Raw genomic sequence first — 57,671 nt, forward strand, 5'->3', positions numbered from 1 at the left:
AAATTACTAATCGAATCGTACGCTACTTCCAAAACGGCAAGAGCTTCCATCACATCTTTTTTAGAGGGACTACCATCAAATTCCAAACGAAAATGCATCGACTTTTCGACGCCAAGATTTTCCATTTCCTGTTCTAGGCGCTTCGCTTTTACGATAAAATAATCCAGCTTTTCGCTCATAAAATCCAAAGATTCAATGTAACTTACACATTCCTTATAGCGTTCCTGCTCAAGCAGGAGCCCCGCCAAATGCATTCGCAAGTTCGTATCGTTCGGTTCTGCCTTTAAAAGCTCACGGACATTGCGTTCGGCACATTTCCAGTCACCCGCCGCAAGGCAATCGTTCGTCTCCTTAACCATCGCTTCACGCTCTTCAAATTCGGCATTTTTCTTGCTATAGGTGATAAAAACGAACGCAACAAAGATAAAGAGTACCAAAAGTACCACAAATAACGATCCCTTTGGGGATTGACTTCTGTTTTTTCGCATGGTAAGATTAATCTAATAATTTTCCGAAAAGAATTTAAAGTATATTTAGCATAGGTTTGGTTATGGCAGAAATCTTTGATTACGATGACTACCGGGATATGATCAAGGATTATTACTTGGAGCATAAGAAACACAACTCCTTGTATTCCTTCAGCACTCTCGGCAAGACGCTTGGCTTGGATTCAAGTCACGCTTACTACATTGTTCAGAAAAAGCGCAATCTCCCCGTCCACGCAGTCCCCGCCGCAAAAAAAATGCTCGGGCTCGACGGTCGCGGAGCCGCATACTTCGACTTATTGATTGTCGCATCGCGCACGAAATCCGAAAAGACAAAGGCTGAAATCCTGCAAAAGGCGTTCCAGCTGCGCGACGTGAAGCGCCATTTGCTCAAGGACAACGAGCTCAAGTATTTAAGCGCCTGGTGGACAATCGTCGTAAGAGCGCTTATCGAAGTGAAACACGGCAACGTGGACATCCCGGAAATCGCAAACAGCGTGATTCCGCCTATTACCGAAGAACAGGCGCAAGAAAGCATCGAGATTTTAAAGTCGCTCGGCTTTATCCAGCCGATCAACAACAACAGCAAAGTCCGCCTCGCCGACCCGCACATCACGGTCCAAGGTGCCGAAAAGGCCGAAGCCATCCGCAGTTTCCATTCGAAGGTTATGCAGTTTGGCATCCGCTCGCTCAATGAAATTCCGCCAGAGAACCGCGACATTTCGACCATCACCATGGCGGTCGATTCCAAGGGATTCGAAGACCTGAAAAAGATGCTCAAGGAATTCCGCAAAGAAATCCAGATTCGCGTTGACAAGTGCATTGTCCCTGATCGCGTTATGCAGTTGAACCTCGCTTTATTCCCCGTCGCACTCAATAAGAAGAAGGAAAAATAAAATGAAAAATTTTAACAAGCTTCTTTATTTGGTACCCTTTGGTCTCCTCGCTGCCTGCACAGCAAGCAACGACACGGCAGGGAATACGACGGAAATTGAAAACGCCATCGCCATCCGTGTTTTTGACGACGGTGCACCGGCTGCCAAAGTACGCTACCAGGTGCTCCCCTCTTGGTACGTAGCCGACACCGCCGAAACAAGCACCGTAAAGTACACCTACGAAGGCGAAACCGATACAAACGGTTGGGTGCATATCGACGGCCACCAGAACGGATCTTACACCATCAATTTCACTAAGGGCGATTCTTCTATCGTCTTGCAGTACACGCTCAACAACCTGAACCACGAATACACGCTCGACAGCGCATCGCTCGAAGCGGTCGGCACGGTCAAGGGTCTTGTGGACTTGCCGGACTCCGCCAACTACGCCTGGGTTGCCGTCCAGGGCGTGAACACCATTGTCAAGACCGATACGCTCGGACAGTTCGTCATCCAGAAGGCTCCATGCGGGAACCTCACCGTGAGCGCCTGGGATTCCGAAGACCTCAGCTCCATTGGCGGAACCTCCGCAGTTGTGACCTCGAACGACACGACGGATCTCGGCCTCATCGAGAACCCGAACAAGGTCGTCCCCGAGAACGCCATCCGCTTTATGCCTTCCGACTTGATTTCGGACTGGATGCGCCCGCTCAGCTTCCCGACCGTACTCGTCCTGCGCCTGACTGAAGAGAACTTCGACTTCTCGAAGGCCGAAAAGGACGGAAGTGACATTCGCCTCTACGACGGAAGCAACAACCTCATTCCGTTTGAAATCGACGGCTGGGATACGAGCATCAATAGCGCCACGCTCAACATCCGCGTCGAAAGCGCAGCTGATACCGTCAGACCGTGGATGCTCATGTGGGGCGACAAGAAGGCAAAGAAGATTGAAGACGTCGATGTTTGGGAAGGGCTCAGCGATTCGCTCGTCAGCGCCCTCAACAGCGTCGAGGTTTTGAATTTCGAAGCAGGCACCGACTTAAACGCACTGCCCGCGCCACTTAACTACAACTGGTACGTACAACCGCACGATAGTGCAACGGTCAAGAACAACCTTGACCAGAAGCCGACCAACGGCATCGAAAAGGCTGACAGCACCATCTTCGGCAAGAACATGCTGCATGTGCAGTACCAGGCGAACAAGCTCGGACGCTACGTTGTCATCGGAACGCGCATAGCCGCGCACCAGCACGACTTGAGCAGACTCGACTCCGTGGAAGTTTGGCTCAAGGGCAGCGGGGATTTCGAAGTATTCCTCGAGACGATTGTAGAATCCGATACAAACTACAAGACCTCGTATAAAGGAAGTGTCAACGAAGAATGGACTCGTGTCGCCATCAAGCCATCCGATTTCACAAATCCGGACAAAAAAAGCTACCACGGCTGGGACGTGACACGCAACAAGATTACGCGCTTTACCATCTTTGTGTACAACGGCACGGATATCTGGATTGATAACGTCAGAATGTACGGGATCAATTTAGACGACTTGCTGTAATAACCCACTCTAAGGCAATTAAAAAGCCCCCTGTAAGGGGGCAAAAAAAAATGCCGGTTGGGATTAGAAGCTCTGTTCGGCAACTATCGAATCACGTCATTTTCGGTGAAAATCGATCAGAAGTCTCCATCCGATTACAGAAGCATCAGTTCTCCAACACTAACTGACGCTTTTTGCATCTAATCCCAAATCGGCTATTTGAACACTCGTAAATTACGTTTATTTAAGCCCCTTATCTCAAGAGGGCTTTTTTCGTCCGTTGACAAAATGTCAAATTTTTGGCAATAGCGCCCGTATGGGCTAATCAGAAAACAAACATTTACATTAAAAACGGGTATGTTTTACCCGATAAATGTATATCCCCGCCAAGACCATAATGGTCGTAATCCAGCTCACCGGATAAACCACCATCAGCGAAGCGAAGGAACGATACTGCGGGAATACAAAAATAACCCAGAGGATTCGTATACCACAAACGCCAACCACGCAAGTCAGCGCCGGAGCCAAAGACTGCCCCATGCCTCGTAACGCGCCTGAGAAAACGTCCAAAAAGACATTGATAAACAGCACGCCAACCACGACGTACATGCGGATAGAACCCGTTGCAATAATTTCGGGATCGGACGTATACAACGAAAGCAAAGGCTTTGCAAAGTAGCAGCAAAGCATGCTCAACGCAAACGTAGAAGTCGTCGCAAGCAAAATGGTCCACCGGACTGCACTACGGCAGCGCTCCAGATTTTTCGCCCCGTAATTTTGCCCCACGAATGTCACGCACGCATGCGAGAATGAATTGAGCCAGTAATAGACAATGAACTCGTAAGTGAGCGCCGCCGCAGAAGCCGCCACAGTTGCAGAACCAAGGCTGTTGATGGCCGACTGGAGGCAGACATTGCTAAACGAGAACACAACGCCCTGAAGCCCCGCCGGGAGCCCCACGCGCATAATGCGCCCGAGAAACACAGGCGTAATTCTCAACTTCCAGAATTCGAGCTTGAACGGTCCGACTTCGTGAAGCAAGAAGTAGAACAATGTCCCCGCACTCAGCGCATTTGCAATCACGGTCGCAAGCGCAACCCCCGTAACGCTCATGCCAAAACCTGCGACAAAGAGGACGTTCAGCAACACGTTGATAGCGCCCGTCGCAAGGAGCACGTAAAGCGGGCGTTTTGTATCGCCTTTGCCACGCAGGATTGCCGCCACAAAGTTATAAAGCATAACGAACGGAATCCCCGCAAAATAGACTTGCAGATAGCGCACCGCCAAATCCAAGACATCCGCAGGTGTCGAAATTGCCGAAAGGATCGGCCGCGCAAAAAAGACTCCGATAAACGAGAGCAAAATTCCGCTTATGAACGAGACAATCACGGACGTGTGGACACTGCGGGTAATGGCACGATAGCTCTGCGCACCGATGGAATTCGCGACAACAACATTTACGCCAACAGAGATGCCTACGAACAAGTTTATCAGCATGTTGATGACGAACGTATTCGCACCGACCGCCGCAAGTGCCTTGTCGCCAGCGAACTGTCCGACCACGGCAATATCTGCCGCATTGAACAACTGTTGCAAAATGCTTGTCGCCGCAAGCGGAACGGCAAACCTCAGAATCTTACGACCGAGAGGTCCGTTCAACATATCCATATTCGTCTTTAACGCATCCGTTGCCATACAGCACCTTAAAACCGCGGCAAATTTAGATTTTTACGCTTTAAGCTTAAAGGGCAATTTTCTACCTTTACATCGCAAAAACAGGTGACTAGAATCGCTATAGGATAAAGCGATTACAAGCGCCACAAATCGGAGATTATCATGGGTTTTAAATGCGGCATCGTAGGCCTCCCGAACGTAGGCAAGAGCACAATCTTCAACGCAATCACTAACGCAGGCGCAGAATCCGCCAACTATCCGTTCTGCACCATCGACCCGAACGTCGGCATGGTCAGCGTCCCGGATGCCCGCCTCGATGAACTTGTGAAGGTCTACAACCCGAAATCCATCGTCCCGGCTGTTACAGAATTCGTGGACATCGCAGGTCTTGTAAAAGGAGCTTCCAAGGGCGAAGGTCTCGGCAACCAGTTCCTCACCCACATCCGTGAATGCGAAGCCATCATGGAAGTGGTGCGCTGCTTTGATGACGAAAACATCATCCACGTGAATGGTTCCGTGGACCCGATCCGCGACGTTGAAGTGATTGAAACGGAACTTATCCTCAAGGACTTGGACACTGTCGAAAAGCGCCTCGCTACCGAAGCAAAGTCTGCACGTACCGGTAACGCCGAAGCCAAGGCTCGCCTCGCCGCTTGCGAACTTTTGAAGACTACTATGGAAGAAGGCCGCGCCGCCCGCACCGTGATGCACGACAGCGAAGAGATGGAAGGCATCGTCAAGGACCTCGGACTCCTTACCGCAAAGCCGCTCTTCTACTGCGCGAACGTCAAGGAAGACGACATCCTCACCGGTAACGCTTACGTGGACCAGCTCAAGGAATACGCTTCCAAGCACGGTCACGACGTCATCGTCATCAGCGGCAAGATCGAAGAAGAACTTTCCGCCATGGAACCGGCTGACAAGATTGAATTCCTCAAGGAACTCGGCATGAAGGAATCCGGACTCGATTCCGTTGTCCGCAAGGGTTACGAAATCCTCGGCCTCCGCACGTTCTTCACCGCAGGCGAAAAGGAATGCCGCGCATGGACGTTCCACGCAGGCTTCAAGGCACCGCAGTGCGCAGGTGTCATCCACACGGACTTCGAACGTGGCTTTATCCGCGCCGAAACTTTGAGCTACGCCGACTTCCTCAAGCACGGCAGCTGGAACGCCGCCAAGGAAGCTGGTCTCGTCCGTACGGAAGGTAAGGAATACCTCGTACAGGATGGCGACATCATGTACTTCCTGTTCAACGTGTAATGGCGCCGGTGGCGCAGTAGGAAGTAGACAGTAGGCAGTAGACAGTAGGCAGGACTGCTATAGGAAAGTCTTACTGCTTAATGTTATAGAAAAGGTCGCGAGTGCTGAACTCGCGACCTTCTTTATTATCAAGACCTAACCTTTTTTCGCTTTCTTCCGTTCGCGGCGAGCAATCACCATCGGGCGAACAAGCGTTGCGATGTTCATCGCCGTTCCGATTAAAATCAGGAAGCTTGCGCAGTATAACCCAACGCCACCCTCAACTTTTAATAGCGGAATTCCAAGAGTAGCCCCGATTTGCGAAAGCTTCATCAGCAGCGACCACAACGAAATCATGGACAAAAGTCCCATCACGATTGACGCTAGCGGAACAATCCAAGCAAACACAGCCGCCAAAACGATAGCCGCCACAATACCGTACAAATGATGGACAGGCTCCATCTTCGGGTAATTCGGCATTTGCGTCTTGAAATGATCCAAGATCTTCGGATTTTCCTTGACCATGCGGTTCATCTGGTTCAAAGCCGAGGATTTAACAGTTTCATCCAAATTAACGCCCGATGCAATCTGGTAAAACGTCATCTGAGCAATCGGCTTGCTATCGTCTTTTGCCGAGCAAGAAACATTTGCCAAAGGCATCAACAAAGCAAGCAACACGAGCAAATACGGGAATGCCGTCAGTTTCTTGAAAATGCTTTTTTCCTTATTAGAATTATCACTCATTATCTTTTTTCCTGAAGAATTCTTTCAAGCGGGAACACACAGCGGAAGCCAATGAAATCAGACCAGTAGCGAGGATCTTCATCGTCACGCACAGTCATGTTCAACTCTTTCGCCCTATCCTTCCAAGAACCACCCTTCAAAACTTTGCTTGTACCCCAATAAGAACCCGTTGGATTCGAGTCTTCAATAGAGAAGGTAATCGCAAAGTAGTTGTCACGAGTCCACTCCGCAACGTTACCGGACATATCGTAAAGTCCCCAAGCATTCGGAGATTTCGTAGCGACATCGTGCGGACCATAAGCATCATTGCCCTTGCCCATCTTCAAAGAGTTTTCGGCAAAAACGGCATACGTGCCGACACTCATGACATCATCTGCTGTCCAGAGAACACCATCGTTGCTACCGGCACGACCCGCAAATTCCCACTGGGCTTCAGTCGGCAAATCACCGCCAAGCACCTTGCAAGCGTACTGAGCATTATCCCACGTGATATTCTGCACCGGTTTCTTTTCACCCTTGAACACAGACTTGTCCGGATAACGCTTTGCAGAATCCAAGCGAGCCATGATCTTCTGGAAAAATTCCTGAGTCACTTCAGTTGTATGGATTGCAAATGGGGACATGGACACGACCTTACCACGGAAGCGGAACGAGCCAGAATCAATGATTGCAACCGTTCCACGAGTCGCGTGTTCGACAATATTTGCGCCCGGAGCAGTCTTAACCGTATCCACCGGAGCAGAAGACGAAGAGCTTACGATTGCAGATGACGAAGAAGACTCCGGTCCCTTTCTGAGCCATTCTACCACTTCTTTTTCCATAGCGATATGTCTCGGCAAAGTAAACTTGCCCTTGCCCACGTAAAGGGAATCGCCAAGGCGGAAGCCAAGCTTTTCATAACGGTACTGGTAGCGACCGACAAGATTTCCTTCCTTGAACACCCATACCGGCTTGTTGTTCACAAGGAACAAAGTCGTCACGAGATTGGAGTTTCCAGCGGCAAGCATCTCGACGAGTGAATCCATCGAAATACCATCGACAACGCCCTTCCACGATACCTGGACACGACCTCGGTCTGCACCAAAGCTCAAGTTCAAGGAATCGACCTTAGTAACGACAACCGTTTTCTTTGTGGTATCTACCGCAGCCTTTTTAGCCTTGCCCTTCGTCACTTTCTTAGTCGATTCTACAGGAACCGTAATGGTATCCGTTCTCACGATTTTTTCAACGGCAACAGGCTTTATGTTAATCTGAGCCGGGAGCGTCTGGAGACTATCAAGCTTTTCGTGGAAAGCCTTGTATATATTGCTCACATCCCCGAGCTTTTTATTGCGCCACATGGTCTGCGCTTCTTTGCGCTTGAGGTTGTAGTGAGTAACATAGTTGCGATAATCCTTATCCGATTCTGCAAGTCCGAGAGAATCCGCAGACTTGATAGCCGGATAGAATTTCGAAAATTCCATCGTATCCACGCGGTTCACATTCTTATCGACATCTGCAGAGAATACGTCATAAAGGGTTTCTGTTTCTTCGAGCGTTTGAAGGGCGTACACCTTATCAAGCGTGACAGACGTTTTCGCCGGAGCGGAAGTACTAGAAGAAGATCCGCCAGAAACAGGAACAGCGCTTGAACTAGAAGCACCAGCGTCAAAGCTAGGAATAACAATTCCCGAACTAGAGCTAGAACCTGCAATAACAACAGCCGGAACGGATTCGCTTGAACTCGAACTTTCAACAACAGCAACCGGAGTTGCCTCGCTTGAACCAGAAGCAACAGAATCAGGGCTTGGGAACTTCACATTGAATGTGAGCACGTTCCCCGGCTTAAGCACACCCGCATCCACGTATGGAAGCTTGTCCGGAGCACCGAACGAAAAGACGTAAACACCATCCTCTGCTGGGAAAAGGGCACGGGTTCCCGGTTTCATTTTTGAATTCAGAGACAGAACATCCAAGTGCTTTTCATCGGACTGGATTTGCACCATCCCCGGATGATTGCTTTCGTTCAAAACCTGCCACTTGCCATTCTTCATGAACAGAAGCTTCGATACACGAGGGGAATAAACATATTCCGCATCGAAATAAATGTCGGCTTCGTCCTGGAACGCTTTATACTGGCGAGAGGCGTACAAGCGGAGTCCGATAACTTCACGAGCGCCTAAATGATTATCCTTGAGATTAAAGGCATGGAGATTCTTGTATTCTTCCGGTTTTGCCTCACCCGAGAACCACAAGTATTCTTTCGCCGATTTTTTATGACGGAGATAGAGACGATTGGGATGCAACGGGAACACCGGTTCCTGGGAAATAGCAACAGAGCTATCCAATGCGATAGCCTTATCCGTTGCATGTTCTAGAACATTACCAACCTTGAAATGACTCGGATTCAATTTAAAGTTGCGATCTTCATCTGCCATGGTTATTGCTGGCACCAGCAATAAAAGCGGAAGCAATCGGGAAATGTTCATAAGCGCTCCTGTCTTATTAAGGCTCTTCTTCTCAAAAAAAATAATTTCTTCTAATCAAATTAGTTCCATTATTTTGTAGAATTAGCCCCCATTTCAAGCAAATAACCGCCATTCGAACCACCGACAGGACCCAATTCAACTTTCCAGTCAGCCAAACGGATAATATCGGGGTGGTGTTCAATGACAATGACCGTATCGCCACGCGCCGAGAGTCTGCGCAAAAGATTCCAGAGGATTTGAATGTCCTTCAAATGGAGACCAGTTGTCGGCTCATCGAGGAGGTAAACCATTTCTGTTGCCGGACGGCGGCAGAGTTCAGCAGCAAGCTTCAAGCGCTGGGATTCGCCACCCGAAAGCGTTGTGACCGGCTGACCGAGTTTCACGTACGGGAGGCCCACATCGCGGAGGCATTCGAGCTTCGGCAAAATTTTCGGCTGATCCTTGAAGAACTCGCAAGCTTCTACGACACGCATATCAAGTACATCGGCAATGTTCTTGCCCTTGAACGTGACTGTAAGCGTTTCCTGATTGTAGCGCTTGCCACCGCAGACTTCGCAAGTTTCCCAGATGTCCGAAAGGAAGTGCATTTCGACCGCGACTGCACCACGGCCCTCGCAAGCGGGGCAACGGCCTCGCGCAAGGTTATAGCTAAAGCGACCGTAATCGAAGCCCTTCATCTTGGACTGTTCGAGTTTGGCAAACAGTTTGCGGATATCGTCAAAGACACCCGTAAAGCTCGCCGGCGTACTGCGCGGCGTTCCCGAAATCGGACTCTGGTCGACAAGCAAAACCTCGCCGCTCTGCTTTTTGCGACCGCGAGCCTGGAACTGCTTTTTGAGAGCCGGGAAGATTTCATCTACGACAAGCGAACTCTTGCCCGAACCCGAAACGCCACAGACAACGCTCACAGCCTTCTTTGGGAATTTTACAGACAAATTCTTAAGGTTATTCGCCTTGAGGTTCTTGAATTCGTAAAATTCAGTATCATCCGTAATCTGCACGGGCTCCAGCTGGTTTGCCACCGGCGTGGAATACGTGAGGAACTTGACGGTTTCGCTGCGCGGGAACTGTTGCAGAGCATAAGGCTTCGCAAGTTCTGCTGGAGAGCCTTCGGCTACGACTTCACCACCAAAGTCTCCCGCCCCCGGACCCATATCAATAATGTGGTCTGCGGCTTGCATCATCTTGAGATCGTGTTCCACAACCACGAGCGTATTGCCAAGGTCACGCAAGCGGTAAAGCGTGTCCAAAAGTTTTGCAGTATCGCTTTCGTGAAGGCCGACGGTCGGTTCATCAAGCACGTACAAGACGCCTTCGAGACCGCTACCAATCTGGCTTGCCAAGCGGATGCGCTGCGACTCGCCACCGCTCAAAGTATCGCCCGCACGGTCAAGGCCAATATAGCCGAGGCCCACGCTAATCAAAAAGTCCAAACGGCCAATGATTTCGCGGAGGAGCGGAGCGGCAATTGTCGTCTTGCTTTGGATGGATGCGGACGTTGCATTTTCTTCGTTTGCGAAATCGACTTTTGCAAACCAATCGCGAGCTTCGGCAATGCTCATGTGATGCACGTCCATGATGTTCTTGCCCAAGATGCGCACCGCAAGATATTCAGGCTTCAAGCGTTCGCCGTGGCAGTCGGGGCATTCTTCGCCATCCTTGAAGTGACCAAGACCAAGGCAAGTTTCGCAAGCACCCCAATGCGTGTTGAAACTGAAATGTTTCGGGTTGAGCGCAGAATCCATGTACCAGCCACATTCCGGGCAACCCGGCTTTTCACTAGCAGAAAGGCGTTCTTCGCCATCGCAATCCACGTACAAAATGCCGTTACCATCGCGGTAGCCGCGTTCAAACGCTTCGACCAAGCGGGCACGATTTTCTTCCTTGACCACCACGGAATCCACAACAGCGAGCAACTGTTTTTCGCGAATGGGGATTTTCGGCAGCGGAAGTTCAACGAGCTTTTTGCCGAGATAAGCCTTGCGGTAACCCTTTTCCGTGAGAATCTTGGAGAGCTTAATTTCGTCCTTGATTTCGAACGGAGCAAGAATCGTCACCATCTTGTTGAGGTCACGGTCAAACGCATGCTGCATCAAGTCGCCCGTTGCATATGAGCTGACCGGCTTTCCGCAATGGAGGCAGTGAGCCGTACCCACGCGAGCCCACAAAATGCGGAAGTAATCGTAAATTTCAGTGAGCGTTGCCACCGTACTGCGCGGACTCTTGCTTGCGCTCTTCTGGTCAATAGCAATCGCAGGGGCGAGGCCCGAAATGGAATCAATGCTACCACGGTCAGGGCGGCCCAAGAAGCGGCGAGCATATGTGCTGAGTGTTTCCACAAAGCGGCGCTGTCCTTCGCTAAAGAGCGTATGGAACGCGAGGCTCGACTTGCCCGAGCCCGAAACGCCCGTAATCACAGTGAGCTTGTGGCGCGGAATCGTCACGTCGATGTTCTTGAGATTGTGTTTGCGCGCACCATGAACTTCGATATCGAGCGAGTAATCTTCGCCCTTTTCGTCCGTACGTTCAAAATGCTTGTTTTCGCCGTGCTTTTTCGCAAGCACCGGAGCCAAATAACGCCCCGTCTCCGACTTTTTGCACTTGGCAATTTGTTCGGGAGTTCCCGTTGCAATAATGCGGCCGCCATTCACGCCCGCATCCGGGCCCAAATCGATAATCCAGTCCGCACACTTGATCACGTCGAGGTTGTGTTCAATCACCACGACGCTGTTGCCGAGACTGCGCAAGCGGTTCAAGCATTCCAGCAATCGGCGGATATCTTCAAAATGCAAACCGGTTGTCGGTTCATCGAGCAAGTAAAGCGTCTTGCCCGTACCCGGACGGCGCAGTTCCGAAGCAATCTTCACGCGCTGCGCTTCACCACCGCTCAAAGTCGTCGAAGGTTGACCAAGTGTCAAATAGCCAAGGCCCACTTCGCAAAGGAGCTTGAGCGGTTCTGCAATTTTCGGAATGTCCTTGAAAAATTCAGCGGCTTCGGCAATGCTCATGTCAAGCACTTCAGAAATATTCTTGCCCTTGAAATAAACTTCTCTGGTCGCTTCGTTAAAGCGCTTGCCATCGCACACATCGCAAGTGACTTGTACACTCGGCAAAATGTGCATATCGATGACCTTCACGCCAGCACCTTCGCAAGCGTCACAGCGACCACCCTTCACGTTAAAGCTAAAGCGGCTCTTCGTGTACCCGCGCACCTTACTTTCTTCCATGCCGGCAAACAAGTCGCGGATATCGTCCCAAATTTTAGTATAAGTTGCCGGGTTACTGCGCGGAGTACGTCCAATCGGCGTCTGGTCAATTTCGATGACCTTGTCGATGTTTTCTAGACCTTCCAAATGGTCAAACTTGCCGACCGGTTCTTCGGAATTGTAGAACACACGCGCAAGTTCACGGCGCAAAATCTGGTTGATAAGCGTACTCTTGCCCGAGCCCGAAACACCCGTCACTACAGTAAACGCGCCGCCAAGCGGAATTTCGACATCGACATTCTTGAGGTTGTTTTCGCAAGCACCGCAAATCTTGAGCTTTGGCGTATTCTTGTCAATTCTCATGCGCTGCGACGGGATTTCAATCGCTTTGCGACCGCTCAAGTACGCGCCCGTAAGTGACGACTTGTTCTTCTCCAGTTCGTCGACCGTGCCAGCCGCCAAAATGCGACCGCCCTCGACACCCGCGCCAGGGCCCACGTCAATCACGCAGTCCGCATGACGCATCGTATCCTCGTCGTGTTCCACGATGAGAAGGCTGTTGCCTTGGGCTCGCAAGCGCTCGAGCATCTCGAGCAACTTATCGTTGTCACGTGGGTGCAGCCCAATGCTCGGTTCATCAAGCACATAAAGCACGCCCTGCAAGCCCGCCCCCACGGCGCTTGCGAGCCTGATACGCTGCGCCTCACCGCCCGAAAGCGTCGAAGCCTTACGACTAATGTCCAAATAGCCAAGGCCCACGGCCTTCAAAAATCCAAGGCGACCACGAATTTCCTTGAGCACTTCGCGACCGATGCGCTGTTCCTTGGGGCTCAACTTGAGCTTGTCAAAAAACTCGACAGACTTTTCGACGGACCATTCCGTCATCTCGCAAATGTTATGACCGTGGAAATCGACAGCCGCCGCAATGCGGTTGATTCGCGTTCCGTGACATTCCGGACAAACACCGATCTGCATGTACTTTCGGAAGTGGTAAATATGCCACATATCCCAAAGTTCCTGCATAATCGTCACCACGCCGCGTTCGCTCCCGCTCGGAGTCCCGTACAGCACGGCATCCTGTTGCGCCTTCTTGAGTTTGTTCCACGGCGTATCAAGCGAAAAATGCATTTCGTTTGCAACCGTGCGCAAATTGCGCCAGCCAAAATCGCTAAAGATGATGCAGCCGTCATCCTTCTTTTGCGGGGCAAGGCAGCCCTCTTTCAACGACAAATTCGGATTCGGGACAATCAAGTTAATGTCAAATTCGCAGCTTTCGCCAAGACCCTTGCATGCGGGGCATTGACCCTTCGGATCGTTAAAGCTAAAGAATCGCGGTTCAAGTTCCGGAATAGAAATTCCGCACTTCGGGCAAGCGAGCTGCGTACCCTGCAAGCGGTATTCTTCCTTCGCGGCACCATCCGCGCCCGCCTCTTGCGATGTCAGCAAGAACGACACGAGCTTTCCGTCCGTGAGCTTGAGCGCACCTTCAATGGCCTCGCGCAAACGGCTCATGTTCTTGCGTTCGAGCGTCAAGCGGTCAATCACCACTTCAATCGTGTGCTTCTCGTAACGCACCAACAGTGGCACTTCTTCGAGCCTGTAAATCGTCCCATCCACGCGCACGCGGACAAATCCATTTTCCTTGAGCTCCGCGAGTTCCTTGCGGTATTCACCCTTGCGCTCCTGCACAATCGGCGCCATCACCAAAATCTTTTTGTTCTCGTCGCTAGCGTACAAATTATCGACAATCTGATCCACCGACTGCGCCTGAATCACTTTGCCGCACTTGGGGCAATGCGGAACGCCAAGGCGCGCAAACATCAAACGGTAATGGTCCAAAATTTCGACCACCGTACCCACCGTACTGCGCGGGTTACGGTTCACCGTCTTTTGGTCAATCGAAATCGTCGGCGAAATTCCGCGAACACTTTCCACATCCGGGTGCTTCATACGCCCGATGAACTGGCGTGCATACGCCGAAAGCGACTCCACAAAACGGCGCTGCCCTTCCTGGAACACCGTATCAAAAGCAAGGCTCGACTTGCCCGAGCCCGAAACGCCTGTGACCACGACAATCGAGTCGCGGGGAATCGTCAAATCAACATGGCGGAGGTTGTGTTCATGCGCATCACGGATTTCAATAGATTTCGTCATGGACGCAAATATAGAAAAAGAGGCCCCAAATGTCTAAAAATTAGTGAACATTTGAACAGAAATTAGATAGAAATAGCCACGATTTCTCGTGGCTATTCTTTCCTCCTAACAATACAACTCTCAGACTTCTTTACTTACCGCATTGGTCGTAAGACCCGAACTTATCGACAACAAATTCGCCATCCACAGGGAACTGAAGACGAACCGACGTAATTTTTCCGATGGCATCTTCAATCTTTTCACTAGATTCCTCGTCGACATTCTTGAAAGCCTTCCAAGAAACCTTGCCCCACGTCATGTCGTCGGAATATTCAACTTCAGCATACCAGTATTTATTTGCAGAAGCATCAGTAACGAGCGCGATTCTAACAAAGCTGTCAGTACTATAATGAATGCAGAAGCCATCCCACGCACTGATGTCAGCGGTTTCTTGTTTCGAACTGACCGTATTAAAGCCAATCGTTGCAACCTTATCCAAATCATAGATACCGTCATCCGACTTCACGTATCCCGTAAACTTGTGATACTTGCTTACCAAGGATTCAGTGACATAGCCATCATCATCAGCTTCGACATCATCGGGGAAGCCGAAACTATACGTATCCATTTCATCTGGAGAATTCGTCCAAACGCCGCCAGCTGCTGCACCAGAGATGCCGAGATCCACGTGGTCACCATCTTTAGAGCCATCCCACAAGAAGCTCTTTCCAGACTTGTAGCTAGAAGATTCCGTAGGCTTCACTTCCTTGAATTCGCCAGATTCCTTGACAGAAAGATTTTCCGGCACCAAGGCGCTAATACGTCTGATTCCGACCATCGTTCCGGCCTTGTTTTCCTTTGCGAACTTGAAGCGAATCTTTGCCAGATGCTTAAGAATATCGCTATCGGAACCCTGCAGGGCATCGGCAAATACCACACAGTTCTTTTCCATATCGTTGTTCTTGGTAAAAGTCATTGTCTTGCTCTTCTTTTCAAGGGTGCCCGCCGAGGAATCCCCAGGAACAAGTTCCATTACAATATCCATTTGCGATTCATATTCCAAGCACATGCCCTTCCACAAACCAGACACGTCTGCCGTATAAATGAAATCCTTGTTCTTTTTAGTGGTTTTCCCTGCAACAAGGAATTCAAAACCGACATCCGGATTGGAGTTAACATCATTAAAGATAACATGGCCATAATAACCTTCATGACTTTCAATTCTTTTGTCCAGCTCCGTATAATCTTCGGGAAAGACGCCGAATTCGGGGAGATCATACATCCATTCATAATAGGCATGGGAAGAATCTTCAAAGAAAGTCATCGTACCAGAAGTTCCTTCATCGCCTTTAGCATAACCTGTCTTTACGCGAGCGCCGTCTGATTTACCAATCCACAAATCCGAGCGAACATAAGGAGACAGACGTTGAATGCTAAATTCACCCGTTGAACCCGACTCGCCCACAAAAACGATTTGCACAGAACGCACCTTCTTGACAACATCGGAACCATCCGTTTTATCCGATTTTTTCATCTTGAAATCTTCCCAAGATGCGCAATGGCTTTCGGATCCGGAATCCTTCATATTCAGACTGACGAAAGGCACATCCTTATCCACAGAAGAACTTGCGTAGTCAGCCGTATCGAGGCGGACCTCCACGGTAAAGTCAGACTTGTACGAGACGCACAAACCATCGCTCCCCTGAGAAAGATCGGTCGGAGAACCATCCTCGTTGGAAACGTCATAGGCGATACCGGCACGTGCAAGGTCATCACCGGACTTTTTCAGCGAAACACGACCGAGCAAAGCGCTCTTGCCATTTTCCAGCTTAATGTCCGATCCCTTCATGACGTTCCAATCCTTAAGATTGGCGGATTCATTCCAGAATGCGTTTTTTTCTTCGGTAGTTCCAAAATTTTTGGAAACCCCGGATTCGTCTGAACACGCCGTTAATGCAAGGGCCCCTAACAACCCCAAACACAAAACGTTAGTTCCAATGTATTTATTCATATCAGCCCTCATTATTTTTATGTGTATTTTTAGACAAAGGGAACATCTGCAAGTTCAATCGATAAACTTGACACGGTTCCTTACTCATGTTGGCAATCGCCACAATCTTTCTGCGACAGGAATCCAGTTCCCGCACAATCTGTTCGTAAGTTTCTCGGTCAATCCCCATGGTCACACCGGAAACATCACGCTCATGAATATCATACTCGTCAATAGCCTTCTGCGCAAAGCCAGCCATTTCACGGTGCATGGAGCGAACCACCAAAGGCATCACTTCGGAATTGCCGACCAAAGCCTTATCCGTCTGCACATAGACATTTTTGGACTTGCGCTGCAAAATCCCAACACTGACCATAAAGTCCAAGGATTTACGCACTTCATCCGCAGTGATCGGCTGCCAGCACATTTCGGCAACATCTTCGGGAGTTGCCCCCGGCATCATCGCCACCAGTTCGCGCAAAACAGGATTTTTCCAAGACTCAAAATAAGTGAAGGCATCTCCATCAACTACACGAATCTTGTTTGCTTCCGCAATATCCTTCATGCTCGCAAAGGCGTTCTTTTTCGTTTCGTCATCCTTCGCCTGGTTATAGCGCACCAAACTGCGGAAATAGGCATACTCGAAGCCGCCCAGGTTCATGGCAGATGCCACCCTTTCAATACCTAGTTCGCTAAGGCTACTTTTCCCTTCGCACACCAACTTCAGGTAAGTCGGCGATGTGAAGCCAGCCAGACGAGCGAACTCACGCCACGTAAACGAGCAAGTCCTCTTACGTTCATCGTAAAAATCCTGCATGCAGCAGCGATAGTCACGATATTCTGTTACCGGTTTCATAAGATCTCCCTATACGAATCATTTCCCTTCATGACTTTAATATAACATTTTTTGTATCATTAGACAAGTTTTAAATGATACAAAATTAAAAAAATTGATTTTTTTTACAAAAAGGACTTGACTGAATCAAAACAAGTTTTTAAATATGGTCTACCGATTGAGAAATCAGTCGAACCACTTGGGGTGGTAGCTCAATTTTGGTTAGAGCACCGGCCTGTCACGCCGGAGGTTGCGAGTTCAAGCCTCGTCTATCCCGCGAAAAAGACTTCTCGAAAGAGAGGTCTTTTCGTTTTTTGACGCTTTTTGCCGTTTTCGTCCTCCAAAAGCCATTTTAAACTATAGTCGCAATTGGAAGAACGCATTTTTCCTCCTTCTCCAAAAAATGTTTATATTAAAAATTAAGAAGGAGTTTTTATGAAGAATATTCATAAATATATACTCATCGCCATTATTTGCGGGCTTATATTCTTTGTTCTCGGATTTCCCTGCCGAGAACTTTTCAAGATTTCCGACACAACTGAAGTCCGCATTGTGGCAGCGCTCCCCTTATTGTTCGGTATTTCCTTTGGATTTGCAGGCGTCCTCGGCTGCGCGATTGCAAACCTCATCGCCGACATCATGTCAGGCTATGACGCGATTATCTTCATCCCAGGATTTTTCGTCCAGATTATTTACGGTTACGTCCCCGCCGTGATTTGGAACAGGCTCCGCAAAAACGACAAGAACAAGTTCAAGCTCGACAAGGTTTACAAGAATGTGCAATACATGCTCATCGTCATCCTAGATTCACTTGCGGCAGCGTTCATGGTCGTAAGCGTCATCAAACTAAAATTTGACGAACACTATTTTTCGATGCTCTCGGCAAACATTTTCTTCAATCAATTTATCACAATGGTGATTATAGGGTTTCCGTATCTAATCTGCGCCTCGCTCATTTGCCAGAACAACATACGCAGAAAGCAGAAAAAAAATGCTAAGTTCATCTTTTCATTCTCGCTCAACGAAAAATTCATCTTGTTTTTTCTAGTCACGAGTATCGTTATTTCCGTAGCGATCGGTATTACAAGCTACCCAAGCATTGCGCTTAAATACGGCGAGAACAACCTTAACCTCTGGAACTACGTTTACTTTTACATCGGCGCCATACTGAACATCGCCATCTGGGTTTCACTCGGGTTCCTCTACTACATGGAACGCACCGTCACAAAGCCTATCGAAAGCATGAGCGAAATCGCAAAGACTTTTGGGCAGAACAAAGATATTTACGAAAGAATCCATAAGACTCTGAAAAAATGCCAAAAATACGTCTACTTTACCTCCGAAGTCGGCAAGCTCGCCCGCTCGTACCAGGAAATGGCAACGGAACTGGACGATTACGTGAAGCACTTGACCGAGGCAACAGCCAAGCAACAGAAAGTCCATACGGAGCTTTCCATTGCAACGACAATCCAGCGCGCATCGCTATCAAAGCCCGTTAATGTTGAAGGTTTTGACAATTACGCTATGATGCGCCCCGCGCTTGAAGTTGGCGGCGACTTTTACGACAACCTCATGATAGACGACGACCACCTCGCCCTTGTGATCGCTGACGTTTCAGGCAAAGGCGTCCCAGCAGCACTCTTTATGATGGTCTCCAAGATCGTGTTGAGACACAACTTGCAACACGGACTCTCGCCCGCCGAAGCCCTCAACCGCGCAAACGATGAACTCGCCGAACACAACGTTCACGACATGTTTGTCACATGCCTTTGCGGTGTGCTGAATATCAAGACGGGGCACCTCGTCTATGCCAATGCAGGTCACGAAAAACCGTTCATCAAGCATGAGAACGGAGAATTCGAGGTCGCCACCCTCAAAAGCGGTTTTGTCCTCGCCGGCATGGAAGGCTACAGGTACAAGGAATTCGAAGTGCAGCTCAAGCCGGGCGATACGATTTTCACCTATACCGACGGCGTTCCCGAAGCCACAAACGAAAAGGACGAAGAATTCGGCATGGAACGTTTGCAGAAAATTTTGAACGAATCCAAAGACGATTCTATCCGCCTCCTGTGCCGCAAAGTCCGCATGGCAGTCAAGGAATTTGCAGGGAACGCCCCGCAATTCGACGACATCACGATGCTAGCGTTCAAGATGAAATAGATTACGCTATTCCAATTTAGACCAAGACTTTATTATTTATTTGACACATTTTAAGTTATTTTCTTATTACAAGACAAGGAGAAAATAACTATGAATACCATTAAGCTTACCGCAATGGCTTTTGGCCTTGCCGCTGCAAACGTTTTTGCGCAAGAAGCCTCAACAGCCCAAACAGCAAATCAGCCCGCAGTCGAACCTACAAAAGCTACAGACGTAGCAGTCGAAAAGAAAGGTCCTGAATTCAAAGTATCCGGAAAAGCGGAGTTCGACGCATACGCACATGCATCAACAGCACAAGATCAAAGAATTTATCATAGCTACGCCTCCACCATCGACGTAGACTTCAATGTCAAATTCAACGAAAACTGGTCTGCCTTTGCAGAAATTGAAGCCGATGGAAATTCCGAAGATCCATTCGTCACCTACAAAAAGGCATACATTCAATACAACAGAGGCGACAACTTCACACTCCGTGTGGGTGATTTGACATTCTCCGAAGGCGCATTCTCATTCTACAATTATGACGATGCAGGGATCTATGCCGCAGGCATGAGAGAACACGACATTCGTGGTCTAGACATGCAGCTATACGGATTTCAATTTGGTTTAGGCTTTGGTCGTGGCAGCAACGACTTTTCATGCAGCAAAAACATATCTTGCTATGGCGAAGCCAACAAAAGCTACGATATCCACTTAGCCTACCAATTTGATATTGCGGGTCAATCATTCCGTCCGTTTTTCCACTATAAAAGCTGGCAAACAAAAGATGAAAACGAGCTTCACGCCGGCTTGCATACCGATCTTTTATTAGGACCTTTTGACATCCACGCCGTTTATGGCTTGCATGCTGACCGCATGAAAAAGTCCTACCCTAACGCCACGCACGCGTTGTTAGCCGAACCCACGTTGAACCTTGGCCGCGTGCTCATCAAAACAGGCATATTCTTCGCTTTCTTTGATGACGATATGGACAAGGCAACAATCCATGAATCCGGCGATGCTTATGAAATCCCTGAATACAAGTTTGCCTACGGCGAAATCGATTTCAAGGCAACCGACATCTTTACCGCAGGTTTTGTGGGTGAATGGCATACAAACACTATCGATAACACGAAGGAACTCGGTTCTGTCAATTTCGGTCCGCGTCTTTACTTCAGCCCGGTCGAGAATCTCAATATGAAAGGTTTTGTAAAGGTCGTTGTCCCCGTGGGAGATGACTGGAAAAAGGATGAACACGACAAATGGGTATCCACCACCGATTACGGCAAAGACGCATCGTTCTACTTCGGCCTCGAAACGATATTCAACTTCTAATCCACCCCAGAAATCCACAAAAATCCTCGGTAAAACACCGAGGATTTTTCTTATATTATCCCTAAAAAGGAGAGCTTATGACCGTCCGAGCCGACGTTACCCCAGATAATCCATCCCGTGCAGAAGTTGATTTTTCCCGCATAGCCAACTTACTCGACGACAATTGGCTCGTCTGGATGGACAGATCCTGGTATTTCGACATCGACAGCACGGGCTCCGTCCTGCGTGAAGTCGACGCAGTCCTATACCACCGCAAGCACGGTCTCCTCCTTGTTGAATGCAAATCCGGGAAAATTTCCGCCCGTTTCCAAGCTCAAACAGGCAATGTTGTCTGGATGCAGAGCGGAAAGTCCATGGCAAAGCCCCCTCACATTCAAGTAGCATCACTAATCGCCCCATTACACGAGCACATGAAAAAACTGCTCAAGGCACCCCTGAATAAAGAATTCTACAGAGTGCGTGTACAATGGGCGGTATGCTTCAGCGACATGGAAAACATGGAAGGCATTCCTCTCTCGGAAATTCCGAGAAAGCGCGCGTTATTGAAGCCCGACATGCAAGACGTGAACAAGTTTGAAGAACGTTTAATTGAAATTCTCCAGACTCCCGAAGAATCCCATGGCGGGAACCCATATCCAAACGAATACCTTGACGAAGACGCATTCTTTGCGCTCCGCAACTTTTTCGACGGCATCGGCGACATACAAACCGCTGCAGACACTTTGCGCGAAGACAATTACTATTCCGAGCAAGCGACAGAAATGCAGCAGATGATGATGGAATCCATTTCCAGGAACAACCGCGTGAGAATTGAAGGCGTGGCTGGTTCCGGAAAATCCCGCATGGTCATCTGGGAAGCGCTCCGACTTTCAAAAATCGGTAAAAGCGTCGCCATCGCTTGCTACAATGACTTGCTCGCCGAAGAGCTCCGCGAAGACGTAGAGAATGCGCTCGCTAAAGAACGCAAAATCGTGACCGACAAATACGGACGCGACGGAGGAGTCGGCTTCGGGAAAATCGAAGTCAACGTTTACGCCGACTGGTGCAAAAAATACGCCAAGGCAGTAAAGGAACTGCCTAAAATGGGCGCCGACAAATCGCAGTATTACGACAAGGAACTGCCCAAGGCATTCACCAACGCCCAGACAAAACTGTTCAAGGACAAGAAGCAGCGCGAAAAGATGTTCTTTGACGCAGTCATTATCGACGAAGCGCAAGACTTCGCCAGCGAATGGATTGACACGCTCATCGGGCTCCTGCGCGATAAGGAACGCGGGTTTGCACGTGTTTTCTACGACCCGGCGCAACGACTTTACGCCAACCGTGACGGCATCGAAAACGTCCAGGTAAAAGCCATGCCGGTCATGGTTCTCAAGCGCGGTTTCCGCAACACCAAGAAAATCCTGGAATGGATTTACAAGAACACCAATATTCGCTTGCAGAGCTACAACAACACGCCACAAGGGACGTCCGTCAAGGAATACCGCTACAAGGATGTTTCAGAAGAAGAGCAGCTGCTCATCAACAGCTACAACGAACTTGAGCGAAAGTACAGCGTCAAGCCTTCCGAAGTTCTCGTCGTCTCCATGCGTAGCGAAGCAAGATCCGGCATCAAAAACATCAAGGATGACCGTTTCGTGTGGAACAAGGTCGGCGGCAAGAAGCTCATTCAGGACAAAGTGAACATCGTGAGTGCCTACCGCATCAAGGGACTCGACACGATGGCGGTAATCCTCGTCGATGTGGAAGAACCGACCGAGACAAGCAAGCGCGAAGACTGGAAACGCCTTCTGCTCGTTGGCGCCACCCGCGCCAAGAAACTGCTGACCGTCATCCGAAAGAAAGTGTAAAATTAAGGGCTTTAATTAGTCGCCCCGCCTCTTGACAGGCTAATAGCTATTAGCTATTTTAGCTAACACACATTAGCCATAAAAGCCGTAAACTTCAAAAACAAGAGGCGCCATGTCCACTAAAGAAAAAATTCTAGAAACCGCATTAACGCTATTTGCCAAAAACGGATACGATGGCACGAGCGTGGAGCAAATCGCCCAGGATGTCGGCATCAAGGCGCCTTCGCTTTACAAGCATTTCAAAGGCAAAGAAGACATTCTGAATTCGCTGATCGACATTGCCGAAGCGCGTTACGAGGAATCGTTCGGCTCCGCGAAGAAAGTCGGCACAATCCCCGAAAGCATCGACGGATTCATCCACGAGACAATGAAGAAAGTGCGCTTTACGATGACCGACCCAATCATCAAAAAAATGCGCATTTTCTTGGTGCAGGAACAGTTCCGCAGCGAGCGCCTCGCCGAAATCACGACAAGGCATCAGGTGGATGGACTTCTGCAAATGTACAAGAAGATTCTCGAAACCCTGATGGCCGCAGGCGTGATTGTGAAGGACGACCCGGAAATGCTTGCGACAGAGATTACTGCGCCCGTAGCACTCTGGATTTCTAAAGTCGATCGCCAGCCGAAATGCGAAAAAGAAGCACTCAAATTCATCGAGAAGCACTTACAACATTTTTTCAAGACATACACAAATGGAAACAGATAGTTTTTTACTGCGCCCGTGGCGCGAAAGCGATGCGGAAGCTTTGTTCAAATACGCTAGCGATCCAGATGTGGGTCCACGCGCCGGTTGGGAACCGCACAAGAGCGTAGAAGAAAGCCTGCAAATCATCCGCACAATTTTTGGCGGGGATCACATGTGGGCCATCGAGCTGAAAGAAACGGGAGAACCCATCGGCTGTATCGGTTACCTGCTCAAAGGCGAAAGCAACATCGACATCGGCGAGAACGAAGCCGAAGCCGGCTACTGGATTGCAAAGCCTTACTGGAACAAAGGAATTTGTACTGAAGCGTTAAAGCAGATGATAGACTATTGCTTCAATGAAAAACACATCGATGTTCTCTGGAGCGACTTTTTCATCGACAACCCCGCCTCTGGACGCGTGATGGAAAAATGCGGGTTCCGCGAAACTGGAGAAATGCGCTACTGCGAAAATCTTTATGGCGGCAGCAAGCGCCCCGTGAAAGTGATGAAACTCCGTCGAAACGGATAAAGTCATCGGCGAACATATTTAAAGGCAAAAAATGGCAAAAGAAATCGATCCGAAAAGCACAACGAGAGCGAAGGCGTTTGAGTTTTGGATGCAAGCTCCGAATCCGATGGTGACATTTTTCAAATCGTTGAATGTCACAAGGCTTGTGAAGGTGAGCAAGAAGCGCGGCTTGAAGTTCAACATGCTTATGGATTACTGCATCAGTAAGGCTGCGGCAAGCGTTAAGGAATTTTACATGCTCCCGGTAAACGGCAAGCTCATGCAATACGATTCAATTGCGGTGAATACAATCGTGAAAAACGACGAAGGCGAAGTCAGCTCTTGCGACATCCCATATTCCGAAGATTTGGCGACATTCAACCGCGACTACCTCAAGTACACAAAAATCGTTGCGGAAAGTTGCCAGGATTGGGACTTGTCCGAAAACAGCATGGTCATTGGCACTTCGGCTATTATCGATACAGAAATCGACGGCGCGGTCGGCATGAATTCCGGCATTTTCAACAACCCGTTTATGATTTGGGGACGTTACAGGAAGCGTCTCTTCCGCTATGAAATGCCAGTTTCGCTCCAGTTCCACCACACGCAAATGGACGGGGCTCACGCAGGGAAGTTCCTTGCGAACTTGCAACAAGCAATTGAGGAACTTCGATAAAATTCGGTAACACTTTTAAAGACCTTAGGTGTTATATAAAAAAGGAGATTCTCGCAGCCGCGAGAATGACAATAAAAATGACTTTAGTTTTGAACACATTGGAATCGGGCGATTGCTCGGAACAGATTAAAGCACTATTTGCAGACAAAAACGAAGAAATAGAAATCATCAACACTGCTGATTTAAAAATTATGCATTGCATGGGCTGCATCAACTGCTGGCTGAAAACTCCCGGCATTTGCAGCATCAAAGACGATTACGAAATCATCCTCAAAAAACTTGTCAATGCCGAGAACTTCTGGGTTGTGGCAGATACGAAATTTGGCTTTATCGACTACCGCGGCAAGCGAGTCTTGGATCGCATCGTCCCGATGCTAAACATGTACATCGAAATCCGCGATGGATGGGAACGCCACCAGTTGCGTTATCACCCACTGAATTTCGGCTTCATATACAAGGGCAACGGTAACCGCGAACTGCTTGAAGAATGGAGCATGCGAGTTGCTAGGAATATGGCAGGGCGTTCGCTGGGAGTTATTAGTTTAGACCAGAATGAGGTTTATGAAAACGCTGCGGAAAAGCAATCCAAGACCGCCGCGGCTCCGTTCGAAAACACCGAACAAATCATCATAATTAACGGAAGCCCGCGCGTCAAGAAGAACAGCAACACGAACAAGATTGTCCAAGCTTTTGCCAAAGGGCTCGAAAAAGCGGGAATCACGCATAAGCTTTATTCGCTCTCAAACCATGCCGAATGGGACGAAGCCCGCGAAGCGTTCATGACGAACGACAACATCATCATTGCTGTGCCACTCTTTGTAGAATGTCTGCCGAGTTTGTTGCTTGAATTCCTAAGTACACTCCCCACAGAACGCAAGCAACCAGCAAAACTCTCGTTCATTCTCCACGGCGGATTTGACGAAGGACATCAGCTGCGCTTGGGCGAAAAGTTTTTGCAGTCGCTCCCAGCGCAACTCGGTTGCACATGCGGTGGCGTCCTCGTGAAAGGCGGCAGTTTCTTGCTACGCAATCGCGAAAACAGCTACATCAAAAAGATCTCCGGCTCTTGCTGGAGACTGCCAGCCGGAAACAACTCCCGATAGAAATCATGAGGACTTACTTCCGGGTATCCCCTCTCCAACATAAGGGCTTCTTTCTCCCGATAAGCAGACTTCCACTCATACCCTCTTTTATCTCTCCTTTTGGTGTATTTTGCCATAGTCTTTTGCACCTCACTCCCTCTCGCCTTGACCGCTAATCTTATCAATGAGTTTTTTTTACCTTTTTCCGTCAAGTATAAGGGAGTGCCTTTTGAGTGTCAATATCTACACCTCACTCCCTCTCGCCTTGACCGCTAATCTTATCAATGAGTTTTTTTTACCTTTTTCCGTCAAGTATAAGGGAGTGCCTTTTTGATGTCAATATCTACACCTCACTCCCTCTCGCCTTGACCGCTAATCTTATCAATACATTTTTGCACCTTTTTCTTCGTACCGACAAACTGGAATTTGTTACTCTTTTGTATCGTAAATAATTTTGCCCGTAAAGTAAATTGAAATGTCCATTTGAACTAAATCTTCTGTTTCTAAGATAGATAAATAACCAGAATACAATACTTGATTATACCCGTATAATTCATCTACAATTTCAAAGCTATAGTTTTTGTATCTCTTTATAAAGCGTTCCAGTTCTAATTTCTCACCGTTGAATTTTCCATAGTTTCCCCATTTGCTCTGCAACATAACGCAGGTACAATCAAAATCCACACCTTCGATTGTGATGTTTCCCTCGACCTGTTCAAAAGGTTCTGTAAGTTTTTCATATCCGTCCTCGAATTCAAGGACTATTGTTTTATCTTGAATTATAATCTTTTTGACCCGCATATCATGCAGACTATATGGAATGGGCGGATTGTGTTTATATTCTGTCCTCATGAGACCTCCCCGTCAAATTCTAATTTATCGATTTCTTTTTACTTACTAATCATACCATACAACAGCATAAGAAACACTAAAATATTGCAGACCATACCGCCCCAAAACAGGTACAACTTCAAGCCCTCATATCTAAAAAAACTGTTCTTACTTTCCTCAAGCTCCCGGATCTTCTGCTTCATCACGCTCGTAAGTGTATCAGACTGCTTCTCAAGAAGCTTTGTAGCCCTCTGTATAGCCTCTATATTCGCCTGTAACGCCTTTCTAACCTCTTGGACGGTGTTTTCCTTAACCTCATCTTTCAGGCTCCCAATCTCGCCCGATATAGCGTCTTGAAGCAATTCGTTGCTGTTCTTCAGCAGCTCTACGCTCTGCTTCAGCTCGCTGATGAGCTTCCTGTTCTGCTCTGCGTCTCTCTGCCTGTTCTGCTCTGCCCTCACTTGTTCTTGATTTGACTGCTTCATCAATTCCTCGCAGTTCTCGCTCGACATCGCCAACGCTTCTTTGAGCAGACTGTTTTCCAGCTCTGTCCGGCTCTGTCGGTTTAACTCTTGAAGCTGCTCTCTTGGACTGCTCTGCTTCTGCTGTTCGTGCATTTCTCTCAAACTCATGCTCCATACTCTCCTTTCCAAAATCCATATTGTAGTATTTTTCCAGCTTGTTATCCCTGATTTTACAAGCCTTTTCTCCTGCCTGTTCCCTGGCTAAGTCGGTATATGTGATGTACTTGTGGCTGTCCTGCCAGTCCACCCCGTACCCTCTTTCATTCATCAGCCGGATAAAGGTTTCCCGGCTGGTCGCTGTTTCCTTACAATCCAGCACCGCAAGGGCAATATCCTGCACATAGCTTTTGACCTTTCCCTGCTCTGCCTGTTTCAAAAGCTGGTAGGTGTCTTTGCTCCATGCCACCGTTTCTTCCCGGACTTCTCCAGCAAATGTCTTTCCTTTCTCCGGCACATGCAAGCCCTGTTCCCAGCTCTGCTCGTTGCACCGTTCCTTTAAGTCTTTAAGGTCGTGCTTACTCAGAGGGTAATTTAGGGTATAACAAAATAACCCACCCGAATATCGTTTTTTTTATTTGGTGAGTTTGTTCTTTCAAATACGAAACAAAAAGAGCCGATGATTCGTGAATTGTTCCACAATTTCATCGGCTCTGCGTCTTAAGCGTCTGGCTCTTTGATGACAGTTATCTTCAAGTTGTCAACTTTAATCAATCTTTCTTGTCTGCATTTTGGACAATAAAGGGGATAATTCTCCAAAACAGTGTCCTTCCTAATTTTATTACGGGTTTTGCTCCCACAAACAGGACACAATATCCATTCGCATTTCATCATAATTAGTCTCTAATCCTTTCAAATCTCATTTTATATGACTTTTGCAAGCTGTTAAGCTAACTTGTGGAACATATGCCGAACCTTATCTATACGGCTATTCGGGCGGCGGGGTTGGCAAATAAATTTACCAATAGCTGGCTGGTATCCTTTTAACTCTGTCAAGCAGACTCCCTGCCCATTTGTGAAATAAGTTAAATCGTTCCTGTATTCTTGAATACATCTAGCAGGGATTTCTCCTTTCAGAATGACCTCGTCATTCTTTATCTGAGTACTTACAATATCTGCACAATACCTTGGAGCATCATGATACGCCCGTGAGAGATATTCCTGCGGTGCATAAATTTCAAAGTGGAGATATGGCTCTAATAGTTCTGTCCCTGCTTTTTTTAAAGCCTGCTCCAATACGATAGGGGAAAGCAGCCGAAAGTCTGCGGGGGTACTTACAGGACTATAATACAATCCATATTCAAAACAGATTTTACAGTCTGTCACTTTCCATCCATACAGCCCCTGCTCGCAGCCATAAAGAACCCCCTCCATAACCGCATTTTGGAACGATTGATTTAAATATCCAAGTGAAACTCTGCTTTCATACTGCACTCCGCTTCCAATAGGGAGCGGCTCTATGGACAACCCGACAGAAGCCCAGAAAGGATTTGGCGGGACTTCTATGTGGATGGTATATTCTGCTTTTCTAAGCGGTCTTTCCATATATATAACAGTAGGCTCTTTTATTTCTGCCTCCACATGATATTTTTCCTCAAGGATGGCACAAATGACTTCCATCTGCAGATTCCCCAAAAAAGAAAGTATAATCTCATGCGTTGTAGTATCCACATAATATTTTAAAAGAGGGTCGCAATCTGAAATTTCTGTAAGTGCCCCAAGCAATATTTCCCGCTGTTCAGATTTCTTTACTGCAATCGTTGTTTGGAGCATAGGGAGAGGATTTTCAATAAATTTTCTCTGCGGCAACAGTATTTCGTTCCCCAAAATACTGTTTAGCTGCAAAACATCATTTGGTAAAATTACAATATCACCAGAGCAGGCTGTATCGGATGAATATAATTCACCGTTTGTCGGAACATACATCTCTGTGATTTTTATTTTCTCTTTTTCAGATATTCTAATAACATCCCTCAAATGCAATGTTCCGCTATATATACGCACATAAACAAAACGCCGCCTTTTCTCTGAATATTCAATCTTAAAAACCTGCCCGCATAGTTCAGATTGACCTTCAGGCGTTGATGAATAAAATTTACTGGCAATTACTTCTATAAGCTGCCGAATCCCCAGATTGTTTTTAGCGCTTCCGTGATAAACGGGAAATAACGTTCCGTTTTGGAATCTCCTGTTTTCTTCCTGTTCCAGTTCTGACATTTTAAACGGTTTCCCTGACATATATTTCTCTAATAGTTCATCGTTTCCCATAATTACCGCATCCCACTGTTCCATATCGTCATTGTCCGTTACATTTATATGGGGATGCTGCCCAACCTTTTGCTTCACTATAATTTCCGAAGAAAGCTTTGCTTTCATTTCCCGATATACCATTGGCAAATCAATCCCCTCTTGGTCAATTTTATTGATGAAAAAAATTGTCGGAATCTTCATTATCTGTAGTGCATGAAACAGTATACGGGTCTGTGCCTGTATGCCATCCTTTGCAGAAACTAATAATACTGCTCCGTCTAATACGGATAAAGAACGGTATACTTCCGCCAAAAAATCCATATGGCCTGGCGTATCTATAATGTTGACTTTTACATCCTCCCACTGAAAAGATGTCACTGCTGTCTGGATAGTGATTCCCCTTTGACGCTCCAAATTCATTGTATCTGTCCTTGTTGTGCCTTCATCTACGCTCCCTAGTTCTGCAATTGCACCACTGGTATACAATAAACTTTCCGTTAATGTTGTCTTTCCTGCGTCAACGTGAGCCAGAATGCCTAAGTTAATTATTTTCATGTGATTTTCCTTATCAACACCCAAAAAAGGGCATAAAAATACCCAGTGATAAATACTCCTATCACTGGGTAAATAACTCCAATAGCCCCCAAACACTTATATGTTTTCGGGCATATAAAATTACATGATAAAAGTATTCTTAAACTGGGTACAAAAAACTAAGCCCCATATTAAAAGTGAAACGGGACTGCTACTTTTTGTTCCCACTATCAAATTGACAGTTTATTTAAGAATACCTTGCCGCATATTTATTAACTCCTTGTATAATACTGAATCTAATTATATTCCTTAGATTAGGCAAGTCTTTTTCTGTAAATTCATGCACAAAAAGCAGATTTTTCCATTTCCTTCTCGGTTAAGTAAGCTTTTTCTTCCATCCATTCCTCGTGTTGTTCCATCAGTAGCGAGCCGATGAGCCTCTCGTACGATTCTGGATTCGGGAAGACGCCTACGACTTTTGTCCTCTTCTTGATTTCCTTGTTCAGGCGTTCTACGCAGTTCGACGTCCTGATTCTTCGCCACCATCCCTCGTTGAAGTCGAAGTAGGTCATGGATTCCTCCGCGTTGCTTTCCAGCCAATCCGCGAAGGACTGGTGCTTCTTGGTCTCGGACCAGTATTGCACAGCACCGCGTAGCGCCATGAGCGCATTCGCCTTGTCCACTTGGGAAAAGATGTTCCGCATTGTCCTGGCGATCTCCTTGCGCTCCTCGATTTTCCTCGCATACGCCTGCGCGTTCTGGCAGAGATGGAAGTAGCAGCGCTGCCAGGGAACCGCCGGGAACACGGCCTTCCTCGCCGCCTTCATTCCCGGGTGGTCGTCACTCACTATCAGCGTCACGCCGTGCATGCCCCGATTCACCAGGCTCGTGAAGAACGTCCTCCAGTGAACCTCGGCTTCGCTAGTAGAAACAGACATCCCGACCACCTCGCGCTTGCCTGCGGCATTGATTCCTATAGCCTGCAGTACTGCGGCATCTACGACGGAACCGTTCATGCGGACTCGCTGATATTCCGCATCTACGTAGAGAACCGAATAGCATCCAAGGGGCCTCTCCCTGAACAGCCGTATCTCCTCGTCGAGCGTCTTCGCCGCATCCGACACCTGCGTGGAACTGACTTCGAGCCCGCACATTTTTTCGAGGATGTTCTTCACCTTGCGGGTGGAGACTCCCTGGACGTACATCTCCGCCATGGCGAGCGTCAGCGCCCTCTCGGAACGAAGCCCCTTTGTCAGCGATCGCGGGTAGAAGTCGCAGTCTCGTGTCTGCGGTATCGACAGGGCCACGGATCCGGAGCGCATTTTGACCGTCTTCGACTTGAAGCCGTTGGCGTAGCCCAGGCGGCCTTCGGTACGCTCGTACGCACCCGCGTTCAGGAATGCCTCCCGTTCCAGGCGCATCGCCTCGTTCATGGCCATCCGGAAGAGTTCCATCAGAAAATCGGGTCCCTGGTCGATCAGGGCTTTCAAAATTGTCGGGTCAAAACTATATTTGTTTTCGGAGTTCTCCATATTTAGTCCTTTATTTGATTTATGGTAAAACCAAAAATAGGATGTGGAAACTCCACTTTTTGTTTATAGGGCCCAAAAGCGCAAAATTTCAGGCTCTTTTGATTTTACAGAAAGAAATTTACATCTTCAAAAAGATGACCGACAAGATGCTCGCCTCTTACACAACCATGGGACAATCTTTCGCCCGCAACGGCAATTTCATGACGCCCGAAGCAAAGAAATTTACAGGCTTCGAAAAAAATCCAAAGATAGGAATCCTGCTATTCAACCTCATTTTCAAGCGCATCGTCAAAAAGAACTTTGAGCGGATCGCGCAGGAATGGGGTTGCACAGAACCGCTAGACCGTAAGCCGTATTAAACAAAGGATCAACTTAATGAAACTAAAGAAATTGGAACATAAACTAACCGTCTGTAAAGTAGCGGACATTAAAGATGTTGATACGGACAAGGATTTCTATTTCATTGGCAAGACCGATGAAGAAATATCCCTCGTATGCAAAACAGATGATGTACCCCAAAATACCATTGAACGAGATGATGGATGGCGAGGTTTCCGCATTCAGGGAGTACTTGATTTTTCTCTTATAGGCGTTCTTTCAAAGTTGTCAGCTATTCTTGCGGAAAATGACATCGGAATTTTTGCGATATCCACTTTCAATACGGATTATATTCTTGTGAAAGCCGAAAATTTCGAGAAAGCGCTGAAAGTCTTGTCTGATGCGGGATATGACGTGGTGTGATATTTCAAAAAAACTACGGAAGGGACTTGACAAAAATTTCAAAACAGTGTACATTTGTGCATATAGTATAAGGAGGTTTTGCGATGAAATTAGAGGGCTTTGGATTTTTTGTCGATAACATGGCGACAATGGTCCGCTTTTATAGAGATGTCTTGGGTTTTGAAATCAAGGAAGACGAAAATACGACTAACGTTTTTCTAGAAAAGGACGGCACTTTGTTCTTGCTGTTCCGAAAATCCGATTTTGAAAAAATGACAAGCCAAAAGTTCGCTTACTGTAAAGGCGTCAACGGGCATTTTGAAATTGCATTAGGCGTCGCGAACTATGCCGAAGTAGATAAGGCGTACGCCAAAGTCACTGCTGCAGGTGCAAAAGGCGTCATGCCGCCGACTACGGAACCGTGGGGGCAACGTACCTGCTACATCGCCGACCCCGAAGGCAATTTGGTAGAAATCGGGTCTTTCGTCAAGGATTAACAAATAAAGGAGAAATCATGGAATTAAAATTTTGTCAGAGCTGCGGAATGCCGCTCACACCGGAAATCCTCGGCACAAACGCCGACGGCAGCAAGAACGAAGAATACTGCATCTACTGCTACAAGGACGGCGCGTTCACCGGCGACTTCAACATGGAACAGATGGTCGAATTCTGCTCGCAGTTCGTCGATGAATTCAACAAGAACACCGGCAAGAACCTCACCCGCGAAGAGTACAAGGCAGAACTCCGCAAGTATTTCCCGACTCTCAAGCGCTGGCGCCTCCCCGCGGACCAACTTCCGCACGCCACCTCGCCCATGAAGCAGAAGTTCATTGAAGAAGTCAATGCTCTCGGTATCAAGGACATGCCGAAAATCGACAACCTCTTTGTGCTGCAAGGTTCATTCATCAATCAGGAATACAAGATAAACGGCAATAGCGTCAAGCTCTTGGACGATAACGCTAGCTACTGGGGCAACCAAGTCGAAAAGCTGGGAGCCGAAGGCCGCTGCTACGGAATTGCCTGCAACGAAAACTACATTCTCGTGAGCGAATACGGCAAGAACGGAGCTGATGCAGAAATCATCGTATTCAAGAAGAGGTAAAGGCCATCCACCTCCAGTAGAAGTCCGCCCATCCTAGCCCATTCACTTGCCAAATAGTCTTACTTTAGCTATATTCAGCCCACCATCCAATTATGGGGATATAGCTCAGTTGGTAGAGCGACAGGTTCGCAATCTGTAGGTCATGGGTTCGACTCCCACTATCTCCACGTAAAAGAGGCAAGCTTTCGCTTGCCTCTTTTTTTTAACTCCATATTACCAAATTCAATGAACGTCAAAGCCGCCTAAATATCCCATTTTACACCAAGCTTAAGCTGCGTGAGCACAGTGCTTTCGCGGTACAATCCCTTGTAGAAATTGGGCAAATCCATGTGTTTGTAGTTGCGTTCGAGCCCTAAATAAAAAGTCATCATCTTGTATTTCCACGAAGCTGAACCGCCCCAAGTGCCATTGAACTTCTTGATTTTTTTGAAATCCTCGTCCGGTCCGCCAACAGCGAATCCATAGAACAAATTCATTTTCGCTTCAACGGAAAAGCGGTTCTTAAACTTATACGAAATTCTAGAACGGAAAACCGGACCAAACCATTTGCCCATCGTCTGGCGGTAGACAATACTTTCTACAGAAGGTTCCGCAGGAGAATTCGCCTCATACATTTCATATTCATCATCGGTCATTTCGGCGCCATGGTCACTCAAATACTGCCAGTATTCATTATAAGCACTAACAGATTGTTTGTAGATCGCATAAGATTCCATAAACGATTTGTAGTCAAAAGCGGAATCCGCTTCAAATTTCGCCCCGACATAGACCGTTCCGTTCAAGCCCTCCGAAACAGTCCTGTGCCACGACGCATAAGCAGCAAGCGACATCGGACCTGACGTTTGGTAATACGCCCAAGCCACCGCACCGACACGTTGCTTTTCAAAGCGGAACAAATCTTTTTCGAACCAGAGGTAAAAATCCGAAGAAAGTTCCTTGCCCTCGATATTGAAATCGTAACCCGCATCCAGGAGCATCCCATGCCCCATCAGCGTGTATTCCAAACCAAGTACAAGGTTCCAGTCGTTCGTATCAAGAACCGACATTTCGTCGTTATTCAAGAAATAATCGCCCTGCACTGAAGCGGCAAACGTATGCGACCAGGTCGCCGTTGTATAATCAAAGTACGGGTTCACATTCAAGAAGAGGTCACCGCCTTTTTCAGCTTCCTCCAAACCCGTTTCCTTGTAGTGCATGCCGTAAAGTCCAAGTTCGCCAGCCAAATGGAATTCCCACGGACATGCCTCACTTGCAGCACTAGAATTTTCGCCATCCGCTAAGCCAAGTGCCGATTTGTAATCGCGAATAATTCCCTGAATTTCATCCGTGTACTCGCCTGGCAACGCAACCGCCTCTTCAAAAGCCTTGAGAGCCGATGTAATATCACCAGCCTCCTCAAGCTTCATCGCTCGGTAATACGCTTCCTCCTGCGTCTCAGCATAGAGCGCAGTTGCAAGCACAAACATTATCAAACCAAACCAACGGATCATCTACTTTTTCGGGAAAGGTCCCTTCTCCCATTCATGCGGGTTCTGCTTTTCCCAGGGATTTCGTTCAATCGGACGAGGACCGAACGGGCGCATCGGTTCCATGCGACCTGGGACAAACGGATTCATACCACCCTGCGGTCCCTTGTGCTGTTCCTTTTCGTCCAATTTCTTTTCGCGGACAAACTCATCCTTCGGCTTTTCCATATTCTTTTCATGCGGTTTCTCAGGAATCGCTGGCTTTGCAGCGACACTCGGCATATCCTTCTTTTCTGCAGCCGAATTATTCCTCAAGTCCTTGAGAATCTGCTCGCGGGCAATGCGGCGTTTTTCACGCATTTTCTGCCAGTCCACATTTTCCTTTTCGGACATTTTCGGAGCTTTATCCAAAGTTTCACGAGCCTCGACAGGAGTCGGGACGCTCGCTTCTGGGCGAGAATCTATTTCGCCAGCCATGGCGGTCGCCGCCATCACAGCGGATGCCATTACAATCTTCTTCATGGTGAGTCTCCTTAAATTGAGCTTCAGCATTTTAAAAACATCCCTATACCTTAAAGTCTTCTTTTTTCAAGCCCAGGCGTTCCATAATTTCACGGAGCACCTTGCGGTCGATACCAAGAATCGTAGAGGCGAGCGTAAGGTTCGCATTCGTATCCTTGAGCGCGCGCGAAATGACTTCGCGTTCGACCGCTTCGCGGGCTTCCTTGAGCGTGCGCGGCGATTCCTTCGCCTGCACCTGCATGTCATCAAGTCCTAAATCCTTGGGCTGGATTACGCCATGCACGGCCTGCACCAAGCCTTTCTGCACGCGGTTTTCGAGTTCGCGCACATTGCCCGGCCAGTGGTAACCGAGCAGCGCCTTTTCAGCATTACGACTCAGGTGGAATTTTCCACGGCCATATTCTGCGCCATAGCGCTGGATAAAATTCTCCGCCAAGAGCACTACATCCTGACCGCGATCGCGCAGCGGCGGGAGTTCAAGCGGCAGCACCTGAATGCGGAAGTATAAGTCTTCGCGGAAGCGTTTTTCGCGCACGGCCTCTTCCAAGTCCACATGCGTTGCACTGATTACGCGCACGTTCACCGGAATTTCACGGTTGTCGCCTACACGCGTGATGTGCTTTTCTTGCAACACGCGCAAAAGCTTCACCTGCATATTGAGCGGAAGCTCGCCGATTTCGTCAAGGAAAATCGTACCGCCATCGGCTTCTTCGAAAAAGCCCTTCTTGTTTTCAATCGCCCCCGTGAACGACCCCTTGGCATGCCCAAACATGAGCGATTCCATCAAGTGCTCCGGAATGGCACCGCAGTTCACCGCAATAAACGGCTTTTCGGCACGCGGGCTATGCTTGTGGATGTAACGCGCCATCACTTCCTTGCCCGTCCCCGTCTCGCCACGGATAATCACCGGAAGCGGGAGCGGCGAAAGTTTATCGGCCATCGCAATCACATCGACCATCGCCTTCGAAGAATAGACAATCCCATCCTTGCGGACAACATTCTTAAGCGTATCGAGCGATTCCTTATCGCGCAAACGATCATAAGCGGCAAACGCAAACTTTTCACAGACCGCCACAAACGAATCAAACAGAGCGCTATCTTCGTCGGTGAACGGTTCCTTGCGGGCGGCACGCTGCAAATAGAGATACCCCGCCTCGGATTCCGGCGTTCTAAACGGAGACACCATAATGCTCGTGAGCTGGTTCTGCACAATGGACTTGGACAAATCCGCCGACTCGTCATCGAGCTGGTTCCAAACCACGGCGCGCTTTTCGTTTTTCGCAAGTCGAACCGCCGAAATCGAAATCGAGACCTTCTCCGGATTCGAGAAATGAAGCGGTTCTTCGCCACCAATATCCAACACAGCGGCATCGGCATGCAAAACGCCTTTTGCCACTTCGAGAATTTTCGGGAAAAGAGCCTCCGGCTGTTCCTCATCTAAAAGAGTCTTGACCACATCAAGCATCTTTTCTGTAGCGAGCATGGATTCCGATTTCATAACAAAGCCCTTTTGCGGTTTTGCTGCTATTCGGCAGAGGGCACCGGGAGCTCCATAAGCAAGCTATCCACCTTCAAATCCGGGGCTTTCTCGCTTTCTACAGACGGCTCAATGTTCCTCGACCGCTTTAACAGCCGGTCCCCTGTTGCATCGATACCGAAACTCATTGTTCCACTCGTAAGCAACAGCACTATCAAGAGTAATATAAGTCCCGAAACGCCCAAAACAGTCCATTTTAGCCAATTATTTTTCTTGCAAACGACAAACGGAAGCCCCTTTTCGAGGGTCACTGGAACTTTTCGCCCCACATTCAGGTTGTTATCCGGGCGATTAATGGATTGGATATATTGGGTAATGCAACTCGAAAGCGCAATTTCCCCATGCGACACTTTATCAAGTGCAATTTCCAAAATTTCATCAAGCTCGTCAAAGTCTTCGACGCGATCCGAGACATCCGCACAGAGAAGTCCCGACCAAAGCGGTTCCAGCACCGAGAGCTGTTGCGCACCTTCGGGCGTATCAAAGGCGCCCGTTGCATAAAGCTTTTCTGAGATGTTCAAGTCCTGCACATTCGCCATCTGCTCGGCAAACTGCTCGTAACCATCTGCAGTAATCAGGTCCTCGCCCGCAATCCAGCGGTACAGCAAAAGCCCAAGGCTGAACAAGTCGCTTTTTTCATCGGCAGGCTTGCCCTGAAAGCGCTCCGGAGCCGCATAAGCAAGCGCACCCGGCCCCACAATGCCGCAGTCAATCAATACCGTCCGGAGTCCAAGACCCGCATTTCCGCCACCATCGCCATCCATCGCAAATATCACATTAGCGGGGCTCAAGTCGCCATGCGACACCCCCTGTTTGCGCAACGCCGCAAGCGCCGAAGAGACTTGCCTCAGCGCCACAAGCGCAACCGGCACCATCATACGCCCAAGCGTTTCCGAAGATTCGCCATTTATATAATCGTAAATCAGGTAAGGCGTTCCATCGCGATTGCCCCATTCTTCAATGCGGTACAGCCCCGGCTCACGCACCTTATACGCACGTTCCACAACGTTTTCATCAAACGAGAATCCGTCATTATACCACTTGAGCACATACGGTGCGCCGCCCACATTCAACAGGTAAATCGAGGCTTCGCCACCACGATGCAGCAAGGCGGCTCCCTTCACGGAGTCCAAGAGCGTTTTTTCGAATTTCTTCATGGCACGCCCGCTCACAGTTTACCTGAATAAACCATCGCCTTGAGCGAGTCTTCGGCAATGCGCGTCCACTTGGCAAGTACCGCATCTTGCGGCAACGCTTCACGCCCCATCGACCAGATATCCCATGCGGATTCATAGTCATGAGCGTTCCAGTAAAGGTTTCCGAGGTTCACATACGCCGATGCAAATTTCGGTTCCTTGGTCACGATGTACGCATAAATTTTCTTGGCACCATCAATGTCACCATGCCCAGCCATGATTAGCGCCTTCAGATTATAGCTAAAGTAATTTTCCGGATCCAGCTGAATAGACTGGTCCAAAAGCGCCATCACCTTCGCCTGGACATTCTCGGCAAGCATCGCGCGGGCAAGGTAAAATAGCGCTGTCGAATACATAGGCTTCGACTTTTCGCTCGAATCCACCACAGACAAAATTTTGAATTCGCGAACAGTGCGTTCCCAGAGCGCAAGCGTACTTTCTTTTAGGCGTTCCTTGTCTTCGGCAACGGCGTAATAGGCAATAGCAAGGCCATAGCGGGCATCGCGATTTGCAGGTTCAGCATCCAACACTTTCGAGAAGTTTGTAACAGCGCGGTCGTAATCGCCAATGCGGAGAGCCTCGTCACCACGTTTCAGGTCATTCCCGTTGCAAGCACAAAGAACCGCCGCAACAAAAATTGCGAACAAGGCCCCAATAGCGCAACACAAACGATTATGGACAACCCGACATTGCATGCTAGAAGTATATATAAAATTTTAGTTATTAGTTACTAGTTATTAGTGAGTAGCATTGTTTATTTGTCAGCAGCTTACCGTTGACTATTGACCTATGACCATTGACTAATGACCAAACAAAAAACGCCCTCCGGGATTTCCAGAGAGCGTCCAATGACCAAATTTGTTTGTCGATTACTTTTCGATTTCGTACTGAGCAACGAGGTTGCCTTCAGCATCGAGAGCACGAACGACGTTTTCATCGCGCTGGAGAGTGAGGCTCGTGGTTTCGCCCTTAACAGTGGTGTACTGCACAGAGAGAGTACCATCTTCGTTCTTCACAGCGGCAACGGAATTACCCTGTTCGTCCTTCTGGTAGTAGGAGTCGTCTGCAGCAAGCGGATTGGAACCGGTCCAGAATTCAACAGTGTTGAGGACGAGCCAGTCCACGAGACCGATACTGATCGGGTAAACCGGAACAACCCACATCAAGAAATGGACGCAGGAATTGAGCCACTTATTGCCCAAAGTGCCGTTCCAGCGGAGGAGCTTCTTAGTGAGACCATAGCTACCATGGCAGCCAGAGAGGACGAGAACGCTTGCGCAAAGAAGAGCGGCAATAGCTTTTTTCATGATTATAAACTCCTTATATTTAAGTGTTTTGTTTTTGCAAAAAATATAAGAAACAATAATACAATTTGCTAGTGCAACACTCTTTATCCCACAGTAAAATTACAATTACCTTTACTTATTCCGTGAGTAAGCTCACATGTGGCTCAAGGATACGCAAGCGATTCAAATCACGATATTTGACCCAGCGGAAGTCGTCGTATCCATATATATGGACAAAATTCCGGCAAAGTTCCACCTCGTAACCTAAAATCCGTCCCCCGTCTCCATAGCTAAAATCGACCGCTCCGAGAGGGTGCATTTTCTGCGGATTTACCGTTAAACGCTCAAAAAAAGCCCTTTCCAGGGCATCTTCTGCAGTTTCGCCATCTTCCAAAATTTCGGTCGGGAGTTCCCAATAGCCCGGGAAAAGCATTCCACCACCTCTTTTACACATCAAAATCCGCCCTTTTCGCCGAACAATCCCGCAAACAGCCAGCATTTTAACCCCTCCTGAGATACCGATCACAACTTTTTGCTTGCATTTCTTTTATTTTTTTAATAAATCTACAAATATCATACAAAGATGATACAATCTATGTTTTGGAAATTTAGGAGGTGAATCATGAATGCGATAACTAAAGTGACTAGTATTATTACAGCTATTGCAGTTTCATCCATTTTTGCAGCCAAGGCACCCGTAGCTAAACCCGCCGCCAAAAAGCAGGAAGCTCTGACCGTCTGGATTATGCCAAACGGCGCATCGCCACAAGAAAAACTTGAACAGAGATTAAACCTCTTTACCAAGAAAACAGGAATCAAGACAAAAGTCACCGTTCTGGACTGGGGTGTAGCCTGGAACCGCATCACGACGGCACTTGCCACCGGCATAGACGCACCAGACGTATTACAGCTCGGCACAACATGGGTCCCGTACTTTGCTTCCCGCGGCGAAATCAAGCCTTTGAACGAATGGCTCACACAAATTGATTCCACGAGGTTCGTTCCCGTCAGCTGGAACACGACTCATATCGACTCCGACACGACCATCTATTCCGTTCCGTGGTTCATCGATATCCGCCCAATTTTGGCCAACAAACGCATTCTCAAGAAGAACGACATCAATCCTGACGATGTCTCTACATTTGATGGATTCGTTAAAGCCATCCGCAAGGTGAACAACAGCCACGAAATGCTCGACGACGGCACCAAGGTCCGCGCATTTGCATTCCCGGGAAAGAACGACTGGAATATCCCGCACAACTTCGCCCCGTGGATCTGGAGCAATGGCGGCAATTTCATCGAAAAAGACGCTAATGGCAAATGGAAAGCGAGTATCCTCACCCCAAAGACCATTTACGGTATCGCAAAGTACTTGAGCTTTGTGCTTGATACGCTTGTAAGTACAGATGCATTGCAGATGAATACGGCCCAGATTGTGCAACACTTTAATGCGGGTGAACTCGCCTTTATCGTAAACACATCCGAAGTCATCATGCAGACGCGAATCGAAGGCGAAAAAGGCGGCCTTTTGAACACGAGAATCGGTAAGGATAGCGTGATGGCACTCCCCATCCCGACAGGCACGGAAGGTTCTGTCAGCTTTATCGGCGGAAGTAACCTCGCCATCCCGACAGGCAACAAAAAGCAAGAATCTTTGGATCTTTTACTTTATCTCACCAACGATGAAAACTTGGATGCATATACAAAGCAAATAGGCATGCTCCCCGCATCGAAGAAGGTTCTTGCCAACTGGTCCAAGGACGACGACTACAAGACGCTCGTTCCTATGCTCGGCACAGGGCGTGCCTACACAGCCATTCCAGAATGGGGCGATATTGAACAGATCCTCGGATCCATGTTCAGCGCCATTTGGGACCATCTCGAAATCCCGGCGCTTTACTCCGAAGAAAAGATTTATGAAATCCTCGCGAATTATTCAAACGACATAAACAAGCACCTGAACCACCCAATTTCCGGAGACCTCACATTCGCAGAATTCCGCGAAACCTGGCATAAGGCATTGGGCATCAAGGACGAAAACCAGAACAAGGGTATCGAAGAAAAAACAAAGCCGACCGAAGAAAACGATTCCGGTTTCAGCCGTACCCCGTGGATTTTCGCCATCGCAGTGCTTTTAGGATTCGTTTTCGCCGTCACTCGTAGAAAAAACTCTAACAAAAAATGATTCGTTAGTTATATTTCTAATAAAAGACTAAAGGGCTTATGGGATTAAAGATTTCTAACATCACGAACAGCATCATCATCAAAAGCTTATTGCTCTTGATTGTTTCGATGCTTGTCATCGTGATGATTGGAAACTACGTCTTTACCCAAAGGCAGATGAAGACGACCTTAAAGCTGAGTTACGATAACAACGAAACCCAGTTACAGCAGCTTGCCAACACAGCCAACAACGAAATGGAACAGTTCGCAAGCCGTCTTTCGCTGCTTGCCAAGACTTCCGAAATTCAAAGCATGGACAAGCTCACGGCGGCAGGTTACCTCAAAAGCTTCAACATATCGTCGCTATTCATTTCGGGCGAATCCATATCGCTCTTTGACCGTAGCTACAATCTTGTCTGCAACAACTCCATGCTAGGCACAACCAAGATAACCTACCCTATCGAGTTCAATAGAATTTCTCCTCACAGGCCGACCATTTCTCCATGGTTCCGCGACACCGACGGCACTCCCAAGCGAGCCTTTGGCGTTGTCGTTTCGGACAGAGCCATGGGTGATGGAAGACTGGTATCAAACTTTTCGATTCGCCGACTCTGGAAATACTTTTCGGAATACAAAGTCGGGCAAAACGGCATTCTCATCGCATGCAATGGCCAAGGCGAAATCCTTTACCACCCGGATATGAGAACTTGGCTTGACGGAGTCCACAAGATTACGGAACTCGGACTTGGCGACATGAACATCAAGCAGGATAGCGATAATTCCATTCGTTTCGTAAAGCTGGACAACGGAAAGTCCTACCTCATCAACAGGACTTTCAACCCGACTTACGACCTTGGTCTTATCGCCTTACAGCCTAAGACAGAAATTGATGCAATGGTTTCGTCGGTTCACCATGTCAGCCAAATCATTTTGTTCAGTTCGATTATCGCCATCTTGCTCGTGTCTCTTTGGCAAATCCTGATTGTCTGTAAGCCGCTCAACAACCTGATCGACCACATTTCACAGATTACCGAAGGAAACCTCAACATCGAGGAATTCAAGGCAAAGAGCAGCCAGGACGAAATCGGCAGACTCGCCAAGGTGTTCAACCAAATGCATGCAACCATCAAGCGACAGATTCAGGAACTGAACGCGCATAGGGACATGCTTGAAAAAGAAGTCAAGGAACGCACCTACGAGCTTGAACAAGCTAACAAGAAACTGGACTTGATTTCGAGAACGGATGAACTGACGCAGTTGCCGAACCGCCGTGATATGCACAGGACGATTGAAAAGGAAGTCGACCGAGCAAACCGCTTTAGAAAGGCATTTAGCATTATCTTTATCGATATTGACCATTTCAAGGATGTGAACGACACCTACGGACATGCAGCAGGCGATGCCGTACTCAAGTCTGTCGCAAGCACCATCCGCAGTCTGTTGCGCAAATACGATGTGCTCGCACGCTACGGTGGCGAAGAATTCTTGACTTTGTTGCCGGAAACGGAATTGAAGGACGCCTCACACGTCGCCGAACGTTTCCGCAAGCAAATTGAAAACCAGACCATCTTCTTTGGCGGTCAGGAAATCAAAGTTACCATTACACTTGGTGTTGCCCAGTTCGATAGCAGCCAGGGCGCAGAAAAGTGCATCCAGCTTGCCGACAAGGCGCTTTACGAAGGCAAGGAACACGGTCGAAACAGGGTTATCCTCTGGACAGACGATAAAGCCGTAGAAAGCACCGAAAAGCAACAAGCATAAATAAGATTCGCAAAATTTCTATTTTTGCGTTCATGAACATCGACTTCAACCGTAGACTTTCCATCGCTCCGATGCTCGACTGCACGGACCGCCACGAACGTTATTTTTTGCGTTTGCTTTCCAAGCACATTTTGCTTTACAGCGAGATGGTTGTGTCTACGGGGCTTTTGCATTGCGAGAACAAGGACTTGTTCCTCGGGCACGAGCCGTTTGAACACCCGGCTGTGTTGCAACTCGGCGGTAGCAATCCGGCAGATCTTGCCGCCGCATCAAAGCTCGTGGAAGCAGCAGGCTTTAGCGAAGTCAACTTGAATTGCGGTTGCCCATCGGACCGTGTGCAGAACGGGAACTTCGGCGCATGCCTCATGAAAGAGAAAAACGTCGTTGCCGATTGCTTCAAGGCAATGCAGGATGCCGTTTCGATTCCGGTTTCTATCAAGTGCCGCATTGGAGTCGATGATCTGGACAGCTGGGAATTTTTCACAGACTTCATCCAGACCGTGCGTGATGCGGGCTGCAAAATTTTCATCGTGCATGCGCGCAAGGCTTGGCTCAAGGGACTTTCGCCTAAGGAAAACCGCGAAGTGCCGCCACTCCATTACGAGTTCGTCCACCGCCTCAAGGCGGAGATGCCGGAGCTGAACTTGAGCATCAATGGCGGCTTCAAGACGCTCGACCAGGTCGAAGAACAGCTGAAGGATTTGGACGGCGTGATGGTCGGTCGCGAAGCATACGAGAATCCGTGGTTCCTGCACGACGCCGATGCAAGAATCTTCGGGGATGTTCGCCCTGAAAGCAACAACCCGGCTGAGATTATTGCCGGAAACGCTCGCCCCGCCACAAGAAAGGCGCTCCTCGAAGCCTACCTCCCCTACGTCGAGAAGCAAACTGCTGAAGGCTGCCCTGCGACAATTCTCGTGAAGCACCTCTACGGACTTTTTGCAGGACTCCCGGGCGCCCGCAAATTCCGCGCCACGCTCAGCAACGAGAGCCCCCGCGCCCACCTTTACGGAGGCGCCGCCGCCCTCATCCGAAAAGCGATGGAACTCGTCGGAGAATAGCACGAAATCTTCGCCCCTACCCCTTGACAACCGAATAAAATTTTTCTCTATTTGGTGGCGTATTTTTAAGTTTAACCTTTAACGGAGATACAACATGCCTTGCGGAAAGAAAAGAAAGCGCAGGAAGATTGCGACTCACAAGCGTAAGAAGCGCCGTCGTCGTGACCGTCACAAAAAGAAACTTCGCTAATATCCGTTAGCATTTTCTTGTGATTTCCTGTAAAAGACGGAGTGTAAAAGCTCCGTTTTTTCGTTTTTCATTTAGAAAAGTGACCAATTTTAGCGACAAAAAGACATCTGTTGATTCACAAATCAAACGATAAATAGGGATACCCCCAAAGGAAACTAAATGATAGATCGCAACAAACACTTCCTCCGCTTGACCGACTGGAGTGAAGAAAAAGTTCTCGAAACCATCGAGATTGCCTCGCGTCTCAAGGCTGAAGTTCACGCTGGTAAGGTTTCTGACCGACTCCACGGCCAGAACATCGCCATGTTCTTCGAAAAACCGTCGCTGCGAACTATTACGACTTTCCAGGTGGGCATGAACCAGCTCGGCGGTCACGCCGTGCTCCTCTCCCCGGATTCTATCGGTCTTGGCAAGCGCGAAAGCGTCAAGGATGTCGCCCGCTGTCTCAGCCGCTGGGTCAACGCCATTGTGGTCCGTTGCTTCAAGCAGCAGCTCGTCGAAGAACTCGCTGAATATGGTACGATCCCGGTCGTGAACGCATTGACTGACGATTACCATCCGTGCCAGGCAATCGCTTTTGCCCAGATGATCAACGAAAACCTCGGCGGATTCAAGAACGGCAACAAGTCGAAGACGGTCGCCTTCATCGGTGATGGCAACAACGTCGCGAACTCCTTCCTTGCCCTTTGCTCTAAAGTCGGTATGAACTTCACGCTCGCTTGCCCGAAGGGTTTTGAACAGCCCGCCAAGGTTGTCGAAGAAGCTCAGGAAGGCTTGAAGAAGCACGGCTGTCAGTACCGCGTATTCCACGACCCGAAGGAAGCTGTCAAGGACGCCGACATTCTCTATAGCGACGTTTGGGTTTCTATGGGTCAGGAAGGCGAAAAGGCAACAAAGCAGAGCCACTTCTTGCCGTTCCAGATCAACGACGAACTCTTGAAGCTCGCTCCGGCACATTGCAAGGTCAGCCACTGCTTGCCGGCTCACCGCGGCGAAGAAATCACAGACTCTGTGATGGACAATCTCGACGTGAACATGAGCTTCGAAGAAGCTGAAAACCGCCTGCACGCTCATAAGGCTGTTTTGTGGCAAGTGATGACTCCGTTCAACAAGTAAGAGTCAAGTCTTGATGAAATTCGCCCGGCATCACCGCCGGGCTTTTTTATTGTCAACGCACCCCTAAATAGCTATATTTGGACTCGTTTTAAAAGGAGTTGCGAATGTCCTTCATTCAGGATCTTAAGGAAAAAGTTCTCGGCGGTTACGAAATCACGCGTGATGAGGCAATTAAGCTTTTGAGCGAAGACCTCGACGAACTCACGAAAGCCGCCGACGAAATCCGAGAAAAATTCCACGGCGACGACTTTGATTTTTGTTCCATCGTGAACGCCCGCAGCGGTCGCTGCTCCGAAAACTGCAAGTACTGCGCCCAGAGCAGCTACTACCACACCGGCGCCCCGGAATACAAGTTGCTCAGCGCCGACGAAATTGTCGCCGACGCGAAGAAGAAAGAAGCGGCAGGCATTCCGCGTTACTCCATTGTGACTTCGGGCCGTACGCTTTCAAATCGCGACGTGGAGCAGATTAGCGAAGCACTCCGCCGCCTGAAAAAAGAAACGAAGCTTTCCGTTTGCCTTTCGGCAGGACTCTTGAACAAAGAACAGTTCGACAAGCTCAAGGAAGCAGGCCTCACCCGCTTCCACAACAATCTGGAAACGTACCGCCGCCACTTCCCGGATGTTTGCACAACGCACACCTACGACGATAAAATCGGCGCACTCCAGAACGCACTTGCGGCTGGCCTCGAAATTTGCAGTGGCGGCATCATGGGCCTTGGCGAAACGACGGAAGACCGAATCGACATGTGCCTGGATTTGCGCAAGCTTGGTGTCAAGTCCACTCCGGTAAACGTGCTGAACGCGATTCCCGGAACACCGTACGAGAATCTCCCCAAGCTCACGAACGACGAATTCTGCCGCATCGTGGCAATTTACCGATTTATCAACCCGAAGGCATTTATCCGTCTTGCAGGCGGTCGCGGCGTACTCGGCGACGACGGCAAGCGAGCTTTCAAGAGCGGCGCAAATGCAGCCATCACGGACGACATGCTCACCACTGCCGGCGTAAACAGTTGCAAGGACTTCGAGCTTGTGAAAGGTCTCGGATTCAAGCCACACGGATTTATCGGCTAAAAATAAAAAAGCGTTTTCGCAGATTCCCTTTTCTGCAAAAACGCTTCCGGATTCTATGTTTTAAATTCTAAGCAGCTTTTACCGGATTCAAGAAGAGATATTCTACCGTTTCCGTTTTTATCTTTATGCCCTTTTCGTGAGCGTAGAGATAAAGCAATGCTGTACCGACACCAGCCGCGCCATCGTAAAGCCCCGTGTAGGTTTCTACAAAACCCGGCAATTTGCGAGTCCAAGCCGCAAACCAGCGACGTCCCTTGTCATCGTTCCAAGAATCACCGAGAAGCTTGTCTGCAGTGAGCTTCGCCTGTTCGATGTAGGATTCATCATTCAGTACTTCTGCGGTCTTCACAAAATGAGCGAGGACGCCAGGGGCTCCGCAGCAAAGGCAATAACTATTCCAATAACCCGGAGTATGCTTGAGTGGAGCGCCGGTCTTGAGGATTCCCTTAGTGAGCAAGTCCACCCATTCCAAGTTTTCTTTGTTCTGAGTCACATCGAAAAGTTTGCGGAACAAAAGTGTTGTACCCACGGGACCATGGCAAGTCGAAAGGTAATAGAAGTCATGGAAACGCCCCTTTTCCGGATTGTAGAGATACGGAATCAAAGCACCATTTTCATCGCCCTCAACGATTGCCGAAAGGAACTTGACAACTTCATTCGCCTTGTCGAGATAAGCTTTTTCCTTAGTTTCTTCGTACAAGAGAACATTCAAGAAAGCGGATCCAGCAGCACCATGGCTAAAGTTAGGGAACACAGATTCCTTGGATTTCCAGCCAACAAGCGTCAAGTCCACGTTCTTGTAGTAAATGCCGCCTTCCTTGGCATGGACAATTCTCGTGTCTGTAAAAGCGACAACTTTTTTGGCCGCATCCAGATACTTCTTGTCTTTAGTCTTACGATAGACGTAAAGGAAGAAAAACGCGTAAGATCCATCGGCCATCAGGTCGGCTTCGGTACTCCAGTGGAGCGTGTTACCGTCATCAACGCCTGCAGCGATGGAATCGTCTGCCGTGCGGATCAGGAATTCGCGGTAACGCGGATTGCCCGTATGTTCGTAAAGCTGTTCCACGAAAACCGCCTGCCCCGCCGGTGACGCATAGACACTCGTTCCCCAGCCCTTGACCGGCCAAATACCGCCGTCGTTTCCGTTTAACACATTATCAAAGAACTGTTTGCCTTCGTACGTGTTGAGGATGTATTCTGCGGCATCCTTAGCTTCTTGCAAATACACTTCGTCCTGAGTGACATCGTAAAGTTGCAAGAAGAATTGGCCAATGCCTGCCGAGCCGGCATAAAGGCCCTTAGGCGTAATCATCAAGTCGCCCTTGTACTCATTTCCCGGTTCCGGGCTTGCTTTCCAGTACTTGCCTTGCGGCGTGACGACCTCGTTTGTCTTGAGATACTTGACAATCTGCAAGACCGCTTCGAGATAATTTCCATTTTTGGAGGCACTAAAATCTAGATTCTGAACAAAGTTTAATTTCATTACACAGCCTCACTTTTCTTTTTTCTCTTGTACAAATCCGTGGAGAGATACTTGTAACCATTATCGGCGTAAATCACCACAATGTTCTTGCCAGCCGCTTCGGGGCGTTTTGCAATCTGGATTGCTGCCGTAAGAGCTGCAGCCGCAGAGGTTCCAAGGAAGAGACCATCGGTCTTTGCGGTTTCCTGAGCGGTCTCGTAAGCTTCTTCGGCCTTGATGTCAATGATTTCATCAAATTCAAAACCGTTATTGCGGTTATCCTTGATAATCGTCGGCACCAAAGATTCATCAACACGGCCAAGCGGGAGCGTACCATCGACAATGTGTCCCGTAAAATCAGGATTATCCGGTCGAGAAGTCGGAGCGGCCTGCACGCCAATGATTTTCACGTTGGGATTCTTTTCGCGGAGGTAGCGACCCGTACCTACAATAGTACCTGCAGTGCCGCCCATGGCTACAAAGTAATCCACATGGCCATCCGTATCGTTCCAAATTTCAGGACCTGTTGTCTGGTAATGATATTCCTGGTTGGCGTTGTTCAGAGTCTGGCCCGTGTAATACTGGCCCTTTTCCTTGGCGAGGCGTTCCATACCCGCAATCAGATCATCGAGCACAAGGCCCTTCTTTTCAAAGTCGGCCACTTCCTTAATGTCATAGAAAGATTGCAAATCGAGACCGTAGCCTTCAAAAATCTGGACGCGTTCAATCGTCGTGCCGGGTTCAAGATAAGGGACATATTCGTAACCAAGAGCGTGACCAATACCCGCAAGCGCAATACCTGTATTTCCACTCGTCACGTCAATCAACGTATCACCTTTTTTGATAGCACCCTTCTTTTCGCCATCACGGATAAGGGCAAGAGCAAGGCGGTCTTTCACAGAGCCAGTCGGATTCAAGAATTCGAGTTTACCGATAATGTGCGCTTTGAGGCCGTACTTAGATTCGTAATTAGTCAGTTCAACAAGGGGAGTGTTACCAACGAGTTCAGCAATAGACTTATGAATTTTAGACATGTTTGAGAATCCTTTTTTGTTAAAATTTTTAATTTGTTAATAGATTAGATTATTTTATTCAGCATCACCGTAAATATTGACCTTGTTGTCTTCCTTGGTGGCGGTATAACCAGCATCTACAGGGAGCTTGATGCCTGTAATTGCAGAAGCCTGATCGCTCGTGAGGAAAAATACCGCATTTGCAATTTCTTCAGGTTCAATCCAACGGTTTAAAATGCTACGATCTTCAGCGGCCTTACGGAGTTTCGGATCCGAATAGTCATGTTTGATAGCCATCTCGGTCTTGGTAAAGCCCGGAGCTACAGAGTTCACGCGAATGCCATAGCGCCCTAGATGGAACGCTGCAGCACGTGTAAGCCCATCGACTGCGGTCTTCGAAATGCCATAAGCAAACGGAGTCCATTCTGCAAAGGAGGCGACAAACGAAGAAACGTTCACAATAGCGCCCTTGATGCCCTTTTCAATAAAGACACGACCTACATGCTGAATCAAATAAAGGCTCCCCCAGAGGTTCACATTTTCGGCCTGTTTGATTTCTTCCGGGTCAAAGCTAAGCACGTTTTTGCGATGGCCAACAATGCCTGCGTCATTGAACAAGGCATCAATGCGTCCGTACTTCTTAACGACTTGAGCAACGACTTCTTGACCTTGTTTGTAATTAGCGACATCCAGCTCGTAAGCGGTCACATCGGCACCTTGAGCGGTGAGCTTCGCTACTTCGCCATCGAGCTGTTCTTTTTTGATATCCGTTGCGGCAACAGCCCAACCTTCCTTGACATACTTCTTGACAGCGGCAAGGCCAATTCCCTGTGCGGCACCTGTAATAACGATAACTTTCTTTTCACTCATTCTGAAATTCCTTTTTTTGGTTTTTGCGGATACACCGGTAAAAGCGGTTTCACTCGAAACCTTGACACATGTTATCCTGATTTGTTGTGATTCCTTTGACTTCTTTTCTATAACCGTTGAAGCCCAAAGGATAATTGGCTTCTGGTTAGTTTATTTTCAGAATGCCTTCCGGCATTCGACAGTCGCTACACATATATGCTCCTTCGAAAGCCAAGGTGAAGTGAAAGACCTTTTCAATTCCCTATCGTTCTTGTGTGTTATAAAATTAGAATATACCTTCTGCAATGTCAAGGCATAGAGATATACTATTTTATCATATGTAGCTATAAGATATAGCTATAACCATAAATACCAGATTATTGAAGGGAACGCGCGCACAAATGCTATCCTAGACTATGATATTTATTACACATTCCGTCAAAACACCTTTAAAATCTGTTCTTGAAAGGTGTAATTAATTAAATTTCCATCGATGGCTTTCAAAAGTCGCATTTTTACGGGAATTCTAGTGGTATGCAGTTTGGTGTTACTTGCCAACTGCGCTTTTCCCGTACGCCCAGGATACGACAGAAAGAGCGGTACCTACAAGCGATACAGGGTGGCCACCACAACTCCTGAACCCGTCGATACCACCGCCGTAGACCCACAAGAAGAACTGGTGCAAGAAGAAAAACTAGCAGTCGCATCAACAACAAGCACAGACTCGATTGCTCCCGCCGTTAAAGAAAAAACAAACTCGTCGGACTCCGCATCTCATACATCAAATTTAAAAAGCAAGCCTGATTCGACGGTAGTTCGGAAAGACTCAATCGTAAAAATTGATTCCACGAAAAAGGATTCTGTCAAAAAGCAACCCGCCAAAAAAACTGAAGTTGCATCAAAAGCCAAGAAACAAACAAAGCGCGTCTCAAAGCCCACAAACCTTGAAAAATACGCCAAGGAATGGCTAGGCGCCAAGTACGTTTATGGCGCAGCAAGCAAAAAGAAGACGGACTGCTCCGGCTACGTGATGCAAGTCTATAAAGGCTTTTACGGGATATCACTCGATCATAGCGCACAACATATTTATGACGATGGACGCGGCTATTCCATCAAGCGTACAAAATTGCAAGAAGGCGATCTCGTGTTTTTCGGGAACTTCTGGAAAATCAGCCACGTCGGTATTTACTTGAAGGGCAACCGGTTCATTCACGCCAGTACGAGTAAGGGCGTGGTGATTACCTCCATGGACGATAACTATTGGTCGTCAAAATACAAAGGCGCAAGACGATTTAAGTAGGAGTTAGTTTTTAGTCAATGGCTCTTTGTCATTAGTTTTAAATGAGGCGCCGATGGCGCGATTACAATAAATAGAAACAATTAACCAACAACCAATGACTATTGACTAATGACCAACTACTAAATTCCATATTCTTTTTTCCTCCTACTTCCTACTTCTAACTTCCTACTTTTTATATTTCATCTCATGAAGAAAATAGCATTCCAGGGCCGTCGCGGGGCCTATAGCGAAAGTGCCGCCTACCACCTGTTCGGAAACGATATCGAAGTCGTGCCGATGGACACGTTCGAACAAATTTTCCAGGGCATTGAAACAGGTGTCGTTGACGGTGGCGCCATCCCTATAGAGAACTCGACAGCGGGTTCCATTTACGACAACTACGACTTGCTTTACAAGTGGCGCCATCCGATTGTCGCCGAAGTCAAGTTGCAGATTGAACATACGCTCTGCGCATTGCCGGGTACAAAGCTCGAAGACCTTACCGAAGTGCTGAGCCACCCGCAGGGACTCGCCCAGTGCAGCCGCTTTTTCGGGCAACACCCGAACATCAAGAGCACCGCTTTTTACGATACCGCAGGCAGCGCCGAAGAAATCGCGAAGCGCGGCGACAAGCACATCGGTGCAATCGCAAGCGCATACGCAGCCAAGTTCTACGGTCTTGACATTTTAAAGCAAGGGCTCGAAAATTTGCCGGGCGTGAACTTCACGCGCTTTTACGCGATTCAGAAAACCGCAATTGAATTGCCGGACTTCAAGGCTAACGAAACAGGCAAGCCGCCTATCAAGACGACGCTCCTTTTGATGTTGAGCGATTCCAGCAAGTCTGGCGCTTTGTACGAAGCGCTCGGTTGCTTTGCCAAGCGCAAACTGAACCTCACGCGCATCGAGAGCCGTCCGCATCCGGACCGCCCGTGGGAATACATTTTCCACCTTTCATTCGAAGGCAATCCGAAGGACCCGAACGTCGTTGAAGCGCTCAAGGAATTGCAGCAGTACACCGATTTTATTTACCGCCTCGGAAGCTTCCGCGAAGGAACAACGGAGAAACTGAGCTATTAAGCACAATTGTCACCCCGGCCGCTGTGCCGGGGGCACCACATGCGAAAAACGTGATTACAAAAATTAATTGATCCTATCGCCTTCGGCTCCAGGATGACAAGATCAGAATGATGAGGCCGGGGAGACAACGCAAGGAGATTATATGGCATACGAACGTACTGATAGAAAACCTGAAGAATTTCGCAATCTCAAGATGACCACGGGCTTCATTTCTAGCGCCGACGGTTCTGTCCTCATCGAGATGGGACGTACCCGCGTCATCTGCAACGCAACGCTCCTCCCGAAAGTTCCGGACTGGCTTGCCGGTCGCGGCACGGGCTGGATCACGGCTGAATACAGCTTGCTCCCGCAGAGCACGGGCAAGCGCGTAGAACGCGAGCGCAAGGGCGCGAGCGGTCGCACGCAGGAAATCCAGCGCTTGGTGGGCCGTTCGCTGCGCGGCGCAGCCGATCTCGCCGCACTCGGCGAGAACGCCATCGTCGTGGACTGCGATGTGATTGAAGCCGATGGCGGCACGCGAACGGCTAGCATTATCGGTGGCTTTGTCGCACTCGCGATTGCAGTGAAGAAAATCAAGGAACGTCTCGGCATCACGCAACAAATCTTGAAGCATGGCATTACAGCAATCTCTGTGGGCGTCGTGAGCGGCAAGCCGCTTTGCGACCTCTGCTATGTCGAAGATTCTGCAGCCGACGTCGATATGAACGTCGTTATGCAAGACGCAAAGAATTTCATCGAAGTGCAAGGCACCGGCGAACACGCGAGTTTTGACCGCGCCATGCTCAACACGCTCCTCGACCTCGGCGAGAACGCCTGCAAGGAAATCTACAAGAAGCAGATGGAATTGATTGGCGGCGAATTGCCGTAATTTAGAGAGAAGATGGCGGATCTAGTCCGCCATGGCGTGGCCCAGTTGGCGCCCCCGCAACAATGTGCGGGGTGACAAAGTAAGACAAATGTCCAGTGAACACCCGCCGCGATTGCGACGGGCTTCATATTATTTGATAACTAGGCCCTTTTTCCCAGAGACGAACGGGTCTTCGCCCGTCGAACAGAAATTCTTTTTTTCGGAGTACTTGCCAAGCCCTCTTATATTAATTCGGCTCTTAGCATTCGCTTCACCTTGGACAGCAAAGAGAATCGATGTCATAAATGTCGTACTGACTTCACTAAACACCGTCATAAAATTATCCCAATCGGCACATGCCGTCTTTAGCTCAATGGACTTGGGCAATGTCATCTTAGGCATTCTAGAAAGATTTCCAAATCCACCTTCTTGAGTATAAGCCAAAATAACTTCCAAATCAGTGTCCGAAGCATACGTTACACACAAGCCTCCCCAACTTGAGATATTAGCCTTAGCAGCCGGCGAATTACCTTCAGACGGATCAACAATACCCGCGACATGGAAACCAACGCCCAAATAACCTTCCTTTGAAAATTCTAATTCACCACAAACGCCCATACAGTAATCATAAATTTCATCGCCCGTCGTATATTCAATCCCAAGCGGTTGCGGTAATTTTACAGAACCAACACCGGACATATAATCGCCAAAGCTGAACCAATATCCTGAAGTTTCGGTACCATTATCTAATCCCGTCTCAACGGTCGTCAGAGGAGCAGCAAATCCATTCCACATTTCGCTAACTTCCTTCGGTTCAGTGCAATCTCCACGGGGACTGCTACTCGACGAAGCTCTTTGCCCAGAACTGGAACTGCGCAATACGATAAACCCTTCGTCAACACTACTCTTTGGCAAAACATAGGCATAGCCATCGACATCGCAAGCTCCATACGCATCGTATTTACCGACAGCGGCAATAGAGAGGTGTCCCTTTGTACCATCGGCACCCGGCATAATGAAACGAATGCTAGACACATGTTTTGAAGCCTCGGCCGCATTCAAAGCATCCCATGTAACGCATTTTTCTACAAATTCAGTTGATTTACCAAATTCAACCTGATAAAAGGTATCGTCGTCTGAGTAAAGCCTCAAGAGCACATCCCTATCCGCAGCGTACGTCACACAGACGCCGCCCCAATCGCTGATGTCACCATACCTTAGGGCGTACGAGACATAGGGTTCTTCAATGCCCGCAACATTGAATCCCATTCCCCCAAAAATTTCAGCAGAGGTTCCTTTTCTAAAACGATATTCAGCGCAATAACTACCACAATATTCTACAAGCGCTTCCGCACATTCATACTCAGAAGTTTCAAAACCGCACACATCCGGGCTATAAACCTCAGTAACACCGCCATCAGGATCATCGCTAATATTATACCAAAGCCCAGCACCACGTGTACTATCAGGATCATATCCCGTATTCACCAAATAGTCACCTTTGCTAGCATTCCACAAACAAGCAGCCGTATTTTTCGGCGTTTTGGCACTACTTGAGGAATTTACAATCACGCTACTTGATGACTCGCCCCCAACGACGCTCGATGACATTCCAACACCATCACTGCTACCAAGAACGGTTTCAACAGATGAACTGCTATTGCCGTAAGCCGGGACATCAAAACTACCCGACGGGTTATCGTCAGAGCAAGCAACAAAGCCAAACAGCAAGGCACTCGCCGCAATATCTAAAATTCTCCTAAACACAACGCACTCCTTTATTACTTAATTATAAATTCTATTTTTCAAAAAAGGCTGGTGTTTCAAAAGAGCACGCGCCATTAGCGGAATATTTCCCAATACCTGCCAAATTAAATCTGCATTGTTCTTGATCTACAGTGCCCTTTATAGCAAACTGGATAGCACCAACAGCTCGCCCCATATCAGGGTCATTTGGCGCAATTTCATTCCAAGTAAAGCACTTTTCGACAAGCCCACTGGACTTTGGCAAAGCGACCTTAGGAGAGTTCTCGTAAGGAACATCTTTTACAACAAAGTTCAAGTAAGCATCCTTTTCGGAATAGTAAGTGACGCAAACACCGCCCCAGTCTTGAATATCTTCGAAAACGTAATCGCCATCATTAAAGCCCGCAATATTAAACGAGACCCCGCCAACAGCGTATTCAGCTCCTTCCAAGGAAAAATCCATCGTTCCACAAAAACCGAGACAAGTTTCAATAAGTCCCCCATATATTTCATAGTCAAACTCCCCTGACAGCTCCACCGGGAATTCAATATGAGCATAAGCGTCACCAGGAGACGCCTCAAAATGTTCCAACCAGCCCGCGTACCTGTCACGGTCATTATAGCCTGTTTTCACATGGGTTCCGTCAACACCTTTCCACAGGCAAGTCAAGGAATCATCGTCAGGAAAATCCACATTGACGCCATCATTAGGAAATTCCCAATCAAACGAAAATTCGTCCGGTTTATAAGTACTGATTCCCCTAATATTGAAAGTTCTCTTATCGTCGTCACCTTGGCTTTTAACCTCAAACATGATAGACAGGATTTCCTTTGCGGCCTCTTCTCCCGTATAGACCTGGCGATTGATTGAATATTCGGAATATTTCCATCTAGTTATATCAAAACGGCTCCATTCTGCACATACAGTTTTAGGCTCGTCAATCCAATACAAATTACGAAGTGTGGGTTCAGAACCACCATGCGTCGTTCTTTCTAGAAAGCCCTCAGGATATGCCATGAACGGCCATATTTCACTATTGGAATCAATTCCATCAACATTAACTTTCAAATGGACATACATCCAATAATCAGATTCATACGTGATACAGATACCACCCCAAGACGAGACATCCGCCGTAGCGCCGTCCCTGGCTAGTTGGATTTCAAAACCAGCCCAAGGTCTATACACTGAAGTATCGGGTTCAAGCGATCCGCATAAGCCATCACAATGTTTAAAAACAGAGGCCAAAGGAGTCGATGATTTTTCGAGTTCGACAGGGAAAACAATCTTCGATTTACCCTGTTGACCAAACAAGGTATCGCCAAAGGTTCGCCAAAAGCCCGTGCTATCGTCACCCGTATTGACCTTGTAATCTATGGCTGGGTCCCACAAGTTATAGCGGCGAGCCTTTACCGCACCACTCGAAGAAGACTCGACTACGACACCGTCACTCGAAAGAGCATCTACAGACGAGCTACTCCCATCTGCGATAGGCTCAGCAATCGGAATCGAAGGATTGTCATCGGAACAGGCGGCAACGACAAAGAACAAAATCGAAACCACTCCCCCAAGAATTCTCCTAAACATTCAACACTCCTTCACTTTGTCTATAAATTGTAATATATAATATTTCATTAAAAAAGGTGATCCCGGCACAAGGCCGGGAAGACATAAAGGGAATTGCTAGCAAGCTGTCTAGTTATTCAGTGACGAAATGTTCTTCTATAGGGCACTTTAAACTGTAATCGTATTCCGCATAAGTCGAATACTTGCCGAGTCCGTGAATATTGATTTTTTTCCGGGTTCCTTTTGCCCCGTAAACAACAAAGTTCACAGTCGTGAGATTCTTGGGGTCAACAAGTTTTCCATCGTCTGACTTAAATTCGTCCCACGTTAAGCAACTCGTTACCACTTCAGAACTCTTGGGAAGCGTCGCCTTAGGCAACTTGGGCAACTGACTAATATCATGAACACCAGTGCTATTCATCACGACATCGATATCAGCTTCACTAGCATAAGTCACGCAAATGCCGCCCCATAATTTATCCGCATCGCCACTAAGCAAGGTGCCATCATTGTGATCAATTCCGGCAACATAAAAACCGAATCCGGCAAAATAATCATCCTTAAATACGGCAGTTCCGCAAACGCCACCTTCATACAGGCTGCGATGGCTCCTACCACATGAATCAGGGAACTGGACACCATCATCAATCAAATTAGCCTTTTCTTCATCAGTCAAAGGCTGAGTAAAACTTGACTTATTCTCATCACTTGTATCTTCAATTGTATACCAATGTCCAGCGTTATCATCCTCAGACCTATTACAACCTGTAAACACCGCTCCAAAGAAAGACCACAGATCCGACAGCAATATGCACTGTTCTTCAACATAAAGTTTATGGTGCTTGGTCGTATCGACACTTGAACTGCTACGGATCCATGCCGAAGACGAGCTTTTCGGGGTGATAACAGGCGTTTCAATAGAGCACGCGCCATTAACGGAATACTCCCCTATACCCGCCAAATTAAATCTGAATTTTTCATAATCTACAGTACCCTTTATAGCAAACTGGATTGCACCCACCGCACGCCCCATATCAGGATCATTCGGTGCGATTTCATTCCAGGTAAAGCACTTTTCGACAAGTCCACTAGACTTTGGCAAATCGACCTTGGGAGAGTTCTCGTAAGGAACATCCTTTACAACAAAGTTCAGGAATGCATCCTTTTCAGAAAAATAAGTGACACAAACACCACCCCAATCCTGAATATTTTCAAAAACATAATCATCAGTATAGCCTGCAATGTTAAATGAAATACCGCCAACAGCGTAATCAGAGCCATCCAGATTAATATCCATCGTTCCACAAAAACCAGCACACTCCCAAATAACGCTTTCATACATATAAGGGTCATACTCCATCGACGGATACGCAGGGAACTCAATATGAGCATAAGAGTTAGCAGGAGACTCATCAAAAGGCACCAGCATACCCGCGTATTCATCACGGTCATTATAACCCGTTTTCACATGGGTATCGCCCAAGCCCCCTTTCCACAAAC

The 57,671-nt window shown here is 48.1% G+C and carries 47 protein-coding genes, 2 tRNA genes and 2 pseudogenes (2 of these 51 running past the window's edge); 24 read left to right on the forward strand and 27 right to left on the reverse strand.

The features are described from left to right. Positions 1 to 446, reverse strand: the beginning of a protein-coding gene (locus B9Y77_RS13005; protein ID WP_139829326.1) for a gluzincin family metallopeptidase. The gene continues 532 nt to the left of window position 1, outside the view; only the first 446 of its 978 coding nucleotides appear in the window; it begins with the start codon at positions 444 to 446; its stop codon lies off the left edge, out of view. 104 nt (positions 447 to 550) lie between these two features. Here B9Y77_RS13005 and B9Y77_RS13010 point away from each other — a divergent pair, with 104 nt between their 5' ends. Together B9Y77_RS13010 and B9Y77_RS13015 are read left to right on the forward strand one after the other, a co-directional pair. Beyond that, positions 551 to 1,381, forward strand: a complete 831-nt coding sequence (locus B9Y77_RS13010; protein ID WP_073425111.1) for a DUF4423 domain-containing protein — start codon at positions 551 to 553, stop codon at positions 1,379 to 1,381. A gap of 1 nt (position 1,382) precedes the next feature. Then, positions 1,383 to 2,918 (forward strand): hypothetical protein, encoded by a 1,536-nt coding sequence (locus B9Y77_RS13015; protein ID WP_085491942.1) that lies wholly within the window; start codon positions 1,383 to 1,385, stop codon positions 2,916 to 2,918. A gap of 324 nt (positions 2,919 to 3,242) precedes the next feature. Here the strand turns inward: B9Y77_RS13015 and B9Y77_RS13020 are convergent, their stop codons facing one another. After that, complete coding sequence (locus B9Y77_RS13020) at positions 3,243 to 4,592, reverse strand: MATE family efflux transporter (protein ID WP_085491943.1); 1,350 nt, start codon at positions 4,590 to 4,592, stop codon at positions 3,243 to 3,245. Positions 4,593 to 4,733: 141 nt separating this feature from the next. Here B9Y77_RS13020 and ychF point away from each other — a divergent pair, with 141 nt between their 5' ends. Further along, positions 4,734 to 5,831 (forward strand): redox-regulated ATPase YchF, encoded by a 1,098-nt coding sequence (gene ychF, locus B9Y77_RS13025; protein WP_014545371.1) that lies wholly within the window; start codon positions 4,734 to 4,736, stop codon positions 5,829 to 5,831. A 135-nt stretch (positions 5,832 to 5,966) separates the two neighbouring features. Here the strand turns inward: ychF and B9Y77_RS13030 are convergent, their stop codons facing one another. The 5 genes from B9Y77_RS13030 to B9Y77_RS13050 all read right to left on the reverse strand — a co-directional run bounded on the left by B9Y77_RS13030 (position 5,967) and on the right by B9Y77_RS13050 (position 17,207). Beyond that, complete coding sequence (locus B9Y77_RS13030) at positions 5,967 to 6,554, reverse strand: hypothetical protein (RefSeq protein ID WP_073425115.1); 588 nt, start codon at positions 6,552 to 6,554, stop codon at positions 5,967 to 5,969. Continuing rightward, the gene (locus B9Y77_RS13035) at positions 6,554 to 9,022 is read right to left on the reverse strand and encodes a formylglycine-generating enzyme family protein (RefSeq protein WP_085491944.1); all 2,469 of its coding nucleotides are present in this window, start codon (positions 9,020 to 9,022) and stop codon (positions 6,554 to 6,556) included. Before B9Y77_RS13035 ends, B9Y77_RS13030 begins: the two co-directional genes overlap by 1 nt. Before the next feature lie 68 nt (positions 9,023 to 9,090). Next, complete coding sequence (gene uvrA / locus B9Y77_RS13040; protein WP_085491945.1) at positions 9,091 to 14,382, reverse strand: excinuclease ABC subunit UvrA; 5,292 nt, start codon at positions 14,380 to 14,382, stop codon at positions 9,091 to 9,093. Positions 14,383 to 14,512: 130 nt separating this feature from the next. Continuing rightward, complete coding sequence (locus B9Y77_RS13045; RefSeq protein WP_254900039.1) at positions 14,513 to 16,372, reverse strand: hypothetical protein; 1,860 nt, start codon at positions 16,370 to 16,372, stop codon at positions 14,513 to 14,515. A 1-nt stretch (position 16,373) separates the two neighbouring features. Further along, complete coding sequence (locus tag B9Y77_RS13050; protein WP_073425118.1) at positions 16,374 to 17,207, reverse strand: TIGR02147 family protein; 834 nt, start codon at positions 17,205 to 17,207, stop codon at positions 16,374 to 16,376. Between the two features lie 180 nt (positions 17,208 to 17,387). Between B9Y77_RS13050 and B9Y77_RS13055 the strand changes: the two genes are divergently transcribed. From B9Y77_RS13055 to B9Y77_RS13090, 8 genes are all read left to right on the forward strand, one after another. Continuing rightward, positions 17,388 to 17,463, forward strand: a tRNA-Asp gene (locus B9Y77_RS13055). 158 nt (positions 17,464 to 17,621) lie between these two features. Beyond that, a complete protein-coding gene (locus B9Y77_RS13060) occupies positions 17,622 to 19,346 on the forward strand; it encodes a SpoIIE family protein phosphatase (RefSeq protein WP_073425119.1) in 1,725 nt (574 codons plus the stop codon). 90 nt (positions 19,347 to 19,436) lie between these two features. Further along, on the forward strand, positions 19,437 to 20,660 hold the full coding sequence (locus B9Y77_RS13065) for a hypothetical protein (protein ID WP_085491946.1): 1,224 nt from the start codon (positions 19,437 to 19,439) through the stop codon (positions 20,658 to 20,660). Positions 20,661 to 20,737: 77 nt separating this feature from the next. Then, positions 20,738 to 22,510 carry a nuclease-related domain-containing DEAD/DEAH box helicase gene (locus tag B9Y77_RS13070; RefSeq protein ID WP_085491947.1) on the forward strand — a complete coding sequence of 591 codons (1,773 nt, stop codon included), beginning with the start codon at positions 20,738 to 20,740 and terminating at the stop codon, positions 22,508 to 22,510. Positions 22,511 to 22,622: 112 nt separating this feature from the next. Continuing rightward, a complete protein-coding gene (locus B9Y77_RS13075; RefSeq protein ID WP_085491948.1) occupies positions 22,623 to 23,216 on the forward strand; it encodes a TetR/AcrR family transcriptional regulator in 594 nt (197 codons plus the stop codon). Then, a complete protein-coding gene (locus tag B9Y77_RS13080) occupies positions 23,203 to 23,724 on the forward strand; it encodes a GNAT family N-acetyltransferase (protein ID WP_085491949.1) in 522 nt (173 codons plus the stop codon). The genes B9Y77_RS13075 and B9Y77_RS13080 overlap by 14 nt, the downstream gene beginning before the upstream one ends. 31 nt (positions 23,725 to 23,755) lie before the next feature. Continuing rightward, the gene (locus B9Y77_RS13085; RefSeq protein ID WP_085491950.1) at positions 23,756 to 24,379 is read left to right on the forward strand and encodes a CatA-like O-acetyltransferase, family 2; all 624 of its coding nucleotides are present in this window, start codon (positions 23,756 to 23,758) and stop codon (positions 24,377 to 24,379) included. Positions 24,380 to 24,456: 77 nt separating this feature from the next. Continuing rightward, positions 24,457 to 25,482 (forward strand): NAD(P)H-dependent oxidoreductase, encoded by a 1,026-nt coding sequence (locus B9Y77_RS13090; protein WP_254900040.1) that lies wholly within the window; start codon positions 24,457 to 24,459, stop codon positions 25,480 to 25,482. Here the strand turns inward: B9Y77_RS13090 and B9Y77_RS16345 are convergent. From B9Y77_RS16345 to B9Y77_RS13130, 7 genes and pseudogenes are all read right to left on the reverse strand, one after another. After that, positions 25,437 to 25,646 (reverse strand): annotated as a pseudogene (locus B9Y77_RS16345) (repa); the annotation flags it as partial. The gene B9Y77_RS13090 and the pseudogene B9Y77_RS16345 sit on opposite strands and share 46 nt — an antisense overlap. Positions 25,647 to 25,890: 244 nt before the next feature. Continuing rightward, positions 25,891 to 26,313 (reverse strand): hypothetical protein, encoded by a 423-nt coding sequence (locus B9Y77_RS13100; protein ID WP_002801797.1) that lies wholly within the window; start codon positions 26,311 to 26,313, stop codon positions 25,891 to 25,893. Positions 26,314 to 26,351: 38 nt separating this feature from the next. Continuing rightward, a complete protein-coding gene (locus tag B9Y77_RS16140; protein ID WP_002801799.1) occupies positions 26,352 to 26,924 on the reverse strand; it encodes a hypothetical protein in 573 nt (190 codons plus the stop codon). A gap of 46 nt (positions 26,925 to 26,970) precedes the next feature. Beyond that, positions 26,971 to 27,270, reverse strand: a pseudogene (locus B9Y77_RS16350) (hypothetical protein); the annotation flags it as partial. 203 nt (positions 27,271 to 27,473) lie between these two features. Next, positions 27,474 to 27,647: a cysteine-rich KTR domain-containing protein gene (locus B9Y77_RS13120; protein WP_002779755.1), complete on the reverse strand. Its 174-nt coding sequence runs from the start codon at positions 27,645 to 27,647 to the stop codon at positions 27,474 to 27,476. A gap of 51 nt (positions 27,648 to 27,698) precedes the next feature. Beyond that, positions 27,699 to 29,618 carry a tetracycline resistance ribosomal protection protein Tet(O) gene (tet(O), locus tag B9Y77_RS13125; protein WP_073053263.1) on the reverse strand — a complete coding sequence of 640 codons (1,920 nt, stop codon included), beginning with the start codon at positions 29,616 to 29,618 and terminating at the stop codon, positions 27,699 to 27,701. 317 nt (positions 29,619 to 29,935) lie between these two features. After that, positions 29,936 to 31,129, reverse strand: coding sequence for an IS256 family transposase (locus tag B9Y77_RS13130; RefSeq protein WP_085491951.1), 1,194 nt, complete (start codon positions 31,127 to 31,129; stop codon positions 29,936 to 29,938). Positions 31,130 to 31,227: 98 nt separating this feature from the next. On the opposite strand from B9Y77_RS13130, the gene B9Y77_RS13135 reads away from it, so the two are divergent. The 5 genes from B9Y77_RS13135 to B9Y77_RS13155 all read left to right on the forward strand — a co-directional run bounded on the left by B9Y77_RS13135 (position 31,228) and on the right by B9Y77_RS13155 (position 33,118). Beyond that, a complete protein-coding gene (locus tag B9Y77_RS13135; RefSeq protein WP_254900041.1) occupies positions 31,228 to 31,488 on the forward strand; it encodes a hypothetical protein in 261 nt (86 codons plus the stop codon). A gap of 16 nt (positions 31,489 to 31,504) precedes the next feature. Beyond that, positions 31,505 to 31,870 (forward strand): ACT domain-containing protein, encoded by a 366-nt coding sequence (locus tag B9Y77_RS13140; RefSeq protein ID WP_085491953.1) that lies wholly within the window; start codon positions 31,505 to 31,507, stop codon positions 31,868 to 31,870. Between the two features lie 83 nt (positions 31,871 to 31,953). Beyond that, positions 31,954 to 32,346, forward strand: a complete 393-nt coding sequence (locus tag B9Y77_RS13145) for a VOC family protein (RefSeq protein ID WP_085491954.1) — start codon at positions 31,954 to 31,956, stop codon at positions 32,344 to 32,346. A gap of 17 nt (positions 32,347 to 32,363) precedes the next feature. Further along, the gene (locus B9Y77_RS13150; RefSeq protein WP_085491955.1) at positions 32,364 to 32,951 is read left to right on the forward strand and encodes a zinc ribbon domain-containing protein; all 588 of its coding nucleotides are present in this window, start codon (positions 32,364 to 32,366) and stop codon (positions 32,949 to 32,951) included. Between the two features lie 94 nt (positions 32,952 to 33,045). Then, positions 33,046 to 33,118 (forward strand) — tRNA-Ala (locus B9Y77_RS13155). Positions 33,119 to 33,193: 75 nt separating this feature from the next. On the opposite strand, the gene B9Y77_RS13160 is transcribed toward B9Y77_RS13155, so the two are convergent. The 7 genes from B9Y77_RS13160 to B9Y77_RS13190 form a co-directional block, all read right to left on the reverse strand. Next, positions 33,194 to 34,441, reverse strand: a complete 1,248-nt coding sequence (locus B9Y77_RS13160; protein WP_085491956.1) for a hypothetical protein — start codon at positions 34,439 to 34,441, stop codon at positions 33,194 to 33,196. Then, a complete protein-coding gene (locus B9Y77_RS13165) occupies positions 34,442 to 34,939 on the reverse strand; it encodes a hypothetical protein (protein ID WP_085491957.1) in 498 nt (165 codons plus the stop codon). It abuts the gene before it with no gap. Between the two features lie 43 nt (positions 34,940 to 34,982). Continuing rightward, positions 34,983 to 36,437: a sigma-54 interaction domain-containing protein gene (locus B9Y77_RS13170; RefSeq protein ID WP_085491958.1), complete on the reverse strand. Its 1,455-nt coding sequence runs from the start codon at positions 36,435 to 36,437 to the stop codon at positions 34,983 to 34,985. A gap of 26 nt (positions 36,438 to 36,463) precedes the next feature. Next, the gene (locus B9Y77_RS13175; protein WP_085492027.1) at positions 36,464 to 37,633 is read right to left on the reverse strand and encodes a serine/threonine protein kinase; all 1,170 of its coding nucleotides are present in this window, start codon (positions 37,631 to 37,633) and stop codon (positions 36,464 to 36,466) included. A gap of 11 nt (positions 37,634 to 37,644) precedes the next feature. Continuing rightward, the gene (locus tag B9Y77_RS13180; RefSeq protein WP_254900042.1) at positions 37,645 to 38,319 is read right to left on the reverse strand and encodes a tetratricopeptide repeat protein; all 675 of its coding nucleotides are present in this window, start codon (positions 38,317 to 38,319) and stop codon (positions 37,645 to 37,647) included. A 222-nt stretch (positions 38,320 to 38,541) separates the two neighbouring features. Beyond that, a complete protein-coding gene (locus B9Y77_RS13185; RefSeq protein WP_073425133.1) occupies positions 38,542 to 38,979 on the reverse strand; it encodes a DUF3332 family protein in 438 nt (145 codons plus the stop codon). A 115-nt stretch (positions 38,980 to 39,094) separates the two neighbouring features. Next, positions 39,095 to 39,457 carry an NUDIX domain-containing protein gene (locus B9Y77_RS13190; RefSeq protein ID WP_085491960.1) on the reverse strand — a complete coding sequence of 121 codons (363 nt, stop codon included), beginning with the start codon at positions 39,455 to 39,457 and terminating at the stop codon, positions 39,095 to 39,097. Positions 39,458 to 39,580: 123 nt separating this feature from the next. On the opposite strand from B9Y77_RS13190, the gene B9Y77_RS13195 reads away from it, so the two are divergent. The 5 genes from B9Y77_RS13195 to bioB all read left to right on the forward strand — a co-directional run bounded on the left by B9Y77_RS13195 (position 39,581) and on the right by bioB (position 46,325). Further along, entirely contained in the window at positions 39,581 to 41,143 is a 1,563-nt protein-coding gene (locus B9Y77_RS13195; protein WP_085491961.1) for a sugar ABC transporter substrate-binding protein, read from the forward strand. Between the two features lie 38 nt (positions 41,144 to 41,181). After that, on the forward strand, positions 41,182 to 42,882 hold the full coding sequence (locus tag B9Y77_RS13200; RefSeq protein WP_085491962.1) for a sensor domain-containing diguanylate cyclase: 1,701 nt from the start codon (positions 41,182 to 41,184) through the stop codon (positions 42,880 to 42,882). Between the two features lie 32 nt (positions 42,883 to 42,914). Further along, positions 42,915 to 43,943 carry a tRNA dihydrouridine(20/20a) synthase DusA gene (gene dusA, locus B9Y77_RS13205; protein ID WP_085491963.1) on the forward strand — a complete coding sequence of 343 codons (1,029 nt, stop codon included), beginning with the start codon at positions 42,915 to 42,917 and terminating at the stop codon, positions 43,941 to 43,943. A 349-nt stretch (positions 43,944 to 44,292) separates the two neighbouring features. Beyond that, complete coding sequence (gene argF, locus B9Y77_RS13210; RefSeq protein ID WP_085491964.1) at positions 44,293 to 45,249, forward strand: ornithine carbamoyltransferase; 957 nt, start codon at positions 44,293 to 44,295, stop codon at positions 45,247 to 45,249. 104 nt (positions 45,250 to 45,353) lie between these two features. After that, on the forward strand, positions 45,354 to 46,325 hold the full coding sequence (bioB, locus tag B9Y77_RS13215; RefSeq protein ID WP_085491965.1) for a biotin synthase BioB: 972 nt from the start codon (positions 45,354 to 45,356) through the stop codon (positions 46,323 to 46,325). Positions 46,326 to 46,392: 67 nt separating this feature from the next. On the opposite strand, the gene B9Y77_RS13220 is transcribed toward bioB, so the two are convergent. From B9Y77_RS13220 to B9Y77_RS13230, 3 genes are read right to left on the reverse strand one after another with little or no spacing between them, the layout of a single operon-like run. Beyond that, on the reverse strand, positions 46,393 to 47,811 hold the full coding sequence (locus tag B9Y77_RS13220; RefSeq protein WP_085491966.1) for a lanthionine synthetase LanC family protein: 1,419 nt from the start codon (positions 47,809 to 47,811) through the stop codon (positions 46,393 to 46,395). Continuing rightward, entirely contained in the window at positions 47,811 to 48,824 is a 1,014-nt protein-coding gene (locus tag B9Y77_RS13225; protein WP_014545402.1) for a PLP-dependent cysteine synthase family protein, read from the reverse strand. Before B9Y77_RS13225 ends, B9Y77_RS13220 begins: the two co-directional genes overlap by 1 nt. 54 nt (positions 48,825 to 48,878) lie before the next feature. Beyond that, complete coding sequence (locus B9Y77_RS13230; RefSeq protein ID WP_085491967.1) at positions 48,879 to 49,673, reverse strand: SDR family NAD(P)-dependent oxidoreductase; 795 nt, start codon at positions 49,671 to 49,673, stop codon at positions 48,879 to 48,881. Positions 49,674 to 50,145: 472 nt separating this feature from the next. Between B9Y77_RS13230 and B9Y77_RS13235 the strand changes: the two genes are divergently transcribed. From B9Y77_RS13235 to rph, 3 genes are all read left to right on the forward strand, one after another. Beyond that, the gene (locus B9Y77_RS13235; protein ID WP_085491968.1) at positions 50,146 to 50,952 is read left to right on the forward strand and encodes a C40 family peptidase; all 807 of its coding nucleotides are present in this window, start codon (positions 50,146 to 50,148) and stop codon (positions 50,950 to 50,952) included. 186 nt (positions 50,953 to 51,138) lie between these two features. Then, positions 51,139 to 52,011 carry a prephenate dehydratase gene (locus B9Y77_RS13240; protein WP_073425143.1) on the forward strand — a complete coding sequence of 291 codons (873 nt, stop codon included), beginning with the start codon at positions 51,139 to 51,141 and terminating at the stop codon, positions 52,009 to 52,011. A gap of 142 nt (positions 52,012 to 52,153) precedes the next feature. Then, positions 52,154 to 52,879 (forward strand): ribonuclease PH, encoded by a 726-nt coding sequence (gene rph / locus B9Y77_RS13245; RefSeq protein WP_085491969.1) that lies wholly within the window; start codon positions 52,154 to 52,156, stop codon positions 52,877 to 52,879. Positions 52,880 to 53,008: 129 nt separating this feature from the next. Here the strand turns inward: rph and B9Y77_RS13250 are convergent, their stop codons facing one another. The 3 genes from B9Y77_RS13250 to B9Y77_RS13260 all read right to left on the reverse strand — a co-directional run. Beyond that, a complete protein-coding gene (locus B9Y77_RS13250; RefSeq protein ID WP_085491970.1) occupies positions 53,009 to 54,625 on the reverse strand; it encodes a hypothetical protein in 1,617 nt (538 codons plus the stop codon). 31 nt (positions 54,626 to 54,656) lie between these two features. Then, a complete protein-coding gene (locus tag B9Y77_RS13255) occupies positions 54,657 to 56,192 on the reverse strand; it encodes a hypothetical protein (RefSeq protein ID WP_085491971.1) in 1,536 nt (511 codons plus the stop codon). 112 nt (positions 56,193 to 56,304) lie between these two features. Beyond that, on the reverse strand, positions 56,305 to 57,671 hold the 3' portion of the coding sequence (locus B9Y77_RS13260) for a hypothetical protein (RefSeq protein ID WP_176221768.1). The gene runs 934 nt beyond the window's last position; only the last 1,367 of its 2,301 coding nucleotides appear in the window; its start codon lies off the right edge, out of view; its stop codon occupies positions 56,305 to 56,307.

The sequence above is a fragment of the Fibrobacter sp. UWB13 genome (assembly GCF_900177805.1).
Lineage (GTDB): Bacteria > Fibrobacterota > Fibrobacteria > Fibrobacterales > Fibrobacteraceae > Fibrobacter.

Excerpts from the sequence above, each read along its gene's own strand:
- ychF (WP_014545371.1), top strand. The coding sequence starts at position 4,734 with ATGGGTTTTAAATGCGGCATCGTAGGCCTCCCGAACGTAGGCAAGAGC.
- B9Y77_RS13100 (WP_002801797.1), bottom strand. The coding sequence starts at position 26,313 with ATGAGGACAGAATATAAACACAATCCGCCCATTCCATATAGTCTGCAT.
- B9Y77_RS13035 (WP_085491944.1), bottom strand. The coding sequence starts at position 9,022 with ATGAACATTTCCCGATTGCTTCCGCTTTTATTGCTGGTGCCAGCAATA.
- B9Y77_RS13080 (WP_085491949.1), top strand. The coding sequence starts at position 23,203 with ATGGAAACAGATAGTTTTTTACTGCGCCCGTGGCGCGAAAGCGATGCG.
- B9Y77_RS13010 (WP_073425111.1), top strand. The coding sequence starts at position 551 with ATGGCAGAAATCTTTGATTACGATGACTACCGGGATATGATCAAGGAT.
- B9Y77_RS13240 (WP_073425143.1), top strand. The coding sequence starts at position 51,139 with ATGAAGAAAATAGCATTCCAGGGCCGTCGCGGGGCCTATAGCGAAAGT.
- B9Y77_RS13165 (WP_085491957.1), bottom strand. The coding sequence starts at position 34,939 with ATGAAGAAGATTGTAATGGCATCCGCTGTGATGGCGGCGACCGCCATG.
- B9Y77_RS13235 (WP_085491968.1), top strand. The coding sequence starts at position 50,146 with ATGGCTTTCAAAAGTCGCATTTTTACGGGAATTCTAGTGGTATGCAGT.
- uvrA (WP_085491945.1), bottom strand. The coding sequence starts at position 14,382 with ATGACGAAATCTATTGAAATCCGTGATGCGCATGAACACAACCTCCGC.
- bioB (WP_085491965.1), top strand. The coding sequence starts at position 45,354 with ATGTCCTTCATTCAGGATCTTAAGGAAAAAGTTCTCGGCGGTTACGAA.
- B9Y77_RS13070 (WP_085491947.1), top strand. The coding sequence starts at position 20,738 with ATGACCGTCCGAGCCGACGTTACCCCAGATAATCCATCCCGTGCAGAA.
- B9Y77_RS13170 (WP_085491958.1), bottom strand. The coding sequence starts at position 36,437 with ATGAAATCGGAATCCATGCTCGCTACAGAAAAGATGCTTGATGTGGTC.
- B9Y77_RS13190 (WP_085491960.1), bottom strand. The coding sequence starts at position 39,457 with ATGCTGGCTGTTTGCGGGATTGTTCGGCGAAAAGGGCGGATTTTGATG.
- B9Y77_RS13160 (WP_085491956.1), bottom strand. The coding sequence starts at position 34,441 with ATGATCCGTTGGTTTGGTTTGATAATGTTTGTGCTTGCAACTGCGCTC.
- dusA (WP_085491963.1), top strand. The coding sequence starts at position 42,915 with ATGAACATCGACTTCAACCGTAGACTTTCCATCGCTCCGATGCTCGAC.
- B9Y77_RS13140 (WP_085491953.1), top strand. The coding sequence starts at position 31,505 with ATGAAACTAAAGAAATTGGAACATAAACTAACCGTCTGTAAAGTAGCG.
- B9Y77_RS13130 (WP_085491951.1), bottom strand. The coding sequence starts at position 31,129 with ATGGAGAACTCCGAAAACAAATATAGTTTTGACCCGACAATTTTGAAA.
- B9Y77_RS13200 (WP_085491962.1), top strand. The coding sequence starts at position 41,182 with ATGGGATTAAAGATTTCTAACATCACGAACAGCATCATCATCAAAAGC.
- B9Y77_RS13220 (WP_085491966.1), bottom strand. The coding sequence starts at position 47,811 with ATGAAATTAAACTTTGTTCAGAATCTAGATTTTAGTGCCTCCAAAAAT.
- B9Y77_RS13195 (WP_085491961.1), top strand. The coding sequence starts at position 39,581 with ATGAATGCGATAACTAAAGTGACTAGTATTATTACAGCTATTGCAGTT.
- B9Y77_RS13230 (WP_085491967.1), bottom strand. The coding sequence starts at position 49,673 with ATGAGTGAAAAGAAAGTTATCGTTATTACAGGTGCCGCACAGGGAATT.
- B9Y77_RS13075 (WP_085491948.1), top strand. The coding sequence starts at position 22,623 with ATGTCCACTAAAGAAAAAATTCTAGAAACCGCATTAACGCTATTTGCC.
- B9Y77_RS13045 (WP_254900039.1), bottom strand. The coding sequence starts at position 16,372 with ATGAATAAATACATTGGAACTAACGTTTTGTGTTTGGGGTTGTTAGGG.
- B9Y77_RS13145 (WP_085491954.1), top strand. The coding sequence starts at position 31,954 with ATGAAATTAGAGGGCTTTGGATTTTTTGTCGATAACATGGCGACAATG.
- B9Y77_RS13060 (WP_073425119.1), top strand. The coding sequence starts at position 17,622 with ATGAAGAATATTCATAAATATATACTCATCGCCATTATTTGCGGGCTT.
- rph (WP_085491969.1), top strand. The coding sequence starts at position 52,154 with ATGGCATACGAACGTACTGATAGAAAACCTGAAGAATTTCGCAATCTC.
- B9Y77_RS13020 (WP_085491943.1), bottom strand. The coding sequence starts at position 4,592 with ATGGCAACGGATGCGTTAAAGACGAATATGGATATGTTGAACGGACCT.
- B9Y77_RS13065 (WP_085491946.1), top strand. The coding sequence starts at position 19,437 with ATGAATACCATTAAGCTTACCGCAATGGCTTTTGGCCTTGCCGCTGCA.
- B9Y77_RS16140 (WP_002801799.1), bottom strand. The coding sequence starts at position 26,924 with ATGAGTTTGAGAGAAATGCACGAACAGCAGAAGCAGAGCAGTCCAAGA.
- argF (WP_085491964.1), top strand. The coding sequence starts at position 44,293 with ATGATAGATCGCAACAAACACTTCCTCCGCTTGACCGACTGGAGTGAA.
- B9Y77_RS13090 (WP_254900040.1), top strand. The coding sequence starts at position 24,457 with ATGACTTTAGTTTTGAACACATTGGAATCGGGCGATTGCTCGGAACAG.
- B9Y77_RS13225 (WP_014545402.1), bottom strand. The coding sequence starts at position 48,824 with ATGTCTAAAATTCATAAGTCTATTGCTGAACTCGTTGGTAACACTCCC.
- B9Y77_RS13015 (WP_085491942.1), top strand. The coding sequence starts at position 1,383 with ATGAAAAATTTTAACAAGCTTCTTTATTTGGTACCCTTTGGTCTCCTC.
- B9Y77_RS13085 (WP_085491950.1), top strand. The coding sequence starts at position 23,756 with ATGGCAAAAGAAATCGATCCGAAAAGCACAACGAGAGCGAAGGCGTTT.
- B9Y77_RS13030 (WP_073425115.1), bottom strand. The coding sequence starts at position 6,554 with ATGAGTGATAATTCTAATAAGGAAAAAAGCATTTTCAAGAAACTGACG.
- B9Y77_RS13120 (WP_002779755.1), bottom strand. The coding sequence starts at position 27,647 with ATGATGAAATGCGAATGGATATTGTGTCCTGTTTGTGGGAGCAAAACC.
- B9Y77_RS13185 (WP_073425133.1), bottom strand. The coding sequence starts at position 38,979 with ATGAAAAAAGCTATTGCCGCTCTTCTTTGCGCAAGCGTTCTCGTCCTC.
- B9Y77_RS13255 (WP_085491971.1), bottom strand. The coding sequence starts at position 56,192 with ATGTTTAGGAGAATTCTTGGGGGAGTGGTTTCGATTTTGTTCTTTGTC.
- B9Y77_RS13050 (WP_073425118.1), bottom strand. The coding sequence starts at position 17,207 with ATGAAACCGGTAACAGAATATCGTGACTATCGCTGCTGCATGCAGGAT.
- B9Y77_RS13150 (WP_085491955.1), top strand. The coding sequence starts at position 32,364 with ATGGAATTAAAATTTTGTCAGAGCTGCGGAATGCCGCTCACACCGGAA.
- B9Y77_RS13175 (WP_085492027.1), bottom strand. The coding sequence starts at position 37,633 with ATGAAGAAATTCGAAAAAACGCTCTTGGACTCCGTGAAGGGAGCCGCC.